Source organism: Cryobacterium sp. W22_MBD10_FK3, assembly GCF_052113745.1.
Taxonomy (GTDB): Bacteria; Actinomycetota; Actinomycetes; order Actinomycetales; family Microbacteriaceae; genus Cryobacterium.
The window spans coordinates 228,967-269,504 of sequence record NZ_JBGQOH010000003.1 but is presented as its reverse complement, the minus strand read 5'-3'; the positions used below and the strand labels follow the sequence as shown (position 1 = coordinate 269,504).

Here is a 40,538-nt window from a genome sequence, read left to right as displayed (position 1 = left end):
CCCCCCCCCCCCCCCCCCCCCCCCCCCCCCCCCCCCCCCCCCCCCCCCCCCCCCCCCCCCCCCCCCCCCCCCCCACCGCACCATCCGCAGCATCCGCACCACCGCACGCAACGCCGCCGGCAGGCAAAAGAGAGCAGACAATGATGACTACCCCCGGAACCGGGCCTGATCGGGCGCAGATCGTCGCCGCCAAGAAGCAGCGGCAGGCGGGCCGCATCGCGGAGGCCGCATCCGCCGGCATCAAGGTGCTGCTGGTCAAGGTTCTGCTGCTCGGCATCGTCGACGCCATCAGCGTCTACGCGCTCTTTGTGCTCTTCATCAAGCAGGACTGGCTGGTCTTCAGCCTGGTGGCGCTGGTCACCATCGTCGTCAATTGGGTCTACTTCCGGGTCAAGGGCCTGCCGGCCAAGTACCTCACCCCCGGCCTGATCTTCCTGATCATCTTCCAGATCTTCGTGGTCGGCTACTCCGGTTACATCGCCTTCACCAACTACGGCACCGGCCACAACAGCACCAAGGACGACGCGGTCAACTCGCTGATCCTCTCCGCGCAGGAGCGGGTGCCTGACTCGCCCAGCTACGCGCTCACAGTGCTCGAGCAGGCCGGCGCCTACAGCTTCCTGGTCACAGCCCCCGACGGCGAAATCAGCGTCGGCAACCCGGAGTCGCCGCTCACCGAGGTCAGCGACGCCGATACGGATGCCTCCGGCCAGGCCGTCGGCTTGGCCGGTTACACGACGCTCAACTTCGCCGACATCGTCACCAACCAGGAGGCCATCGCCGCCCTGGCCGTGCCCGTCTCCGACGACCCCAATGACGGCAGCCTCCGCACGCCCGACGGCTCCGCCGCCTACCTCTACCTCTCCGACCTTGTCTACGACGAGGCCGCCGGAACCATGACCGCCGCCAGCTCCGGCGTCGTCTACACCGAGGATCCCTCGCAGGGCTCGTTCATCGCCGACGACGGCAGCGAGCTGCAGCCCGGCTGGAAGGTGGAAGTGGGCCTGGCCAACTTCGCCAAGGCCTTCGGCACCGACTCCATCCGCGGCCCGCTGATCAGCGTGACCCTGTGGACCTTCGCGTTCGCGTTCCTCTCCGTGGCCACCACCTTCGCGCTCGGCCTCTTCCTGGCCATCGTGTTCAACGACATGCGGATGCGCGGCCGGAACGTGTACAGGGTCGTCATGATCCTGCCCTACGCCTTCCCCGCCTTCCTCTCCGCGCTGGTCTGGGCCGGCATGCTGAACCCGCAGTTCGGTTTCATCAACCAGGTGCTCTTCGGCGGGGCCGAGATCCCCTGGCTCACCCACGAGTGGCTGGCGAAGTTCAGCATCATCTTCGTCAACCTCTGGCTGGGCTTCCCCTACATGTTCCTGGTCTGCACCGGTGCGTTGCAGTCCATCCCCGATGAGCTGCAGGAAGCGGCCACGGTGGACGGCGCCAAGCCGTGGCAGGTGTTCAGGCTGATCAAGTTGCCGCTGCTGCTGGTCTCGGTCTCGCCGCTGTTGATCGCCTCGTTCGCGTTCAACTTCAACAACTTCAACCTGATCTACATGCTCACCAACGGCGGGCCGCGTGACGTCACGGCGGGGGTGAACGTCGGCGCCACCGACATCCTCATCTCGATGGTCTACAAGGTGGCCTTCGTGGGCGCCAACCGCGACTACGGCCTGGCCAGCGCGTTCTCCATCCTGATCTTCGTACTCGTGGCCCTCGTGTCGATCATCAGCTTCAGACAGACCAAGGCACTAGAGGAGTTGAACTGAGATGGCGACCACGACTATCGCAGCCCCAAGCGGCACGGATTACATCCCCGTGAAGCACCCGTTCAATTTCGGCCGCTGGTTCCGCGCCACCGGCTGGCGTCACCTGGTCGGCGCCGTCATGGTGATCTTCTCCGCCTTCCCGCTGCTCTACGTGCTCTCGGCCTCCCTGCACCCCGGCGGCACCCTGATCACCGCCAACGGCCTGTTCAGCCAGGTGGACATCGGCAGCTACATCACCCTGTTCAACTTGCCGCAACAGCCGTACGCGGCCTGGTACGGCAACACCCTGCTGATCGGCGGCATCACCTCGGCCGGCACCGTGTTCCTCGGTGCCCTGGCGGCGTACTCGTTCTCGCGGATGCGCTTCGTCGGCCGCCGCGCGGGCCTGCTGATGCTCGTGCTCGTGCAGATGTTCCCGCAGCTGCTCGCCGTCGTGGCGATCTTCCTGCTGCTCAACGGCATCTCCGACATCTTCCCGGCCATCGGGCTGGACACCCAGATCGGCCTGATCATGGTGTACCTCGGTGGCGCGCTCGGCGTGAACACCTACCTCATGTACGGCTTCTTCAACACGATCCCGGCCTCCATCGACGAGGCCGCCAAGCTCGACGGCGCCGGCCACGCCCGCATCTTCTTCACGATCATCCTGCGCCTGGTCGCGCCGATTCTCGCCGTTGTCGGCCTGCTGTCGTTCGTGGGCACCACCAATGAGTTCGTGATCGCCAGCATCGTGCTGATCACCCCGGAGAAGCAGACCCTGGCGGTGGGCCTCTACCAGTTCGTGTCACAGGAGTTCTCGAGCAACTACTCGGTGTTCGCCGCCGGCGCCGTGCTCGCGGCGCTGCCCGTGATGGCCCTGTTCCTCTGGTTGCAGAAGTACATCGTCGGCGGCCTCACGGCCGGATCGGTGAAGTAACCACACCGATGCCCGCGCTCCACCCGCTCCCGCACCACCTGCTCCCGCACCACGACGGCTCATCGCTGTACGTCTCCACCCAGGCGCCGAACCTCGGCGACACCGTCACGGTGCGGCTGCGCATCCCGCTCGCCTTCGGGGCCGTGGCCATGGTGCGCGTGCGCTCCAATCCCGACCAGGAGCCGCGTTTTCAGGATGCCCGGTCGCTCGGTTCGGATGCCGGGTATGCCTGGTGGGTGGCCGACGTGGTGGTGGAGAATCCGGTACACGGCTACAGGTTTCTGCTCAGCATGGCCGGCGGCGGCCACTGGTGGGTGAACGCCGGCGGACTGCACGACATCGAGACGCTCGACTCCGAGGACTTCAAGCTCGTCGCCCACCCGGCCCCGCCGGCCTGGGCCGCGTCCAGCGTGATGTACCAGGTCTTCCCAGACCGGTTCGCCCGCTCCAGCGCCGCCGCACACCGCGCCGCCCCGGACTGGGCCATGCCCGCCGAGTGGCACGACGACGTCGCCCAACTCCCGCCGGGCCGTTCGCACCAGTTCTACGGCGGCGACCTCGACGGCATCACGGAGCACCTCGACCACCTCGAACGCCTCGGCGTGAACCTGCTCTACCTCACCCCGGTGTTCCCCGGCCGCTCCAACCACCGCTATGACGCGGCCAGCTTCACCGAGGTCGACCCGCTGCTCGGCGGTGACGCGGCCCTCATCCGGCTCGTGGCGGCCGCGCACGCCCGCGGCTTCCGGGTGATCGGCGACCTCACGGCCAACCACTCCGGCGACGGCCACGAATGGTTCCAGGCCGCGCACCTGAATCCGGATGCCTCGGAGAGCGCCTTCTACTACTGGCTCGACCCCGAGCAACGCGACTACATGTCGTGGCTCGGGGTGCCGGCGCTGCCCAAATTCAACTGGACCTCAACCGAACTCCGCCGCCGGTTCATCGACGGCCCCGACTCGGTGGTGGCCAAGTGGCTCGAGGCGCCGTACCACCTGGACGGCTGGCGCATCGATGTGGCGAACATGACCGGGCGCCTCGGCGACGAGGACCTCAACGCCGAGGTGCGCCAGGCCATCCGGCGCACGATGATCGAGGTGAACCCCGACACCATCCTGCTGGGCGAGTTCACCAACGACGCCTCCGCCGACTTCCAGGGCGACGCCTGGCACGGCGCGATGACCTACGCCAACTTCACCCGGCCGCTCTGGTCCTGGCTCTGCCGGCCCGACCAGGTTCCGTCGTTCTTCGGGCTGCCGCTGGGCAGCATTCCGCGCCACTCCGGCGAACAAGTGCACCGGGCGCACACCCGGTTCGCCGCCGGGTTCCCGTGGCGCACCCGGCTGGCCACGATGAACGCGCTGGACACCCACGACACGGCCAGATTCCGCACCCACGCGGACGCCGAGGCGGTGCCCGTGGCCGTGGGACTCTCGGTGACCCTGCCGGGCATCCCGGTGGTGTTCGCCGGCGACGAGTTCGGCCTCACCGGCATCGACGGCGAGCACTCCCGCACGCCGATGCCCTGGGCCAGCGCCGCCGAACCCGAGGTGAACGCCACCATCGACCTGTACGCCACGCTGATCGGTCTGCGCCGCGCCCACGAGGCACTGAACACCGGTGGCATGCGCTGGCTGCACGTGGGCGAGGACGCCCTCGCCTACGTGCGCGAGACCGAAGACGAAACCGTGCTCCTGCTGGCCACGCGCGAGGCGGCGGATGTGGCGCTGCCGGCCTGGCTGCTACCCCTGGGCGGCACCGTCGGCGCTCTGCCGGCTCTCGTCGGAACCGCGGTCGCCACGGTGTCGGACGACGGGCTCCGGTTGGTGGCCGGTGCGGCCTCCTTCACCGCCTGGGCGCTTCCCGGGGTCACAATTGTGCCGGACGCCGCCGCTGTGTCACCGACACCTCTCGCGAGGTGATAATGTTTACCGGTTGCCAAAAGCACGGTTCAGCTTCAGAAGTTTGAGGTTTTGCCCCCTTAGCTCATTGGTAGAGCACTTCCTTGGTAAGGAAGAGGTAGTGGGTCCGATTCCCACAGGGGGCTCAGGCTTGAGAGCTAGGCTCTGAAGGTCTAAGGCGGGGTAGCTCAGTTGGTTAGAGCACACGGCTCATAATCGTGGTGTCGCGGGTTCAATTCCCGCTCCCGCTACACACAAAGGCCCTTTGATCAGGAATTCTTCCGATCACGGGGCCTTTTCTCTGTGACCGGTGTGTTTTGGACGACTTCAGGCGACGGGCACCTTCCGTGGAACCTTGGAAACGGCAAGTGCGCTGTCCATCACGACGCGCACGAGCACCTGGAGGTCGAGGCCGGCAGTCTTGGCCAGCTCGAGCATCTGCTGGATAGCGATACCGAACGACGTCGGCCAGAGCTGCGGGTCGGGAGCATAGCGTCGCAGCGAGCCGCTGAGGTTGGGCCACAGTGCGTCGGCGTACTCGAGAGGCGTGGACGGGACCCCCGTCCCTGGCGCGAAACGCGGCACCCCGAAGGTCGGCCCGCCCAACGACTTGGCGCTGTGCACGAAATACTCGCGCGCCTCGGGGATCGGCTCTCCTACGCTGCGCAGGTAGCCCACGATGAGCCCGAACACCGAGTACTGGAGCTCGGCAAGCTGCCGGTTGATCGCGTCGCCGGCAACGTAGGTGCCGCCGTCCTTGGTTCTGATTGTGTTCAGGGTCAGCCTGTTGAGTGTCGGATCGTTGCCTGACTGCCCGGAGATGCCGGCGATGAGGCACGCGCGCCCGGCGAGGCCGCCGAGAATCGTCGCGAGAAGCTCGACCTGCACCCCGCGCTCGTTCTTGACCATGGCGACAACGTTCTGAAAAATCTCCTCGCCCGCGATCTGCGCCCCGAGCAGCGGCTGCTCCGCGAGCTGCGATTGTATGTGGTGCATGAGCGCCTGGGTGCCGGGGCTTTCGAGCGGCTCCGCGGGCTGTTCCGGCGGGGGCGGCTTGCGTCTTCCAAACATGCTCTTCACGCTACCGACGCGCGTGCGCCGGGTCAGGTCCCACTGCGAGGGGTGCCACGGGCCGGGGCCGGTGGCAACGGTTCTTCATTTCCCGACGCGCCGAAGCGCTCAGACGATCGCTCCCAGCCAGGTGGTGCGAGGGGTCAGTGGCACCAGGGCCGGTCGGCCGGCGTCGGTGGTCGTGGAGACTCGGCGACCCTCCGTCGCCGCGGTTTGCAGGGAGGCCATGACGTCGAGCACGTGCAGCGCCAGGGATCCGTTGGCCCGCGCGCCGGCGGCGTCCGTGGGGCCGCACCCGATCAGGTCGAGGAGCCCGATGCCCCGCGAGCCGTCTTCGTAGCCCGCACTGGTGTGCACGGGGCGCCAGCCGTCGTCACCCGAGCCGCGCAGAGTCACCTGGCCGTCGAACCTGTTCGGGTCGGGAACGGCGAGTGAACCGTCGGTTCCGTGCACCTCCAGGGGCGACGCGGCCGTCGCCGCCGAGTCGAAGCTCATCGTGATGGTCGACAGCGCGCCGCCCTCGTGCTCGAGCACGCCGGTGACGTGGGTGTCCACGAAGACCGGGATCTGCTCACCGGATCGCGGCTGGGTGCGGATCACCCGGTGATCCTGGGGCCGGCTGGACGCGCCGGTCACCGAGCGGATGGGCCCGAGCAGGTGCACCAGCGCGGTGATGTAGTACGGGCCCATGTCGAACAGCGGGCCGCCGCCCTCGCGGTAGTAGAAGTCCGGATTCGGGTGCCAGAACTCGTGCCCGGCGGTGACCATCACGGCCGACGCGGCCACGGGGCGCCCGATCAGCCCGGCGTCGATGTGGGCGCGGGCGGTCTGGATACCGGTGCCGAGCACGGTGTCCGGCGCGGACCCAACCCGGACGCCCGCGCGCTCTGCCGCGTCGAGGATGAGGCGGCCGTCGGCGAGGTTCGCGGCGAGCGGCTTCTCGCCGTAGACCTGCTTGCCCTGGGCGATGGCGCCGAGCGCGATCTCGGCGTGGGCGGCCGGGGTGGTGAGGTTCAGCACGGTGTCGACGTCGTCGCTGGCGAGCAGGTCGGCCACCGAGAGTGCGCGTGCGCCCGGCAGCGAGGCCGCAACCGTTCGGGCCCGGTCGGCATCCAGGTCGGCCACGGCCGTGACGACGACGGCGTCGCTCGCAGTAAGCGTCTCGAGGTAGGCCGCGGAGATTACTCCGAGCCCGACGATTCCGATGCGGTGCGGGTTGCCCACAGCATTCCCCTTTCGATGATCGTGCGAACTGTCGGTTCCTGCAGGACCTCCGGGTTGTGCCCCGGCGTGGTGACGACGACCCGGCCCTGGCCCCAGCGCCGGGTCCACACCGCGGGCACGGTCACCGCCCGGTGCCAGGGCTGCCCCCGGCGGGCCGGATGCGTCGTGGTCGCGAGCACGTCGCACAGGGCGTCGGTGAGCACCCAGTATTGCTCCGTGGTGAGACCGAAGTCCGCCAGGCCTTTCGTGATGGGATGCGTGCGGCCCTGGTCGCTGATCGACACCGTGTAGTCGAGGTAGTTGTCCTCTTCAGTCCCCACCAACTCGGCGGGTTCCTTGGCGGGATGCGTCACGAACTGACCGCCCACCAGCTGCAGGTAGTCGGAGCAGGCCCGGTAGGAGTCCGCGATGCCGCCGTGCCAGCCGGTGAGGCCGGTGCCGGCGGCGACCGCCGCGCGGAGTCCCGCCACCTGGTCCGCGGTGATCTCGCTCATCGTGACGCACTGCACGATGAGGTCGGTCTCGGCCATCACCGCGGCATCCGCGTAGATCGCCGGCGACCCTTCGATCTGCACCTCGTACCCGTACGCCGCGAGGAACGGGACGAACAGGTCGGTGCTCTCCACGGGTCGATGGCCGTCCCAGCCGCCGCGCACAATCAGTGCTCTCATGCCTACCTCCTCGTAGCCGTGCCGTCGTGTCGGTTGAAAGGGTCAGCTCCGGGGCGGACCTGTGGTCGCCCGGCGCACCAGCCCGGTGGGCAGCCTGATGTGGTTCTGCGGCAGCGTCTCGCCGTTCAGCAGGGCAACGAGCATCCCCGCGGCGGTGGCGCCGAGCTTCTTCATGGGCTGACGGATGGTGGTGAGCGCGGGGTTCATCTGCGACGCCTCCGGGATGTCGTCGAAGCCGATCACGGAGAGATCGGCGGGCACGTCGAGGCCGAGCTCCGCGGCGACCTGGATGATGGCGATCGCCGAGAGGTCGTTCGCGGCGAACACCGCCGTCGGCCGGTCCGTCATCGACAGCAGCGACGCGGCCGGGGCCTTCGCCGTCTCGCGCTTGTACAGGCCGACCCGCACCAGGGCGGGGTTGAACTGGATGCCGGCATCCGCCAGGGCCTGCCGGTAGCCGGCCTCGCGGAGGGTGGCGCTGCGCAGGTCGGGCCGGCCGGCCAGGAACCCGATCCGGCGGTGACCGAGCTCGATCAGGTAGCGGGTGGCCTGCAACGCCCCGCCGAAGCTGTCCGATTCCACCGTGGGGAGGTCGGCGCGGCCGGTGTGCGGGTCGATGGCCACGACGGGGATCTCCGCCGAGGTGGTGTCGACGGTGGGGGTCACCATGATCGCCCCGTCGATCAGCGTGCCGCTCAGCCGGCTCAGCGACCGGCGCTCCCAACCGTTGGTCTCCCGCTGCCGAGACCCGCTGTAGGCGAGCAGGTCATAGCGGGAATCCGCCAGTGCGACGCCGACGCCCTTGAGGATCTCGGCGCTGAACGGCTCGAAATCGGCCACCAGAATGCCGATGACGCTGGTGCGGCGTGACCGCATGCTGCTGGCCACCAGACTGGATTCGTAGCCCAGCTGCTGCACCACGTCGAGCACCCTGGCCGTCGTCGCCGCCGAGATACCGTAGCGGCCGTTGACCGCCTTGGAGACCGTCGCCACCGACACGCCGGCCGCGGCGGCGACGTCGTGGATGGTGGCACGGGGGGTCATGGGTTCAGCATAGGCGAGATGGAAACTGATTTCGAAAACGTTTGACACTTCTTTTTTCCGCTGTGACACTGAGGCAATCCGGAACCCGCAGGGCAGCCCCGTCGGTGTCCGGACCGAACAGCAGCCCGTCAGGGCGCGGCTTCACACCAAGACCATCGACGACCGATGGTGTCCCTCAATGAAGAGAAAAGGTTGAACCAATGAAGGTGAACCACACCACGGCGAAGAGAATCTTCGCGGGAACGATGGTCTTGGGCCTCAGCGCCCTGGGCCTGACCGCCTGTAGCAGCGAATCGGGCGACGCGTCCTCCGGGGGCGACGTCACGATGAGCCTCTGGCAGAACTCCACCACGGGCCCCGGCCAGGAATTCTGGGACAAGACGGTGGCCGACTTCGAGGCCGCCAACCCCGGCGTCACCATCGACGCGCAGGCCATCCAGAACGAAGACCTGGACGGCAAGCTGCAGACCGCCCTCAACTCCGGTGACGCACCCGACATCTTCCTGCAGCGCGGCGGCGGCAAGATGGCCGCGATGGTCGCGGCCGGGCAGCTGATGGACCTCACCGGGGGCATCTCCGACCAGGTGAAAAAGGAGATTCCGGAGGGCTCGTTCATCGCGAACACCCTCGAAGACAAGGTCTACGCCATGCCGGTGGCCGTGCTTCCCGGTGGCCTGTTCTACAGCCAGGACCTCTTCGACGCCGCGGGCATCACCGAGGCTCCGGCCACGATCGGTGACCTCGAGACGGCCGTCGACAAGCTCAAGGCATCCGGGGTGGCCCCGATCGCCCTCGGCGCCAAGGACGCCTGGCCCGCAGCGCACTGGTTCTACTTCTTCGCCCTGCGCGAATGCAGCCCCGACGTGCTCGCCGAGGCGGCAGACACCAAGGACTTCTCCGATGACTGCTGGATCCGTGCCGGCGAAGACCTGCAGGGCTTCGCCGACACCGAGCCCTTCAACCAGGGCTTCCTCACCACCGCCGCCCAGCAGGGCGCCGGCAGCTCAGCGGGCCTGGTGGCCAACCACCAGGCGGGCATGGAGCTCATGGGCGCCTGGAACCCGGGCGTGATCGCCTCCCTGACCCCCGACGAGAAGCCGCTGGCCGACCTGGCCTGGTTCCCGTTCCCCGAGATCGACGGTGGCGACGGCAAGCCCGGCTCGATCCTCGGCGGCGTGGATGGTTACTCCTGCTCGGTCGACGCTCCCAAGGAATGCGTCGACTTCCTCAACTACATCGGCAGCGCCGATGTGCAGAAGGAGTACTACGCAGCGTTCAACGCCCCGCCCGTGAACACCGTGGCGCAGGAAGCCGTGACCGAGCCCTACCTCAAGCAGATCATCGAGGCCTACAACGCGGCCCCGTACGTCTCGCAGTGGCTGGACACCGTGTACGGCCAGAACGTCGGGAACGCCCTGAACGTGGGTGTGGTCGACCTGCTGGCCGGCAAGGGCAGCCCCGAGCTGCTCATCCAGGCGGTCAATGACGCGGCCAAGAAGGCCTAGGCACCCGTCATGACAGTTCGCGAGAATACTTCGACGCGATTAGAGGTGGATCTCGCGAACGGCGGGGACGCGGGCATCACGCCCGCGGCCCCGCCCGTGCGGCGCCGCCGTCGCAGTTCGGTGGGAGCCAGAGTCGAGATCGCGGTTCTGGTCGGGCCGGCGCTGATCGTCTTCCTCGGCTTCGTGATCTTCCCCGTCGTGATGGCGGCGTACTACGGCTTCTTCAGTTGGCAGGGTTACGGTCCGCCCACCGACTTCGTCGGCTTCCGCAACTACATCACGATCATCCAGGACCCCACCTTCCAAGAGGCGCTGACCCACAACGGCATCATCGTGGTGCTCTCGCTCGTGCTCCAGGGGCCGGTCGCGATCCTCCTTGCCCTGCTCCTGAACCGCAAACTGCGCGGGCAGTCCCTCATCCGGGTGCTCATCTTCGTGCCCTACGTGATCTCCGAAGTCGTGGTCGGCACCGGCTGGAGCCTGATGCTGCAGTCCAACGGCGCGGTGAACGGGCTCCTGGAGAAGGTCGGCCTGGGCGGATTCACCCAGGACTGGCTGTCGAACCCCGACATCGCCATCTGGACGTTGATGGTAATCATCACCTGGAAGTACGTCGGGTTCGCCGTGATCCTCTTCCTCGCCGGGCTCCAGGGCATCCCCGAGGAGCTGCCGGAAGCCGCCGCCATCGACGGCGCCACGTTCTGGCAGATCCAGCGCCACATCACGCTGCCGCTGCTGGCGCCCACGCTGCGCATCTGGGCGTTCCTGTCGATCATCGGCGCCCTGCAGCTCTTCGACCTCGTCTACATCATCTGGGGGCAGTACATCTCCTCCACCGCCGGAACGTCGACCATGGCGACGTATCTTGTCGCCAACGGCCGCAACGCCGGCAACTACGGCTACGGAAACGCCGTGGCCGTCGTGCTCTTCCTGATCTCCCTCGTGGTCGCGCTGATCTACCAGCGCTACGTGCTGAGCCGGGACACCGAGGGCGCAATCACTGGAAAGGGGAAGAGCACATGACCGCGCTCACGACGCCCGCTGTGGCGCTGCCGCCGGCCAATCCGCCGGCCCCGATCAAGACGAGCAGGCGGTGGGGCACTCCCGTCGCCTACGTCGTCGCCGTCGTGGTGATCGGCCTGATGCTCGCCCCGGTGCTGTTCATCATCATCGGCGGATTCCGCACCAACGCGCAGATCACCACCGACCCGTCCGGCCTGCCGAGCGTGTGGAACATCGGCAACTACCTCGACGTGCTCACGGGCGGCACCTTCTGGCGGCTGGTGGGCAACTCGCTCATCGCGGGGCTGGCCACCACCGTCGGCGTGGTGCTGCTCGGCCTGATGGCCAGCTACGTGCTCGCCCGGTATTCGTTCCGGGGCCGCGGCATCCTCTACGCCATGTTCGCCGCCGGTCTGATGTTCCCGATGACGGTGGCCATCACCCCGCTCTACCTGGTGGTGAAGAGCCTGGGCCTGATGAACTCGTTGGGCGGCGTCATCCTGCCGCAGATCGCGTTCGCGTTGCCGACGACGATCATCATCCTGGTGCCGTTCCTCAAGGCCATCCCCGATGAGATCCAGGAGGCCGCCTTCATCGACGGCTGCAGCCGGCTCGGCTTCTTCTGGCGGATGATCGTGCCGCTGGCCATGCCCGGCGTCATCACTGTGGGCATCCTGGCCTTCATCGCCAGCTGGAACAGCTACCTGCTGCCGCTGTTCATCCTGAACAACGACGCCGTGTTCACGCTGCCGCTCGGTGTGCAGTCCTTCGCATCGCAGTACTCGGTGGATACTGCGAAGGTTTTGGCCTTCACCTCGCTGTCCATGATTCCCGCACTGGTGTTCTTCGCCCTGTTCGAACGCCGCATCGTCGGCGGGCTGACCGGTGCGGTCAAGGGTTGATCGGCCGCTAGCCGTGCGCAGCCTGATTCGTCGACGTTGAAGAAGTAGAGAGAGATCGTTGTGACCTACCCAGAATTGCCCCAGGTATCCGGCCGCGTCAGTGACCTGCACGCCCGGATGACCCTCGAGGAGAAGCTCGCCCAACTTGTCGGCTACTGGGTCGACCAGGGCGGCGAGGTCGTCGCCCCTCTGGCCGGCGAGATGGCCACCTCCACGAAGTACGACGAGGCGACCGAGCACGGCCTCGGCCACCTCACCCGGGTCTACGGCACCCGGCCGGTCGACCCCGTGGAGCGAGCCGAGTGGCTGTGGGCCGAGCAGCGCCGGCTCACCCAGGAGACCAGGCTCGGCATCCCCGCAATCGTGCACGAGGAGTGCCTGACCGGCCTCGCCGCCTGGAAGGCCGCGACCTTCCCGACCCCGCTGGCCTGGGGCGCGGCGTTCAATCCGGCCCTGGTCGAGGAGATGGGCAGCCTGATCGGCGGGTCGATGAAACAGCTGGGCATCCACCAGGGCCTCGCCCCGGTGCTCGACGTGATCCGTGACCCGCGCTGGGGCCGGGTCGACGAGTGCATCGCCGAGGACCCTTACGTGGTCGGCACCATCGGTACCGCCTATGTCACCGGACTCCAGGCGGCCGGTGTGCACGCCACCCTCAAACACTTCGTGGGGTATTCGGCCACCCAGGCCGGCCGCAACCACGCCCCGGTGCACGCCGGGTCGCGGGAGATCAACGATGTGTTCCTGCCCCCGTTCGAGATGGCGGTTCTGGACGGCGGGGTGCGTTCGGTGATGAATTCCTACGCCGAAATCGACGGCGCGCCCGTCGGCGCCACCACGGAGTACCTCACCGAGATCCTCCGCGACCGGTGGGGCTTTGACGGTGTCGTCGTCTCCGACTACTTCTCGGTGGCGTTCCTGCAGCTGATGCACGCCGTGGCCGCAGACCGCGGCGAGGCCGCCGAGCTCGCCCTGACCGCCGGGATCGACGTGGAGCTGCCGACCGGGGATGCCTACCTGGCGCCCCTGGCCGAGCGGGTGCGGGCGGGGCTGACCGATGAGGCTCTCATCGACCGGGCCGTGCTGCGGGTGCTGGCGCAGAAGGAAGAGCTGGGCCTGCTCGACGAGACCTTCACCATGGCGCCGACCGAGATCGACCTGGACTCGCCCGAGCACCGGCGGGTCGCGCGCGCCCTGGCCGAGGAGTCGCTGATCCTGTTGACCAACGACGGGGTGCTGCCGCTGAACGGCGCCGCCGGCCGGGGCCCGCAGACGATCGCGGTGCTGGGTCCGAACGCCGACTCCACCGAGGCCCTGATGGGCTGCTACTCGTTCGTGAACCACGTGCTCGCCCACCATCCGGACGTGCCGGCCGACCTGGAGATGCCCACGGTGCTGGAGGCCCTGCGTGCGGAGTTCCCCGCCGCCGAGGTCGTGTTCGCGCCGGGCTGCGAGGTCGAGGGGGCCGACGCCTCCGCGATCGCTGCCGCCGTTCAGACCGCCCGCGCCGCCGATCTGGCCGTGGTGGTCGTGGGTGACCGGGCCGGACTGTTCGGCCGCGGCACCGTGGGTGAGGGCAACGATGTGGAGAGCCTGGAGCTGCCCGGCCTGCAACGAGACCTCGTCGAGGCCGTCGTGGCCTCGGGCACCCCCGTGGTGATGGTGCTCATGACGGGCCGACCCTACGCCGTGGCGTGGGCGATCGACGGGCCGAACGCGCCTGCGGCGGTGCTGCAGGCGTTCTTCCCCGGCGAAGAGGGCGGGGTGGCGATTGCCTCGGTGCTCTCCGGCGCGGTCTCGCCCACCGGGCACCTGCCCGTGTCGCTGCCCAGGTCTGCCGGCGCACAGCCGTACTCCTACCTGCACCCGATCCTGGGTGGTCCGTCGGACGTGACCAGCGTGGACAGCACTCCGGTGCTTCCGTTCGGGCACGGGCTGGCCTACACGACCTTCGAACGCACCGGCCTGGTCGCAGATGCCACGGTCGACGCCGGTGGCACGTTCTCGGCGAGTGTGCGCATCCGCAACACCGGTGAGCGCGCCGGCACCGACCTCGTGCAGTTCTACGCCCGGGATGTGTACGCCAGCGTCACCCGGCCGGTCGCCCAGCTGCTGGGCTACCACCGGGTTGCACTCGAGCCTGGCGAGGAGGCCGTGGTGCGCTTCGAGGTGCCGACGGCCAGGCTGGCGTTCACCGGACTACGGCACGAGCGCATCGTGGAGCCCGGCCTGATTCAGCTGTGGGTCGGGGCATCCTGCGCGCACCAGGAGACGACGGCGGAGGTTCGCATCACCGGCGCGGTGCACAGGGTGACCGTGGCCGACGGACGCTACGTGCAGAGCGAGGTCGACCGGTCGACTGAGCGCGCTCGCGGAACCGCGGCGGTGCCGGTCTAGCGAGGTAGGCGGGCAAGGCGCCGGTAGGCGGGTGGCGCGCCACCCGCCTACCGGCGTGTGACCCGCGGAGCTGGACGGCCGCGGAGCAGAGGAAGGGGCAGACCACCCCGATGACGGCCTACCCCATGCGGTGGTGCTTCTGGTGTGACCTCGGTCGGGCCCTGTCAACGGTGCCTCAGGGTCACACTTCGGGGAACACCCCCGTATGGGGGCATGGTACCCCGATCTTCCTGACTCCGTAAGGTGTGCGCCCCGGGTTTCTGCTGCGGGTTCGGCGCGACATTTGGCAGGATGTTCAGACACCTATCGCGGTGCCGGGCCGGAGAGCCCGGGCGCGGACGAGATCCGGATCAGGAGAGCCATGACGGCAGCCAGGATGTCAGCAACACAGACCCGATCGGGCCCCACCGCTGTGCTCGTGGGCGGCGTGAGCAACAGCCGCGGATCCCGACGGGCAGAGCACGTCGAGACGCTGACCCAGCTTGCCGAGACGGCCTGGGCCGTGGACGGCAACGCGGAGCGGGCCATCCGGTTCGCCCGGCAGGCGGCGCCGGCCCTGCCGCAGCCGGGCGGGAGCGGCACTCGCGCCCTGTTCGACGGCCTCGCCACCGTGGCTGCGGCCGACCTCACGGCTGCCCGGGTGCTCGAGGCGCACACCGATGCCCTCGCCATTCTGCGGCAGGTGCCCGGCGGCCTGTCTGAAGCACACCCCGCAGCCGAGGACTCGCGCAGCTGGGGGGTCTTCGCGGCGGAGGGCCCCGGCATGCGGGTGAGCGCCACCCGGGCCGGCGCAGGCTGGCAGCTGACCGGCCGGAAGCCCTGGTGCTCGCTGGCCGGATCGCTCAGCCACGCGCTCGTGACCGCGCACACCTCGCCGGAGGGGGAGCAGCCGGCCCGTCGGCGGCTCTTCGCCGTGGACCTGGCCGACGCCGGCGTCACGGTGCACGACGACACCTGGTTCGCGACCGGGCTCAGCCAGGTGCCCAGCGGTCCGGTGGACTTCAACGCCGTTGTCGCGACGCCCGTCGGCGACGACGGCTGGTACCTCAGCCGACCGGGTTTCAGCTGGGGCGGCATCCAGGTTGCGGCCTGCTGGTGGGGCGGCGCCGTCGGCGTGGCCCGGCAGCTGCGGCACGCCGCGCAGGAGCGGGAGCCCGACCAGATTCTGCGAGCCCACCTGGGCGCGGTGGACCTGGCCCTGGTGGGCGCCGGAGCGGCCCTGAACGATGCGGCGGCGGCGATCGACCGGGGCGAGGCGGTCGGCGAGGCCGGCGGTTTGCTCGCGGCCCGGGTGCGCGGCCTGGTGGCGCGCACCGTGGACGAGGTACTCGGCCGGGTCGGGCACGCGCTCGGGCCGGCGCCGCTCGCGCTCGACGCCAGGCACGCCCGCCGGGTGGCCGACCTCACCCTCTACGTGCGCCAACACCACGCCGAGCGCGACGACGCGGCTCTGGGCGGCCGGCTGCTCGCGGGGGAGGCCGGCTCGTGGTGAGCTTCACGCACCACACGGGTGGAACGAGCGAACGGCTCTGGCAGGAGGCCGAGTGGTCGGGCCGCTCCCGTCCGCTCCTGCTGGCCGAGTGCGCCCAGCTGATCGTGCTGGCCGCGCACCCCGACGACGAGTCGCTCGGCGCCGGGGGACTGATCGCGCTCGCGGGGCACCTCGGGTTGGGGATCACGGTGATCGTCGCCACGAACGGCGAGGCGTCGCATCCGCAGTCGCCCACCCTGACGACGGTGGATCTCGCCGCCGTGCGCCGGGTGGAAGTCGTAAGCGCGGTGCGGGCGCTGGCACCGGCGGCGATCGTGCGGCTGCTGGACCTGCCCGATGGCGACCTGTCCCAGCACCGCAACAGCCTGGAGGAAGCCGTGTTCGACGAGGTGCGGAGCGGCACCGCTGGGCCGGCCGCCGTGCCGTGGCTCGTGGCGCCGTGGCGGCTGGACGGGCACCCCGACCACGCGGCCGCCGGTGAGACGGCGGCGATCGTGGCGGCCCGCACGGGTGCCAGACTGCTGGAGTACCCGATCTGGGCCTGGCACTGGTCGACTCCCGACGACCCAGTGTGGCGGGCGGGAGACGGTAGCAGGGAGCTGTGGGGGATCGACCTGGACGTGGCGGCGCGCGAGCGTAAGAACACCGCCATGGCCGCGCACACCAGTCAGGTGCAGCCGTTGTCGGACCGCGCCGGCGACGAAGCGATCGTGCAACCGGGTTTCGCCGCGCACTTCGAACGGGCCCACGAGCTCTTCCTCGGCGACGCCCACACCGCGGGCGGGCCGGCTCCTGCGGAGCCTTCCGCGCCGGCCAGCGCGACACCGGGAGTGAGCCTGTCCGCGGGGTTCTTCGATGAGTTCTACGCCGGTTCGCGGGATCCCTGGGGCTTCGAGACCCGGTGGTACGAGGCCCGCAAACGAGCCCTCACCCTGGCCGCGCTGCCCCTGCGGCGGTACGGCGCCACCCTCGAGTTGGGTTGCTCGATCGGCGTGCTCAGCCGGGACCTGGCCGACCGCACCGACACCCTGCTCGCGACCGACATCAACGAGCAGGCGCTCGCCGTGGCCCGCGACCGGCTGGCCGGCCTGCCCGGGGTCACGGTGGAGCGGCGCACCCTGCCGGCCGAATGGCCGGCAGGCACCTACGATCTGGTGGTGCTGTCGGAGATCGGCTACTACTGCTCGCCGGCCGATCTGACCGTGCTGCTCGAGCGGTGCCGGCAGAGCCTGGCCCCCGGCGGTTCCCTGGTGGCGTGCCACTGGCGGCACCCGGTGGGCGAATACCCGCTCGGCGGTGACGAGGTGCACGCTGCGCTCGCCGCACTACCCGGACTCGACCGCACGGTGCGGCACCTGGAACACGATTTCGTGCTGGAGGTCTACGAGCCGGCCCCGGCCCGATCCGTGGCGCAACGGGAAGGACTGGTGCCGTGACCCCTCGCATCGACCGGCTCATCGTGGTGGTGCCGGCCCTCAACGAGGAGAGCCGGCTGCCGCGGTGCCTGGCCGCCCTCGCCGACGCGGTGCAGGCGGTGCAGGAGGAGTTCGGTGCCGACGCCCCGGCCATCTCGGTCGTCGTGGTGCTCGACCGCTGCACCGACGGTTCGGCCGATGTCGTGGCGCTGTGGCCGCAGTTCAAGGCGCTGGAATGCTCGGCAGGTTCGGTCGGCTCCGCCCGCCGGCTTGGCGTGGCCGGGCTACTCTCCGGCGACGCCGCCGAGCACACCTGGGTGGCCACGACGGATGCCGATTCCGCGGTTCCTCGGCGCTGGCTGGCCGTGCAACTGGCCCTGGCCGCGGCCGGCACCGAACTGGTGCTCGGCACCGTGCTGCCCGACGACGAGTTGCCGGCACTGGAGCGGGCCCGCTGGCACGACGCACACACCCTGGCCGACGGGCATCCGCACGTGCACGGTGCCAACCTGGGCGTGCGCGCCGACCGCTACCTGCAGGCCAACGGATTCAGCGACGTCGATTCCGACGAGGATGTGCTGTTGGTGGCGGCACTTCGGAGCCTCGGCGCCCGCGAGTGCCGCACCGCGCTCATCCCGGTGCTCACCTCCGGGCGGCTGGCCGGCCGGGTGCCGAATGGGTTCGGCGGGTACCTCGCCGAACAGGTCGCCGCGACACGCTGACAAAGTCTCAAAAATTGCGTGCGATCAGGGGCGCGACGGGTCTACTATCTCGAACACGAGGACAACCTCGGCTCTAGGAAAGGTCTGAAAGATGAATCTGCTCGTCATAATCATTGCGGTCGTGGCCGTTGTCCTGCTCATCACGGGCGGGTTAGTCGAGTCGCTCCAGTTCCTGCTGTGGGTCGGTGTGGTCCTCGCAGTGATCGCCGTAATCGTTTTCCTGCTCCGGATGATCTCGGGCCGCAAGGTCTGAGTCGTCTCCGACACAACGACGGGCCGCGTGGCAAACCACGCGGCCCGTCTTGTGCGGTTCTACGGCGTCTCGACGACGGTGAGCTCTGGACGCTTGGGCGGGCGACCGTCGCCGGACGACCGGCCGGTGAGCCGGCGACCGATCCACGGCAGCACGTAGGCGGCGTAGTACGCGGCGGTGTCCTGGATGCGCTCCCGCGGCGGTGCCTCGCCGGCCACGCCCTGCGCCCAGCTGGCCGGGATCGGCACGTCGAGGGCGTTGAGAACATTGGTCGCGACCCGGGTGTGCCCGCAGGCGTTCAGGTGCAGCTTGTCGGCCGACCAGAACCGGCTGTTCGTGAGCTCGGTGTCGATCCAGTTGTCGACCAGGGTGACCCCGGGCTTGCCGAAGGTCTCGCGGGCGGCCTCGGCGAGCCTGTCGCCGCGTTTTTGCATCAGGGAGCCCAGCGGCAGGTGCCTGGACGGGTTGCCGCCGCTGAGCACGACGACGTGGATGCCGTCGGCCACCGCCTTGTCGACAACCCTGTCGAGCAGGTCCACGACGTAGGAGATCTCCACCCGCGGGCGCATCATGTCGTTGCCGCCGCCGCAGACCGTGAGGAGGTCGGGCTTGAGGCTCAGGGCCGGCTCCAGCTGGTCGTTCACGATCGGGCCGAGCAGCTTGCCGCGGATGGCGAGGTTGGCGTACGACACCGGCTCGGGGCTGGCCGCCGCCAACCCGATCGCGACGAGGTCGGCCCAGCCGCGCACCTGGCCGTCGGGCATGTCGTCGCCGACGCCCTCCGTGAAGCTGTCACCGATCGCCACGTAGCGCCGGTAGGGCTGCTGGCTATGGTGCGGAGCTGGGATGGCGTTCGTGGCTACTCCTTGGGGATGTTGAGCCGGGTCGCGATGGCGTCCCTGGCCTGCTGGGCTGCGCGGCGCACATCCTTGTCGGGGTCGCGCAGGCGCACCACGATGGTCGGGATGTCCTGTTCGCGGCCCTGCTGGGCGAGGGCGTTGAGGGCGGCTACCCGCACGCGGGGCACCTCGTCGGTGGTGGCCTTCACGAGCTTGGGGGCCACATCGAGCTTGCGGAGCATGACGACCTTCGCGCACATCTCGCGGATGCGCCAGGCCTCGTTGTTGAGGCCGACCACCACGTAGGGCGCCGCGGAGTCGTTCCACACGTGCAGCAGGGCGCGCGCGCCCCACAGCTCGGGCCAGTACAGCGCGGGGGCTCCTTCGAGGATGCCGAGCGCGTGCCGGCCGCCGACGTAGAGCAGGAAGTCTTTGCCGGCGTTCTTGCCGCGCATCAGGGCGACGGAGTGGTCGACCACGGTGGATTCGCCGTAGTGCTCGACGGCCTTGGCGAGGCGTTCCGCCGTGGGCAGGTCGATCGGAAGATCGGGGTGGGGGGTCAGTTTGTTATGCATAACGAGTCAACGTTATCCCTCGAACAGGGTCGGTGTGGCCTCAGGCTGCCGTCTGACACATTTCGTCACAGTGATTTGGCCGGCGGCGTTGCGGTTGACACACTCGAAGGCCAGCGGTATTAGGCCGCGCGAACCCTCAGGACCATCGTGATCTCCGTACAGCACGTCTCCAAGACTTTCCGCTCCGGCGGCACCGTCACCGCTGCCCTGCAGGACGTCTGCCTCGAGGTGGCCGAGGGTGAGATCTTCGGTGTGATCGGCCAGAGCGGCGCAGGCAAAAGCACCCTCATCCGCGCGGTCAACCTGCTCGAACGGCCGGACTCCGGCACCGTGACCGTGGACGGTGACGAGCTCACCGCGCTGTCACCCGCCGACCTGCGTCGCGCCCGCCGCAAGATCGGCATGGTCTTCCAGCACTTCAACCTGCTTGCCGGCCGCACCGTGCGCGGCAATGTGGAGCTGGGCCTGGAGATCATCGGCGTGGACGGCGACGCCCGCCGCCGCCGCGCCCTGGAGATCCTCGACCTGGTCGGCCTGGCCGACAAGGCCGGCGCCTACCCCGCCGAACTCTCCGGCGGCCAGAAGCAGCGCGTGGGCATCGCCAGGGCGCTCGCCGGCAGCCCCAAGGTGTTGCTCTCCGACGAGGCCACCAGCGCCCTCGACCCCGAAACCACCCGGTCGATCCTCGACCTGGTCAAGAAGATCAACACCGACCTGGGCCTGACAGTGCTGCTGATCACGCACGAGATGGATGTGGTCAAGCGCATCTGCGACTCCGCCGCGCTGATCGAGGGCGGCCGGATCATCGAGCAGGGCCGCATCGTCTCGCTGATCTCCACCGCGGGGTCCCGCCTCGCGCACGAACTCTTCCCGCTCGGCGCCGTGCCGAGCCTGCCTGGCGACACCGTAATCGACATCACCTTCAGCGGCGGCTCGGCCGACCGGCCCGTGATCGCGCAGCTGGCCCGCACCTACGGCCTGGACGTGTCGATCCTCGGCGCGGCCATCGAAACCATCGGCGGCAACCAGGCCGGCCGCACCCGCCTGGCGCTGCCGGGAAGCGCGGCGGGCAATGCCGCGCCGATCGAGGACCTCCGCAGCCAGGGCATGCTCGTCGAAATCGTGGGGGAGTAACCGTGATCGATCCATCCGCACCCGACTTCTGGTCCGGCCTGTTCCAGGTGCTGCTCGTCGGCACCGGCCAGACCCTCTATATGGTGGGCGTCTCGCTGCTCATCACCATCATCGTTGGCCTGCCGCTGGGTATCGTGCTCGTCGGCACCGAAACCGGCGGCCTGTTCGAGAGCCCGTTCGGCTCCCGCCGCCTCGGCCGGGTGGTCAACCGGGTGCTCGAGTTCATCGTGAACCTCGGCCGCAGCGTGCCGTTCATCATCCTGATGGTGGCCCTGATCCCGTTCACCCGGCTTGTGGTGGGCACCTTCATCGGCCCCACCGCCGCGATCGTGCCGCTGGCCGTCGTGGCGATCCCGTTCTTCGCCCGGATGGTGGAGATCGCGATCAAGGAGGTCGACACCGGCCTGATCGAGGCCGCGGAGTCGCTCGGGGCCACGCGCTGGCAAATCGTGTCGAAGGTGCTCGTGCCCGAGGCGCTCTCGCCGATGATCCTGGGCCTGTCGACCACGGTGACGTCGATCATCAACTTCTCGGCGATGGTCGGCACCGTCGCCGGCGGCGGCCTGGGCGACGTGGCGGTTCGCTACGGCTACCAGCGCTACAGCACCATCCACATGGTCGCCGTGATCATCGTGATCTTCGTGATCGTGATGGTGCTGCAGGGCCTGGCGACGATGCTGGCCAGGCGGTTCGCGCACAAGTCCCGGCCCGCTCGCGCCGAGCCGACCTCGACCGCATTGCGCGCCAGCGTGATGACCGGCGCCGGCTGATCCGGCACCCAGCCCCAGAACCCCACCCGACCGCGTCGAAGTCAGCATGACGGCGTGGCCACCACCCCACCACCCCACGAGAAGAGTCCTCCCATGCAGTTCACCACCCGCCGCACGCGCCTTGCTGGTGCCGCCGTTGCCATCTCCGCCCTGTTCGCCCTCACCGCCTGCGCGGGAACGGCCGACGAGCCCGCCGCCACCACCGGCGCCGCAGGCGACGACCTTGGCACTGTGACCGTGGGCGCCCTGGCCACCCCGGCCGGTGACATCCTCAAGTTCGTGCAGGACAACCTTGCCGCCGACGCGGGCCTGGACATCAAGTTCCAGGAGTTCACCGACTACAACACGCCCAATGTGGCGCTGTCAGACGGGTCGATCGACGCGAACCTGTTCCAGAACGCCACGTTCCTCGAGACCTACAACACGCAGGCCGGCGGCAACCTGGTGAGCGTCGGCGAGATCTACCTGCCCAGCGCCGCGTTCTACAGCAACACCGTGAAGTCCCTCGACGACCTCAAGGACGGCGCCAGCATCGCCATCCCGAACGACCCGACCAACGAGGGCCGTGCGCTGAAGATCCTCGCTGCCGAGGGCCTGATCGAGACGACGGACGAGCCCACCTCGATCGCCGACATCACGGAGAACCCCAACAAGTACGAGTTCCAGGAGATCGAGAACGCCACCCTGCCGCAGGCCGTGCAGGACGTCGACGTCGCCTTCGTCACCATCTCGTTCGCGCTGCCGGCCGGTCTCACCGCCGACCAGGCCATCCTGATCGAGGGCAAGGACAGCCCGTACGCCAACGTGCTCGCCACCACGCCCGAGCTCGAGAACGACCCGCGCATCGTCAAGCTCAAGGAGCTGCTGCTCTCCGACGAGACGCAGGCCTACATGGAGGAGACCTGGGGCGGACTGGTCATCCCGTCCGTCTGAGGCTTCCCACCAGCCCCGTCCCTGCCGGCCCTGGCTGCCGTCAGTGGCGGGGCTTGGTCGTGACCGCGTCGAGATCGAGCTCGAAGGCCGTGGCGTTCTCGTACGGGCCGTAGCTGCCGATCTCGGCGAAACCCAGCCGGCGGTACATGGCCAGCGCCTCGGGCTGGGCGTGCCCGGTTTCCAGGCGCACCGTCTGGTAGCCGAGCTGACGGGCCAGGCCGGCCAGCTCCCGCAGCATCCGGCTGGCGTAGCCCTGCCGGCGGTAGTCGGGGTTGGTCCACATGCGCTTGATCTCGACGACGGTGTCGTCGATGCGACGGATGCCGCCGCCGGCGACGGTGGTGCCGTCATCGATGAGTACCACGAACGCCCCGGTCGGCGACTCGAACTCGCGGGCCTCGACATCCAGAACCGATTCGCCCGCGCCGTGGCCGTAGCGGGCGTCGTATTCCTGGCGCAGGCCGGTGAGCAAGGGGGCAACCTCAGGGGCGGTCAGTGCGACCTGTACGTAATCCACTGGACTAACTCTGCCTTAACCTCACCTTTTGGACAATTCTGCGGGTGGTGCGGCCCGAGCCGGCACCGGCGGGCCAGCGCCCGCTTGCGTGGCGCAAGTACACTCGGTACGTGTCCGTGAATCCAGCAATCCAGGGCCGGGTCTTTCCCGCCGTGCCGCCGTATCTCGTCGGCCGGGAGAAGGTGCGCGAGTTCGCGCGTGCCGTCTTCGCGACCAACCCGATCAACTTCGACCCTGAAGCGGCCCGTGCCGCGGGCTATGCGGATGTCGTCGCACCGCCGACGTTCGCCGTCGTCGTGCAGGAGGCCACCCTGGCCCAGCTGCTCGCCGAACCCGATGCGGGTATCGACTTCACCCGGGTGGTGCACGGCGACCAGCGCTTCAGCTTCAGCCGCCCGATCGTGGCCGGCGACGAGCTCACCGCCACGCTCACCGTCGCCAGCGTGAAGAGCCTCGGCGGGCACTCCATGGTCACCGCGGAGTCCACGATCGTCGACGCGACCGGCGCCCACGTGGTCACGGCCACCTCCACCCTCGTCGTCAGGGGAGACGAATGACCTCCACAGCTCCAGCTCTTGACTCCCTCACCGTCGGCGACATCGTCGCGGAGAGCAGCTTCCCGCTCACCAGGGACTCCCTCGTGCGCTACGCGGGCGCCTCCGGCGACTTCAACCCGATCCACTACCGCGACGACGTCGCCCACTCGGTGGGGCTGCCCGGCGTGCTCGCGCACGGCATGCTCACCATGGGCCTGGCCATCCAACCCGTCGTGGACTGGGCGACAGACCCGGCCAGGGTGCTCGACTACCAGGTGCGGTTCACCCGGCCGGTGTCGGTGGACCCCGACCTGGGCGCCGTCGTCACCGTGGTCGCCAAGGTGGGCGCGCTCGACGCGGATGCCGGCGTGGCCCGGATCGACCTCACCGTGACCTTCAACTCCGTCACCGTTCTCGGCAAGGCGCAGGCGCGCGTCTCGCTGGTCTAGGCCGTTGATGACCGAGCCCGTGCCCGCCGCTGTCGGCGCCCCCGTGACCCTGGCCGAGCTGACGACCCTCCGGGTCGGCGGCCCCCCGGCACACCTGGTGGCGCCCGAGGACGAGGCCGGCCTGATCCGGGCAGCCCTCGACGCCTGGGGCTCCGACGAACCGTGGATGCTGCTGGGCGGCGGCTCGAACACCGTCGCCGCCGATGATGGCTTCGACGGCACCGTGATCAGGGTGTGCACGCGCGGGGTGGAGGTGCTCACCCCGCCGCACGCGGCCGCCGAGGCTGTCGGCGACGGGTCGCCCCTCGTGAGCGAACCCGTGACGGTGCCAGGTACCGACGCGGATGTCGACGGACGGCCGGTGCGCATCCGCGTGCAGGCCGGCGAACCGTGGGACGACCTGGTCGCGTTCACCGTGGCCAACGGCTGGGCCGGCATCGAAGCGCTCTCCGGCATCCCGGGCACCAGCGGTGCCGCTCCGGTGCAGAACATCGGCGCCTACGGCCAGGAACTGGCCAGCAGCCTGGCCGCCATCGATTTTCTGGACTTCGAGTCCGGCGAGGTCGAGCACCTCAGCGCCGCCGAGCTCGGCCTCGGCTACCGCACCTCGGTGCTCAAGCAGGGCCGCCGCGGCGTGGTGCTCGCCATCGAACTCGACCTGCGCGACATGTCACCGCAGGCCGCCGTGCTCGGTGATGCCCTGAGCCGGCCGGTGACGTACCCGCAGCTGGCCCAGGCCCTCGGCGTGCAGCTGGGCGACCGGGTGCCGTTGGTGGACCTGCGCCAGAGCGTGCTCGGCCTGCGGGCGAGCAAGGGCATGGTGCTCGACGACGCCGACCCCGACACGTACGGCGCCGGGTCGTTCTTCACCAACCCGATCGTCACCGAGAGCTTCGCCCGCTCCCTGCCCGACAACGCGCCGCGCTGGAAGCAGGCCGAGATCGAGCTACCCGACCGGGTGATCCCGCTCGACGAGTACGCCGGGGTGGGGCCGGTTCCCGGCACCGAGGTGCTGCGCACCGTGAAGCTCAGCGCCGCCTGGCTGATCGAGAACTCGGGCATCCGCCGCGGGTTCAGACTGCCCGGATCGTCCGCCGCGATCTCCAGCAAGCACACCCTGGCGATCACCAACACCGGCGGGGCGACGGCGGATGAGATCGGCCAGCTGGCCCGCTTCGTGCAGCAGCGCGTGCAGGCCGACTTCGGCGTCATCCTGCAGCCCGAACCGGTGTTCGTGGGCTTCTCGCTGTTCTCCTGACCTGCGCTCCGTGCGAGTTGCGGCAAATGTCCCCATGGCAATAGCTCAAGGGGGACTTTGCCGCGAGACGATGCAGTGCACGGCAGCGAGTTGCGGCAGATGCACCCTTGGTGGGCGCTGAAGGGGGACTGTGCAACTTCTCGCCAGGCAGCCAGGCAGCCAGGTAGCCAGGCAGCCAGCCAGCCGGCCGGCCGGCACGGCCGTGAGCGTGCCGGTCCGGTCAGAGCAGGCGCAGCTCCATCGCCAGGGTGACCGCCCGGGTGCGGTCGCTCACGCCGAGCTTCTCGAACACGTGCAGCAGGTGCGTCTTCACAGTGGCCTCGCCGATGTACAGCGACCTGGCGATCTGCGGGTTGCTCTCGCCGGCGGCCACCAGGCGCAGCACCTCGAGTTCGCGAGCCGACAGCCGGGGCGTCGGCGTCGCATCCGCCCGCACCCTCTGCACCAGCCTGGCGGCGATCACCGGGGCCAGCACGGTCTGGCCGCCGTATACCGACCGCACCCCCTCGATGATCTCGGCTTGCGGGGCGGCCTTGAGCAGGTAACCGCTGGCGCCGGCGGCGATGGCGCCGAGAATCTGGTCGTCGGACTCGTAGGTGGTGAGGATCAGCACGCGGGTGGCCGGGTTCTGCGCCAGGATGGCGGCGGTCGCGGCGGCGCCGTCCAGGTGCGGCATCCGCAGGTCCATCAGCACCAGGTCGGGGCAGAGCTCCTCGGCCAGGCGCACCGCCGCGGCGCCGTCGGCGGCCTCGCCGACCACCTCGATGTCGTCGGCGGCGCCGAGCAGCCCCACGATGCCGCCGCGAACGATCGGATGGTCATCGGCGACCAGCACCCGGATCATCCGTGCCCGCCGGCCTGAACGGCGGGCACGAGTGCAGGCTCCGGCAGTGGCAGTGGCAGTGGCAGTGGCAGTGGCAGCGGCAGCGGCAGCGGCAGCGTCACTCGCAACACGGTGCCGGTGCCGCCGCCGACCGCGTTCGTCACGTCGAGCCGGCCGCCGACCAGGCTCACCCTGTCGCGCATGCCAGCCAGCCCGAAGCCGTTCTCGGAGTCCGGGCTGTACCCACCCAGGCCCTGGCCGTCGTCGCTGAGGGTGAGGGTGACCTCCGCCCGGCTGCGTTCGATGGCGAGCCGAGCGGCGCCGGCCCGGGAGTGTTTGCGCACATTGGCCAGGCCCTCCTGGCCGCAGCGCAGCAGCACCACCTCGAGGGCCCGGTCCAGGGGTGCGCCGTCGAGCCCACTGAGGTCGACGGTCACCTGGATGCCGGTTTCCCGGCCGAACCGGTCGGCCAGTCGCGCCACGGTGTGCGCGAGGTCGGCGTCGCCCACCCGCACCGGCGACATCGACGCCACGAGCGCGCGCGCCTCGGTGAGGGCGTCGCGCCCGGTCGACTCGATCAGGTCGAGGTTGTCCGCCACGGCCGTGGTGTCACCGGGCAGCGCGGCAAGCTCGGAGCGGGTGCGCTGCGTGAGCATGACCAGGCTGGTCAGGCTCTGCGCGATGGTGTCGTGGATCTCGCGGGCCAGGCGTTCCCGCTCGCCGGCGCTGCCGGCATCCCGGTGCAACACCGCCAACTCGTCCTGGGCCAGGGTCAGCTCCTGCACCAGCTTGCGCTGGTAGGCGCCGGCATCGGCGATGCGGCTGATCCAGGTGCCCATCGCCAGCGCGAAGACGAACGAGATTCCCTCGATGGCCGCGGCTTGAACGGCCGCGCCCTGGGTGCTCCCCATGCCGACCCACATGCCGAGCCCGGCCGACATCGACAGCAGGGCGCTCCAGATGACGGCGCCGAAGAACGACGTGGACAGAGCCCAGAGAATCGGAAAGGCCAGCGTCTGCGCGGTGGCCAGGCTGGGGTCGAACGCTGTGGCCGCGCCGCACGACACGACGAGGGTGATCTGGAAGAGCCGGGCCGAAGCGGGGAAGGCCGCGTAGTCGAATCCCGAGTCCCCGGCGCTCGCCGACGGGTTCGAAGAACGCAACATGCGTCGGCCCCAGCCCAGATAGGCCAGGCCGATCACCGCGAGCGACAAGAGCCCGCCGGCGCGTTCCCCCACGCTCACCCAGGAGTGGTCGATGGTGATCACGGCCAGTACGGTGAGGGAGCCGGCCACGATCAGGTCCCACCACCGCCTGGCATTCATGCGCTAAGCATCCCATGCCCGGTGAGCATCAGGTGTCCTTGCGGATCCAGCGGAAGGTGAGCCGGCTGCCCACGAGCCCCACCACCAACCAGATCAGCAGCGCGAGCGCCACCAGGCCCAGCTCCCAGGCGCCGTTCTGCTCCTGGCTGGCGAAGCTGTCCGGCAGGAAAACCGCCCGCATGCCCTGCGCCATCCACTTGAGCGGAAACAGGCCGGCGACGTTCTGCATCCACTCCGGCAGTGCGTTGAACTGCAGGTAGACGCCGGAGATGAACTGCAGCACCAGCACGATCGGGATGACGACGGCAGAGGCGCTGCGGCCCGACCGCGGCACGGCAGAGAGGGCGATGCCCAGGAACGCGCAGGTGATCACGCCGAGCAGGAACACCCAGACGAAGGTGAGCCACTTCTCCGGGTCGGTGGGCAGGGCGATGTCGAAGGCGAACTTGGCCACGATCAGCAGCAGCACAGCTTGCAGGATGCCCGTGACGAGCACCTGGCCGATCTTGCCGATGAAGTAGCTCAGCGGCGACAGCGGGGTGCCGCCGAGCCGTTTGAGGGTGCCGTCGCCCTTCTCGCCGGCGATGTCGATCGCGAGGTTCTGCAGGCCGGAGAGCAGCATGCCCGCGGCGAGCATGCCGGGCAGGTAGTACGCGCCCACGCTGATGCCGCCGGAGCCGTCGGGGTTGGTGCCGATGTTGCCCTGCGCGCTGAACGCGGCCGTGAAGATGCCCAGCATGATGAACGGGAACAGGAACGTGAAGAACACGGTGTCGGTGGAGCGGAAGTACAGCTTGATCTCGAAGCCGATTCGGGCCAGGCCCAGGCTGAACAGCCCGTGCCGGGCGGTGCGCGGACGGGTCGGCCGGTCGGTCAGGGTCGCGCTCATGCGAGCACCTCCGTGCTGTGGGTGTCGGCGGTGCTGCCGGCCGCGTGGCCGCGGACCAGGCCCAGGTAGATGTCTTCCAGACTCGGGCGGATGACCTGCAGTTCCGTGGGTTCGCCACCGAGGTCCCTGGCCAGTTGGGCCACGAGACGGGCGGGGGCGTCGGTGCGGGCCTCGCGCTGCACCCCGCCGGCATCCCGCCAACGCACCATCGGGATACGCGCGGACGGGCCGCCGAGTTCGCCGATGGCGCCGATGTCGATGAGTTTGCCGCCCACGATGATGCCGGCGCGGTCGCTGAGCTCTGCCGCCTCGTCGAGGTTGTGGGTGGTCAGGAGGATCGTGGTGCCCTCGGTTTTGAGGGTGCGGATGAGGTCCCAGAACTGGTGTCGCGCCTCGGGGTCGAAGCCCGTGGTCGGCTCGTCGAGGAAGAGCAGTTCGGGCCGGCCGATGATGCCCAGCGCGACATCCACCCGGCGTTGCTGCCCGCCGGAGAGTTTGTGGATGCGGGTCTTCGCCTTCTCCTCGAGCCCGACGGCGGCCAGCACCTCGTCCACCGACCGCGGATCGGGGTACAGGCCGGCGAAGTGCCGCAGCTGCTCGAGCACCGTGGCGTTGCCGCTCTCGCCGCTGGACTGCAGGACGATGCCGATGCGGGCCTTCCAGTCCAGGCCGGCGTGCTGGGGGTCGACGCCCAGCACCGTCACATCGCCCTCGGACCGGTCGCGGTAGCCCTCGAGGATCTCAATGGTGCTGCTCTTGCCGGCCCCGTTCGGGCCGAGCAACGCGAAGGTCTCGCCGGGGCGGATGTCGAAGCTGATGTCGGTGACGGCGTCGAACGCGCCATACGACTTGCTCAGCCGCGACACGCGCACGGCCGGAGGTGTAGTGGTCATGTACCCACAATCGACCCAGAGCCGCCCCTGGGCAACACCCGTCCCACCGACCTCCGCATCCACCGGGCGGTGGATGGCAAAGGCCGGTAGGGTTCGGGAAACAACCCGGGGGAGAAGCACCGATGGACGAGATCACGGCAACCACACCACGCGGCGCACTCCGGCCGTGGATGCTCCTGCCCGTCGCCGGATTCGCCGCCCTGGTCATCGCGGGTTCCGTCGTCAGCGGATTCGCGGTGGGCAACGGTGTGGTCGACCAGGTGAACGCCGGCCGCGCCGGCTCACCCGCAGTTGCGGCGCCCACGGCATCCGCCACCGAACTTGCAGCGCCGACGGAGCTTGCGGCCGGCGCCCTGATCACGCTCGACGAACAGGCCGATATCGGGTCCACGTTCCCCATTTGGGGCTACCCGATGCAGTCAGGCTGGGAGATCACCATCTTCGATCAGGACGGTATCAATCAGTCCGAGAACACCGAACTCGGTTGCCTGTTCACCTCGTCGCAGAACAAGCAGGCCGCGTACGACCTCGACGCGACGAACGACCTCAGTGACACCCTCGCCACCGTCGACACGCTCGAGCAAGACCTGCTGGCCGCCGGGAACGACGCCGCGCTGATCGGCGAACTCGGCAGCACCGACTTCGGCATCAACCTGCCGGGCGCCGACGAGCGCCTCGAATTCCTCACCAGCCGAGTCGACTACACGAATCCGGAGTTGGGGGTGAGCTACACGAACGAGATCGCGGCCAGGGCCATGCCGCTGGCCGAGTCGTTCATGTACGTCGTGGTGAGTTGCCCGACCGCGCTGGTCGAGGCCGGCGGCAGCCCATTCGAGGAGCTGCGGGCCGGCCTCGCGGTCATCGTCGAGACGGCGCCCTGAGCTAGGAGAACAGCTTCTGCAGGCGGCGGACGCCCTCCAGGAGCGCGTCGTCGCTGAGGGCGTAGGACAGGCGCAGGAAGCCGCTCGGGCCGAAGGCCTCACCGGGCACCGCGGCCACCTCGGCCTGGTCGAGGATGAGGTCGGCCAGCTCGAGCGATGAGGTGGGGGTGACCCCGCCCCAGCTGCGGCCGAGCAACCCGGTCACGTCGGGGTAGACGTAGAACGCGCCCTGGGGGGTGGGGGTGTGGATGCCGGGGATCTTGTTGAGCTCGGCGACGATGAGCTTGCGGCGCCGGTCGAACGCGACCCGCATGGCCTCGGCGTCGTCCTGCGGGCCGTTCAGCGCCGCGATGCCCGCACGCTGCGAGATGTTCGACACGTTCGACGTGAGGTGGGACTGCAGGTTCGCAGCCGCGGTGATCGCATCCTGCGGCCCGACCATCCAGCCCAACCGCCAGCCGGTCATGGCGTAGGTCTTGGCGACGCCGTTGACCAGGATGGTGCGGTCGGCCAGGGCGGGGACGGCCTCGACGATGGACACCGCGCGAACCCCGTCGTAGGTGAGGTTCTGGTAGATCTCATCGCTGATCACCCAGAGGCCGTGCTCCTCGGCCCATTCGCCGATCGCGCGGGTCTCGGCCTCGGAGTAGACGGCGCCGGTGGGGTTGGAGGGGGAGACGAACAGCAGCACCTTGGTCTTGTCGGTGCGGGCGGCCTCGAGCTGCTCCACCGTGACGAGGTAGCCCTGGTCACTGCCGGCGAAAACGTCGACGGGCACACCGCCGGCCAGGCGGATCGCCTCGGGGTAGGTCGTCCAGTACGGCGTCGGCAGGAGCACCTCGTCGCCCTGGTCGAGCAGGGTGGCGAAGGCCTGGTAGACGGCCTGCTTGCCGCCGTTGGTCACGAGTACCCGGGAGGGCGGCACGGCCAGGCCGCTGTCGCGCAGCGTCTTCGCGGCGATCGCCTCGCGCAGCTCCGGCAGACCGGCCGCCGGCGTGTAGCGGTGGTTGCGGGGGTCGGTGACGGCGGTAAGCGCCGCCTCGACGATGTGCGCCGGGGTCGGGAAATCGGGCTCGCCCGCGGCGAAGCTGATCACCGGCCGGCCGGCCGCCTGCAGGGCTTTCGCCTTGCCGTCGACCTTGAGCGTCGCGGACTCCGCAATGGAGCCGATTCTGGTGGAAATCCGTTTGATGTCGTGTGCCACGCTTCGAGCATACGGGGCGGTTGTGCTGCGGCACAGTGCCGCCGCACGGCCCCTGGAGTGCGGCTGGCTTTACAGGGCACCCGCCGTGACCTAGACTTGATCCGGTAGTTGAAATCTGCCAAGCTTTTTTGCGCCTATTTTGGTAACAACGGGTGTGAGTGAGCGAGACGGTTTCGCTTCATAGGGTGGTGGCTCAATTGGTAGAGCAGCGGTCTCCAAAACCGCAGGTTGCAGGTTCGAGTCCTGTCCGCCCTGCAAGTCGGTGGTCTTTCTGCCGGCCCACGAAAGGTGTAACAGGTGGCCCGAAAAGTTATCGACGAACCCAGCGAGGAAATCGTCGCCAACGCCAGAGTGGCCCGCGAAACCAAACGCGGTCCGTTTGCTCGAGTGTCCCTGTTTATCAAGCAGGTCCTGGCCGAACTTCGCAAGGTCGTCACTCCGACCCGCAAGGAACTGCTCAGCTACACCGGAGTGGTTCTGATTTTCGTCGTCATCATGATGGCGCTGGTATCGGCACTCGACTGGGTGTTCGCACTCGTCGTCACGTACGTATTCGGCACTCCCAGTTGACCCGTGCCGCATTAGCGGCACCGAGACTGATCATGAAAAAACGTGGATCGGTGAGCGAGCACCACAGCAGTGATCAGAACACTGCAGCCTCACGCCCACGCAATAGAAGAAGGATTGATATTTAGTGACTGAGACCAATCGCGACGACGTCGACTGGGCCACCGCCGCCGAGCAGTCCTCCAACGACGATGAGGCGCAGGAGGGCAACACCCTCGCCGCCGACGAAACGTCGGTAGAAGCCGCCGAGCAGGTCGCCCTGCACGTGGAAGACGAGAACGCCGACATCGAAGACGATCTCGACGCCGCGCTTGACGCCCTCGCCGAGTCCACCGACCCCGAGGCCGACGCCATCGTCGAAGACGCCCTCGACATCGACTCCGCCGACGAGGCCGAGGCCGCCGTCGAAGCCGTTGAAGACGAGGAAGAGGTCGACGGCGACGCCGACGCATCCGACGCCGAGGCCGACGCCGAGGCCGAAGAGGAAGACCCGTACGAAGCCTTCCGCAAGGAACTGCGCTTCCAGCCCGGCAAGTGGTTCGTCATCCACTCCTACGCCGGATTCGAACGCCGCGTGAAGTCGAACATCGAGAACCGCAAGCAGTCGATGGCCATGGAAGATTTCATCTACCAGGTCGAGGTTCCGATGGAAGACGTCGTCGAGATCAAGAACGGCCAGCGCAAGATGGTCACCCGAGTGCGCATCCCCGGCTACGTGCTGGTGCGCATGGACCTCAACGAAGACAGCTGGTCTGTCGTGCGCCACACCCCCGGGGTCACCGGCTTCGTGGGCAACGCGCACAACCCCACCCCGCTGCGTTTCGAAGAAGCCTTCGGCATGCTCAAGGGCCTCGTTGAGATCAAGGATGTTCCGGTCACCAAGTCCGGCGCTCCCGGCAAGGCCGCCCAGCGTGTTCTGCCCGCCGAGATCGACTACGAAATCGGCGAGACCATCACGATCAAGGAAGGCTCGTTCGCGGGCCTGCCCGGTTCGATCAGCGAGATCAAGCCCGAGAGCGGCAAGCTCATCGTGCTCGTGTCGCTCTTCGAGCGTGAGACCCCGGTCGAGCTCAGCTTCGACCAGGTCACCAAGCTTTAGGTTCTGCAGACTTTTCGCAGGACTTTGAACCACCGGGGCCCATCCGGGCCACCGGGAGAGCGACCTTCGCGGCCGCTCGAACATCAATAACGAAGGAAGAACAATGGCACCGAAGAAGAAGGTTACTGGTCTGATCAAGCTTCAGATCAAGGCCGGCGCCGCCAACCCCGCACCGCCCATCGGGCCGGCGCTGGGACAGCACGGCGTGAACATCATGGAATTCTGCAAGGCATACAACGCCCAGACCGAATCCCAGCGCGGCAACGTCATCCCGGTTGAGATCACCGTGTACGACGACCGTTCGTTCACGTTCATCCTGAAGACCCCGCCCGCGGCGGAGCTCATCAAGAAGGCCGCTGGCGTCGCCAAGGGCAGCGGAACCCCGCACACCGTCAAGGTTGCCAAGCTCACCAAGGCGCAGGTTCGCGAAATCGCCGAGGCCAAGATGGTTGACCTCAACGCCAATGACCTCGACGCCGCGTCGAAGATCATCGCCGGAACCGCTCGCTCCATGGGCATCACGGTCGAGGGCTAATACCCTCTCGTTCGATTCGTCGAACACCTGCCGACAGGCACTGGTCGTTTTCGACCTGCCGACAGGCACCAAGTGGAAGAGCCAGCCAGGCTCACGAAAACCACGCTCTCAGCACATGCATCTACAGGAGATTCAAAATGGCACCCAAGTCAAAGGCCTACCGCGCTGCGGTCGAGAAGATCGAAGCCGATAAGTTCTACACCCCCACCGAAGCCGTCACCCTCGCCCGCGAGACCGGTTCCGTCAAGTTCAACTCCACCGTCGAGGTCGCGCTCAAGCTCGGCGTCGACCCGCGCAAGGCCGACCAGATGGTCCGCGGCACCGTAATTCTTCCTCACGGTACCGGCAAGACCGCCCGCGTCATCGTCTTCGCAACGGGCCCCGCGGCCGACGCAGCCATCGCTGCCGGCGCCGACGAGGTCGGTGGCGACGAGCTCATCGAGAAGGTGGCCGCCGGCTACACCTCGTTCGACTCCGCAGTGTCGACCCCCGAGCTCATGGGCAAGGTCGGTCGTCTCGGCAAGGTCCTCGGCCCGCGCGGTCTGATGCCCAACCCGAAGACCGGAACCGTGACGCCTGACGTCGCCAAGGCCGTGTCCGACATCAAGGGCGGAAAGATCGAGTTCCGCGTCGACAAGCACTCCAACGTGCACTTCGTCGTGGGCAAGGCATCCTTCTCGGCTGACCAGCTCAACGAGAACATCGGTGCAGCACTCGAGGAGATCGTTCGCCTCAAGCCGAGCTCCTCCAAGGGCCGCTACATCATGAAGGGCGCCGTGTCGACCACGTTCGGCCCCGGCATCCCGCTCGATGTGAACAGCATCTAAGGACTCCACGCGCGCGCTTCGGAACGAAGCGCACGGTGAAATCCACACCGAAAGAGGCCCGTCGAAAGACGGGCCTTTTTTGCGCGCCCGGATGGGAGCGGCCCGGCCGGTCGGGTACCCCCAGTACGCGGCGTCCTGGGTCGGATTCCCGGTGGATCGGCCCATCGGGGAGCGCGGTGTGTAAAGCTCGATAGGCGGGTGGGGTGCCCGTGGCCGGAGGGAGGGAACGATGGCGTCTACAGGTGGTGAAACGGTCTACCTGACCTTGCGTGGCCGGATTCTTTCCGGCGAGCTGGGCGCCAACGCCATGCTGAGGGAGCAGGCCCTGGCCGAGGAACTCGGCGTCAGCCGCACGCCGATCCGGGAGGCCCTGCGCCGCCTGGACGAGGCCGGCCTGGTGACCTTCATTCCCAATCGCGGCGCCACCGTGGTGGCGTGGACTCGTGAGCAGGTGCTCGAGACCTATTTTGTGCGCGCCGGCCTCGAGGGTCGCGCCGCAGGCCTGGCCGCCAGCCGGATCACCCCCGAGGAAATCGATCTACTCACCGTCCTCATCGAGGCGATGGAGCCGGTACTCACCGCCGACGACGATGCGGGGCTGGCCGAACTGGGCCGGCTCAACGCCGAGTTCCACCGCATCGTGGTGTCGGCCTCCCGCAGCCCGCAGCTGATGACTCTCACCTCATCCGCCACCCGGGTGCCGCTCATGGCCTCCACTTTCCGGCGCAACGGTGCCCAGTACCGGGCGAGGAGCAACCACCAGCATCGCGACATCCTCACCGCGCTGCAGAGCGGCGACACGATCTGGGCCGAAGTGGCCATGCGTTCGCACATCCTCGCCGCGCGGAACGCCGTCGCCGCGGACTGAGCGGCTGACCCCCGAAGCCGTCAGAAGCCCGCCGAGGCCGGTCCCAGCGGCCTCGCCGCGCCCGCGGCGAGCAGCCGACGGCTGTGCGGGTGCTGGGGGGCGGTGAGGAGCTCACGGACCGACGCGTGCTCCACGATGGTGCCCTCGTTGACGATCGCAACCCGATCGCACCTGGCGATGATCTCCACCCTGGTCGAGGCCACGAGCAGGCTGAACCCACGTTCCTGTTGCAGAGCGTGCAGGAGGTCGAGGAAACCGGCCTCTTCGTCGGCGCCGAGGCTGCGGGTCGGCTCGTGGGCGATGAGGAGTTGCGGGTCACCGACGAGGGCGCCGGCGAGCAGCACGCGTTGTGCGATTGCCGCTGACACCTGATGCGGATACGCCGCCAGCACGCTCTGCCCATCCTGGATGCCGACCCGGCCCAGGAGTTCGAGGGCGCCGGCGTGGGCCGGTGACCGGCCGGCGCCGGACCGGCCGGCCTGCAGCGTGGGTAGCTGCTGGCCGATGCGCACATCGGGGGCGAGCCGGTCGGCCGCCGGTGCGGCGAGGAAACCGATGCGCTGCCCGCGCAGCCGCCGGAATTCCCGTTCCGGAAGGCCGAGAAGCTCGGTTCCGTCGAACAGGATCGAGCCGGACGGAGCGGAGAAACCGACCGGGAACAGCCCGATGATGGCGTGAGCTAGCAAAGCGGCGCCATCGCTGCTGTCATCGACGACAGCCAAAGCCTGACCGCGGGGAATCGTGAGGCTGATGCCGTCCCCTGGCTCGGCGTGGCTTCGGCCTACGGGCGGGCCGGGCCGCAGGTCCCTGATGTCCAGAAGGTCGGTGGAACGAAAGCTCGTGGATGGCCGGACGACCCCGGCCGCGAGGTCCGCAACACCGAGGAGCGCACCGTCGAGCGGGCCATCTGGCGCGGCCGTGGACGGGGCGGGCAGTGCCGACCGGGACGTGGTGGTCGCGACGGCGACGGTGGCAGTGATCAGGCCGACGACGCCGAGCAGTACGGTACCCAGCACGAGTGGCAGGCCCTGGGCGGGCAGCAACGCCGGCAGGCTCTCGGCCAGTGACGGTGTGCTGAAGACGGCCTGCACCGTCAGCGAGCCGGCATAGAGAATGACGAACACGACCAGCTGCACGGCCAGGATGGCGGGCAGGAGGCGGCTGAGCACTCTGCGCACAACGAGCGCCGAGGTGGGCAGCCCCTGGCTGCGGGCGGTCTGCACGTGGCCTTCGAGCGCGACCAGCCGGATCGTCGACCGCACCTGCACGGCGACGAGCCCGGCGCCGGCGAGCACAGTTCCGGTGGCCGGCAGGAGCAGGGTGCACAGGGCGCTCAACCCGGCGCTGCTGCCCGCTGCGCCGTCGAGGAGCGCCATGAGTTCGCCCTGCACGACCAACCAGAAGGCACCGACCGGCACCAGCCAGAGCGTGCACACCACGCAGCCGATGATCACCAGGGAGCGCAGCCTGTAATCGATCCAACCGTTGCGACGGGCGGCCAGCAGACCGCCGCCGACCCCGAGCACCCCCGACAGGAGCGGCGCCGCGACGGTGCCTGCGGTCGTGGCGGGCAACCGGTCCGAAAGTGCGTGCAACAGTGCATCCGCGGGGCTCGTGAGCCACGCCACCAGGATGATGCCGCTGGCCACCAGGGACATCAGAATCAACAGCCCCCACCATCGGGGCCCGGAAACAACGCGCATGTGTGCTCGGATCTGGTCAGTGCGGCCGACAGGGAACTGACTGGTGTCGGTATCGGCTTGTGCTAACTGTATGCAAAAAACCGGTGACGATGCGCACATTGTGGTGAAGATGCTCGGTACTGCCCCCGACGTGCAGCAGATTGTATGCAGCGTTCGGTTGCTGCGAGCAGGAAACAATCCCGCAACACCGGGCGGCTAGCATCCAGTCATGGTTGACCTCTTCAGTGGCTATGGCGCTACCTCCGCACCGCCTCGCGAGCGTGGCGCGACCTCGGCCTGGGACGAGATGTTCCCGGATCCGTCGTCGCTCTCTCCCAGCGAGGCCCGCGCAGCCTACAAGGACGTGTACAACGCGCTCGCCAAGATGACCCAGGAGGAGCTGCGCGGCCGCACCGATGCGCTCGCCAGTTCGTACCTGGCGCAGGGCGTGACGTTCGACTTCGCCGGCGAGGAGCGCCCATTCCCGCTCGACGCGGTTCCGCGGGTGATCGAGCAACCCGAGTGGCTGAACGTCGAGGCCGGCATCAAGCAGCGGGTCCTGGCGCTCGAAGCCTTTCTCGCCGACATCTACGGTGCCCAGGCGGCGGTGCGCGACGGCGTCATCCCGGCCGGCCTGATCACCTCCTCCAAGCACTTCCACCGCCAGGCCGCCGGCATCACCTCGGCGAACAATGTGCGCATCCAGGTCTCCGGGATCGACCTGATCCGCGACGAAGTGGGCGCCTGGCGGGTGCTGGAAGACAACGTCCGGGTGCCCAGCGGGGTCAGTTACGTCATCTCCAACCGTCGGGTGATGGCGCAGACCCTGCCCGAACTGTTCGTCTCGATGCGGGTGCGGCCCGTCGGCGACTACCCCAACAAGCTGCTGCAGGCCCTGCGCGCCTCGGCGCCGGCCGGGGTCGACGACCCGAACATCGTGGTGCTCACCCCCGGCGTGTTCAACTCGGCCTACTTCGAGCACACCCTGCTCGCGCGGCTGATGGGTGTGGAGCTGGTCGAGGGCCGTGACCTGTTCTGCTCCGGCGGACGGGTCTGGATGCGCACCACCGCCGGCCCCACCCGGGTCGACGTGATCTACCGCCGGGTCGACGACGAGTTCCTGGACCCGCTGCAGTTCCGCGCCGACTCGCAGCTCGGCTCGCCCGGCATCCTGATGGCCGCGCGGCTGGGAAACGTGACCATCGCCAACGCGGTGGGCAACGGGGTGGCCGACGACAAGCTCGTGTACACCTACCTGCCCGAGCTGATCAAGTACTACCTGGGTGAGGACGCGATCATCCCCAACGTCGACACCTGGCGGCTCGAAGACCCGCTTGCGCTCGAGGAGGTGTTGGACAGGCTCGACGAACTCGTCGTGAAACCCGTCGACGGCTCCGGCGGCAAGGGTCTCGTGGTGGGCCCGGCGGCATCCAAGGCCGAGTTGGACACCCTGCGGAAACAGCTGCTCAGGGACCCGCGCGGCTGGATCGCCCAGCCCGTGGTGCAACTGTCCACCATCCCCACCCTCGTCGACGACGGCATGCGTCCCCGGCACGCCGACCTCCGGCCGTTCGCCGTGAACGACGGGTCGGACGTCTGGGTGCTGCCCGGCGGGCTCACCCGCGTGGCCCTGCCCGAGGGTGAGCTCGTCGTGAACTCCAGCCAGGGCGGCGGATCGAAGGACACCTGGGTGATCGGGCTCGAGCCCGACTTCCACGCCGGTTCGGCACGGAACATCCAGGGACTGGTCAACGACCAGGCGGCGAACACCCAGTCGATCTCGATCATCCCCACCCGCACCGTCGACCACTCCCCGCAAGACACCCCGCCGGGCGGCGACCAGGACCAGGAACAGCAACAGCAACAGCAACACGTTGCGACCACCGACGCAGAGGGAGCACTCGAATGCTGAGCCGCATCGCCGAGAGCCTGTTCTGGATCGGCCGCTACATCGAACGCAGCGACGGCACCGCCCGCATCCTGGACGTGCACCTGCAGCTGCTGCTCGAAGACCCGTGGATCGAGGAGAACCTCGCCTGCCGGTCGCTGCTGCACCTGATGGGCAGCCCGGTGCCGCCGGACCGCGACCTCACCCGCAAGGACGTGCTGGCGACCCTGGCGGCCGACCGCACGCATCCGGCCTCGATCGCATACTCGCTCGGCGCCGCCAGGGAGAACGCCCGGCGGGCCAGGGAGATCGTCTCGACCGAGCTGTGGGAGTGCCTGAACACCACCTACACGAAGATGCCGCGCAACATCGCCAGCGCCAAGACGCACGACTTCTTCGGCTGGGTGCGGGAGCGCGCGGCCCTGGCCGTGGGCATTGTCGAGTCCAGCGCCAGCCGGGACGACGCGTGGCACTTCTTCACCCTCGGTCGCAGCCTCGAACAGGCCGACATGACTGCCAGGCTGCTCGCCACGCGGTCGCTGACCGAGAACAGCGGGCCGTCCTGGACCACCATCCTCCGCTCCTGCGGCGCGTACGAGTCGTACCTGCGCACCTACCGCGGGGTGCCGTCGGCCCGGAACGCCGCCGAATTCCTGCTCATGGACCGGCTGTTCCCCCGGTCGATCGTGTTCTCCATCTCCCGGGCCGAGCAGTGCCTGCAGGAGCTGGAACCGCGCACCGACAGGTTGGGTGTGTCCGATTCGTCACAGCGCATCCTCGGCCAGATTCGCAGCCAGTTGGAGTACCGCCCGATCATGGAGATTTTGAACGACCTGCCGGGGCACATGGACCTGGTGCAGGACGCCACCAGCACAGCGTCGGAGGCGATCGGGCAACGGTACTTCCCGACCAGCGCGGTGCCCACCTGGACTGGGGAGGCATCGTGAAGCGGCTGCGCATCCGGCACACCACCGGCTACAGGTACAACGGCGAGGTGGCCACGTCGTACAACGAGGCGCGGATGCTGCCGGTCACCTCCCCGGACCAGTTCGTGCTGTACTCCAACCTCGACATCAGCCCGGTGTCGAGCAACCACAACTACGTGGACTACTGGGGCACCAGGGTGTCGTCGTTCGAGGTGCTCACCCCGCACGCCGAGCTGACCCTCACGGCCAACAGCCTGGTGGAGGTGTCGCCGCGGGAGCATCCGCTGCATCCGATGCCCTGGGAAGACCTGGCGGCGATGGTGGCCCGGTCGACCTCCTCGGTGGAGCAGTCCTGGCAGACCTCGCTCACCGAACCCCCGGCGGATGTGGCGGCAGCCGCCGCCGAGATCGCCGGGCGCCTCGACCCGTGCGACGCGGCGCAGGAGATCTGCCGGTTCGTGGGCGAGAACATGGCCTACGTGCAGGGCGTCACCGGGGTGAAGACCAACGCCCGCGAGGCGTGGGCCGACAAACGCGGTGTCTGTCAGGACATCACCCACGTGGCGCTCGGCGCGTTGCGCTCGGTGGGGATCCCGGCCCGCTACGTGTCGGGCTACCTGCACCCGAAGCCCCTGGCCGCGATCGGCGAGACCGTCACCGGCGAATCGCACGCCTGGGTGGAGTGGTTCTGCGGTGACTGGCGCGGCTACGACCCCACCAACCTCATCGACATCGGCGACCGGCATGTGGGAGTGGGCCGTGGCCGGGACTACAACGACATCGCCCCGCTGCGCGGCGTCTACGCGGGCTCCGGCGGATCGCAACTGTTCGTGAAGGTG

At 68.7% G+C, this 40,538-nt stretch carries 39 protein-coding genes and 3 tRNA genes (1 of these 42 running past the window's edge); 29 read left to right on the top strand and 13 right to left on the bottom strand.

Annotation, left to right across the window (positions count from 1 at the left end; all coding sequences use genetic code 11):
- Nucleotides 1–140 precede the first annotated feature (140 nt).
- The 5 genes from ACEN2M_RS05860 (at nt 141) to ACEN2M_RS05840 (ending at nt 4,834) form a co-directional block, all read left to right on the top strand.
- Nucleotides 141–1,766: an ABC transporter permease subunit gene (locus ACEN2M_RS05860; protein ID WP_441647190.1), complete on the top strand. Its 1,626-nt coding sequence runs from the start codon at nt 141–143 to the stop codon at nt 1,764–1,766.
- A gap of 1 nt (nt 1,767) precedes the next feature.
- On the top strand, nt 1,768–2,682 hold the full coding sequence (locus ACEN2M_RS05855; RefSeq protein ID WP_441647189.1) for a sugar ABC transporter permease: 915 nt from the start codon (nt 1,768–1,770) through the stop codon (nt 2,680–2,682).
- 8 nt (nt 2,683–2,690) lie between these two features.
- Complete coding sequence (locus ACEN2M_RS05850) at nt 2,691–4,604, top strand: glycoside hydrolase family 13 protein (protein WP_441647188.1); 1,914 nt, start codon at nt 2,691–2,693, stop codon at nt 4,602–4,604.
- Nucleotides 4,605–4,657: 53 nt separating this feature from the next.
- Nucleotides 4,658–4,729: transfer RNA gene (locus ACEN2M_RS05845), tRNA-Thr, on the top strand.
- Between the two features lie 31 nt (nt 4,730–4,760).
- Nucleotides 4,761–4,834: transfer RNA gene (locus ACEN2M_RS05840), tRNA-Met, on the top strand.
- A gap of 76 nt (nt 4,835–4,910) precedes the next feature.
- Here the strand turns inward: ACEN2M_RS05840 and ACEN2M_RS05835 are convergent.
- The 4 genes from ACEN2M_RS05835 to ACEN2M_RS05820 all read right to left on the bottom strand — a co-directional run bounded on the left by ACEN2M_RS05835 (nt 4,911) and on the right by ACEN2M_RS05820 (nt 8,593).
- A complete protein-coding gene (locus tag ACEN2M_RS05835; RefSeq protein WP_441647187.1) occupies nt 4,911–5,654 on the bottom strand; it encodes a hypothetical protein in 744 nt (247 codons plus the stop codon).
- Nucleotides 5,655–5,762: 108 nt separating this feature from the next.
- The gene (locus ACEN2M_RS05830; protein ID WP_441647186.1) at nt 5,763–6,878 is read right to left on the bottom strand and encodes a Gfo/Idh/MocA family protein; all 1,116 of its coding nucleotides are present in this window, start codon (nt 6,876–6,878) and stop codon (nt 5,763–5,765) included.
- Nucleotides 6,836–7,549, bottom strand: a complete 714-nt coding sequence (locus ACEN2M_RS05825) for a ThuA domain-containing protein (protein WP_441647185.1) — start codon at nt 7,547–7,549, stop codon at nt 6,836–6,838. Before ACEN2M_RS05825 ends, ACEN2M_RS05830 begins: the two co-directional genes overlap by 43 nt.
- Nucleotides 7,550–7,591: 42 nt before the next feature.
- Nucleotides 7,592–8,593, bottom strand: coding sequence for a LacI family DNA-binding transcriptional regulator (locus ACEN2M_RS05820; protein WP_441647184.1), 1,002 nt, complete (start codon nt 8,591–8,593; stop codon nt 7,592–7,594).
- 245 nt (nt 8,594–8,838) lie between these two features.
- Here ACEN2M_RS05820 and ACEN2M_RS05815 point away from each other — a divergent pair, with 245 nt between their 5' ends.
- From ACEN2M_RS05815 to ACEN2M_RS05780, 8 genes are all read left to right on the top strand, one after another.
- Nucleotides 8,839–10,098 carry an ABC transporter substrate-binding protein gene (locus ACEN2M_RS05815; protein ID WP_441647202.1) on the top strand — a complete coding sequence of 420 codons (1,260 nt, stop codon included), beginning with the start codon at nt 8,839–8,841 and terminating at the stop codon, nt 10,096–10,098.
- 9 nt (nt 10,099–10,107) lie between these two features.
- Nucleotides 10,108–11,121, top strand: a complete 1,014-nt coding sequence (locus ACEN2M_RS05810; protein WP_441647183.1) for a carbohydrate ABC transporter permease — start codon at nt 10,108–10,110, stop codon at nt 11,119–11,121.
- Complete coding sequence (locus tag ACEN2M_RS05805) at nt 11,118–12,002, top strand: carbohydrate ABC transporter permease (protein WP_441647182.1); 885 nt, start codon at nt 11,118–11,120, stop codon at nt 12,000–12,002. The genes ACEN2M_RS05810 and ACEN2M_RS05805 overlap by 4 nt, the downstream gene beginning before the upstream one ends.
- Nucleotides 12,003–12,119: 117 nt before the next feature.
- Nucleotides 12,120–14,399, top strand: a complete 2,280-nt coding sequence (locus ACEN2M_RS05800) for a beta-glucosidase (RefSeq protein ID WP_441647201.1) — start codon at nt 12,120–12,122, stop codon at nt 14,397–14,399.
- Nucleotides 14,400–14,775: 376 nt separating this feature from the next.
- Complete coding sequence (locus ACEN2M_RS05795; protein WP_441647181.1) at nt 14,776–15,891, top strand: acyl-CoA dehydrogenase; 1,116 nt, start codon at nt 14,776–14,778, stop codon at nt 15,889–15,891.
- Entirely contained in the window at nt 15,885–17,327 is a 1,443-nt protein-coding gene (locus ACEN2M_RS05790) for a PIG-L family deacetylase (protein ID WP_441647180.1), read from the top strand. Before ACEN2M_RS05795 ends, ACEN2M_RS05790 begins: the two co-directional genes overlap by 7 nt.
- Nucleotides 17,324–18,028, top strand: coding sequence for a glycosyltransferase (locus tag ACEN2M_RS05785; protein WP_441647179.1), 705 nt, complete (start codon nt 17,324–17,326; stop codon nt 18,026–18,028). The genes ACEN2M_RS05790 and ACEN2M_RS05785 overlap by 4 nt, the downstream gene beginning before the upstream one ends.
- A gap of 91 nt (nt 18,029–18,119) precedes the next feature.
- Nucleotides 18,120–18,281: a hypothetical protein gene (locus ACEN2M_RS05780; RefSeq protein WP_441647178.1), complete on the top strand. Its 162-nt coding sequence runs from the start codon at nt 18,120–18,122 to the stop codon at nt 18,279–18,281.
- A 59-nt stretch (nt 18,282–18,340) separates the two neighbouring features.
- On the opposite strand, the gene ACEN2M_RS05775 is transcribed toward ACEN2M_RS05780, so the two are convergent.
- Together ACEN2M_RS05775 and ACEN2M_RS05770 are read right to left on the bottom strand one after the other, a co-directional pair.
- A complete protein-coding gene (locus tag ACEN2M_RS05775; RefSeq protein ID WP_441647177.1) occupies nt 18,341–19,087 on the bottom strand; it encodes an SGNH/GDSL hydrolase family protein in 747 nt (248 codons plus the stop codon).
- Nucleotides 19,088–19,140: 53 nt separating this feature from the next.
- Entirely contained in the window at nt 19,141–19,695 is a 555-nt protein-coding gene (locus tag ACEN2M_RS05770) for a HEAT repeat domain-containing protein (RefSeq protein ID WP_441647176.1), read from the bottom strand.
- 147 nt (nt 19,696–19,842) lie between these two features.
- Between ACEN2M_RS05770 and ACEN2M_RS05765 the strand changes: the two genes are divergently transcribed.
- From ACEN2M_RS05765 to ACEN2M_RS05755, 3 genes are all read left to right on the top strand, one after another.
- Nucleotides 19,843–20,829, top strand: coding sequence for a methionine ABC transporter ATP-binding protein (locus ACEN2M_RS05765; protein WP_441647175.1), 987 nt, complete (start codon nt 19,843–19,845; stop codon nt 20,827–20,829).
- 2 nt (nt 20,830–20,831) lie between these two features.
- Nucleotides 20,832–21,599: a methionine ABC transporter permease gene (locus tag ACEN2M_RS05760; protein ID WP_441647174.1), complete on the top strand. Its 768-nt coding sequence runs from the start codon at nt 20,832–20,834 to the stop codon at nt 21,597–21,599.
- Between the two features lie 93 nt (nt 21,600–21,692).
- Complete coding sequence (locus ACEN2M_RS05755; protein WP_441647173.1) at nt 21,693–22,532, top strand: MetQ/NlpA family ABC transporter substrate-binding protein; 840 nt, start codon at nt 21,693–21,695, stop codon at nt 22,530–22,532.
- 40 nt (nt 22,533–22,572) lie between these two features.
- Here ACEN2M_RS05755 and ACEN2M_RS05750 read toward each other — a convergent pair whose 3' ends face one another.
- On the bottom strand, nt 22,573–23,049 hold the full coding sequence (locus tag ACEN2M_RS05750; RefSeq protein ID WP_441647172.1) for a GNAT family N-acetyltransferase: 477 nt from the start codon (nt 23,047–23,049) through the stop codon (nt 22,573–22,575).
- A 110-nt stretch (nt 23,050–23,159) separates the two neighbouring features.
- On the opposite strand from ACEN2M_RS05750, the gene ACEN2M_RS05745 reads away from it, so the two are divergent.
- The 3 genes from ACEN2M_RS05745 to ACEN2M_RS05735 are packed head-to-tail and all read left to right on the top strand — an operon-like array spanning nt 23,160 to nt 25,292.
- The gene (locus ACEN2M_RS05745; protein ID WP_441647171.1) at nt 23,160–23,606 is read left to right on the top strand and encodes an FAS1-like dehydratase domain-containing protein; all 447 of its coding nucleotides are present in this window, start codon (nt 23,160–23,162) and stop codon (nt 23,604–23,606) included.
- On the top strand, nt 23,603–24,034 hold the full coding sequence (locus tag ACEN2M_RS05740; RefSeq protein ID WP_441647170.1) for a MaoC family dehydratase: 432 nt from the start codon (nt 23,603–23,605) through the stop codon (nt 24,032–24,034). Before ACEN2M_RS05745 ends, ACEN2M_RS05740 begins: the two co-directional genes overlap by 4 nt.
- A gap of 7 nt (nt 24,035–24,041) precedes the next feature.
- Nucleotides 24,042–25,292: a UDP-N-acetylmuramate dehydrogenase gene (locus ACEN2M_RS05735; protein WP_441647169.1), complete on the top strand. Its 1,251-nt coding sequence runs from the start codon at nt 24,042–24,044 to the stop codon at nt 25,290–25,292.
- Between the two features lie 220 nt (nt 25,293–25,512).
- On the opposite strand, the gene ACEN2M_RS05730 is transcribed toward ACEN2M_RS05735, so the two are convergent.
- Genes ACEN2M_RS05730 through ACEN2M_RS05715 form a run of 4 tightly spaced genes read right to left on the bottom strand, consistent with a single transcriptional unit; the run spans nt 25,513 to nt 29,222 of the window.
- A complete protein-coding gene (locus ACEN2M_RS05730) occupies nt 25,513–26,136 on the bottom strand; it encodes a response regulator (RefSeq protein ID WP_441647168.1) in 624 nt (207 codons plus the stop codon).
- The gene (locus tag ACEN2M_RS05725; protein WP_441647167.1) at nt 26,133–27,440 is read right to left on the bottom strand and encodes a sensor histidine kinase; all 1,308 of its coding nucleotides are present in this window, start codon (nt 27,438–27,440) and stop codon (nt 26,133–26,135) included. Before ACEN2M_RS05725 ends, ACEN2M_RS05730 begins: the two co-directional genes overlap by 4 nt.
- A gap of 28 nt (nt 27,441–27,468) precedes the next feature.
- Nucleotides 27,469–28,329, bottom strand: a complete 861-nt coding sequence (locus ACEN2M_RS05720; protein WP_441647166.1) for an ABC transporter permease — start codon at nt 28,327–28,329, stop codon at nt 27,469–27,471.
- Complete coding sequence (locus ACEN2M_RS05715; protein WP_441647165.1) at nt 28,326–29,222, bottom strand: ABC transporter ATP-binding protein; 897 nt, start codon at nt 29,220–29,222, stop codon at nt 28,326–28,328. The genes ACEN2M_RS05720 and ACEN2M_RS05715 overlap by 4 nt, the downstream gene beginning before the upstream one ends.
- 122 nt (nt 29,223–29,344) lie before the next feature.
- Here ACEN2M_RS05715 and ACEN2M_RS05710 point away from each other — a divergent pair, with 122 nt between their 5' ends.
- Nucleotides 29,345–30,103, top strand: coding sequence for a hypothetical protein (locus tag ACEN2M_RS05710; protein WP_441647164.1), 759 nt, complete (start codon nt 29,345–29,347; stop codon nt 30,101–30,103).
- A 1-nt stretch (nt 30,104) separates the two neighbouring features.
- On the opposite strand, the gene ACEN2M_RS05705 is transcribed toward ACEN2M_RS05710, so the two are convergent.
- Nucleotides 30,105–31,307, bottom strand: a complete 1,203-nt coding sequence (locus ACEN2M_RS05705) for a pyridoxal phosphate-dependent aminotransferase (protein ID WP_441647163.1) — start codon at nt 31,305–31,307, stop codon at nt 30,105–30,107.
- A gap of 182 nt (nt 31,308–31,489) precedes the next feature.
- Here ACEN2M_RS05705 and ACEN2M_RS05700 point away from each other — a divergent pair.
- The 6 genes from ACEN2M_RS05700 (at nt 31,490) to ACEN2M_RS05675 (ending at nt 35,203) form a co-directional block, all read left to right on the top strand.
- Nucleotides 31,490–31,562 (top strand) — tRNA-Trp (locus tag ACEN2M_RS05700).
- Between the two features lie 42 nt (nt 31,563–31,604).
- Nucleotides 31,605–31,877 (top strand): preprotein translocase subunit SecE, encoded by a 273-nt coding sequence (gene secE / locus ACEN2M_RS05695; RefSeq protein ID WP_066592261.1) that lies wholly within the window; start codon nt 31,605–31,607, stop codon nt 31,875–31,877.
- Between the two features lie 124 nt (nt 31,878–32,001).
- Nucleotides 32,002–32,973: a transcription termination/antitermination protein NusG gene (gene nusG, locus ACEN2M_RS05690; RefSeq protein ID WP_441647162.1), complete on the top strand. Its 972-nt coding sequence runs from the start codon at nt 32,002–32,004 to the stop codon at nt 32,971–32,973.
- 103 nt (nt 32,974–33,076) lie between these two features.
- On the top strand, nt 33,077–33,508 hold the full coding sequence (gene rplK, locus ACEN2M_RS05685; RefSeq protein ID WP_066592266.1) for a 50S ribosomal protein L11: 432 nt from the start codon (nt 33,077–33,079) through the stop codon (nt 33,506–33,508).
- A gap of 137 nt (nt 33,509–33,645) precedes the next feature.
- A complete protein-coding gene (gene rplA, locus ACEN2M_RS05680) occupies nt 33,646–34,335 on the top strand; it encodes a 50S ribosomal protein L1 (RefSeq protein WP_441647161.1) in 690 nt (229 codons plus the stop codon).
- 229 nt (nt 34,336–34,564) lie between these two features.
- A complete protein-coding gene (locus ACEN2M_RS05675; RefSeq protein ID WP_441647160.1) occupies nt 34,565–35,203 on the top strand; it encodes a GntR family transcriptional regulator in 639 nt (212 codons plus the stop codon).
- Between the two features lie 20 nt (nt 35,204–35,223).
- On the opposite strand, the gene ACEN2M_RS05670 is transcribed toward ACEN2M_RS05675, so the two are convergent.
- Complete coding sequence (locus ACEN2M_RS05670; protein ID WP_441647200.1) at nt 35,224–36,861, bottom strand: ATP-binding cassette domain-containing protein; 1,638 nt, start codon at nt 36,859–36,861, stop codon at nt 35,224–35,226.
- Between the two features lie 253 nt (nt 36,862–37,114).
- Between ACEN2M_RS05670 and ACEN2M_RS05665 the strand changes: the two genes are divergently transcribed.
- The 3 genes in view from ACEN2M_RS05665 to ACEN2M_RS05655 are tightly spaced (each overlapping or abutting the next) and all read left to right on the top strand, a layout consistent with a single transcriptional unit that may run on beyond the window.
- Nucleotides 37,115–38,797 (top strand): circularly permuted type 2 ATP-grasp protein, encoded by a 1,683-nt coding sequence (locus tag ACEN2M_RS05665; protein WP_441647159.1) that lies wholly within the window; start codon nt 37,115–37,117, stop codon nt 38,795–38,797.
- Complete coding sequence (locus ACEN2M_RS05660) at nt 38,791–39,720, top strand: alpha-E domain-containing protein (RefSeq protein ID WP_441647158.1); 930 nt, start codon at nt 38,791–38,793, stop codon at nt 39,718–39,720. Before ACEN2M_RS05665 ends, ACEN2M_RS05660 begins: the two co-directional genes overlap by 7 nt.
- On the top strand, nt 39,717–40,538 hold the 5' portion of the coding sequence (locus ACEN2M_RS05655; protein WP_441647157.1) for a transglutaminase family protein. The gene runs 21 nt beyond the window's last position; 822 of the gene's 843 nt are visible here — the first part of the coding sequence; its start codon is at nt 39,717–39,719; its stop codon lies off the right edge, out of view. The genes ACEN2M_RS05660 and ACEN2M_RS05655 overlap by 4 nt, the downstream gene beginning before the upstream one ends.

What these genes read in the sequence shown, in the direction of transcription:
- ACEN2M_RS05860 (WP_441647190.1), top strand. Translation starts at nt 141, where the DNA reads ATGATGACTACCCCCGGAACCGGGCCTGATCGGGCGCAGATCGTCGCC.
- ACEN2M_RS05855 (WP_441647189.1), top strand. Translation starts at nt 1,768, where the DNA reads ATGGCGACCACGACTATCGCAGCCCCAAGCGGCACGGATTACATCCCC.
- ACEN2M_RS05850 (WP_441647188.1), top strand. Translation starts at nt 2,691, where the DNA reads ATGCCCGCGCTCCACCCGCTCCCGCACCACCTGCTCCCGCACCACGAC.
- ACEN2M_RS05835 (WP_441647187.1), bottom strand. Translation starts at nt 5,654, where the DNA reads ATGTTTGGAAGACGCAAGCCGCCCCCGCCGGAACAGCCCGCGGAGCCG.
- ACEN2M_RS05825 (WP_441647185.1), bottom strand. Translation starts at nt 7,549, where the DNA reads ATGAGAGCACTGATTGTGCGCGGCGGCTGGGACGGCCATCGACCCGTG.
- ACEN2M_RS05820 (WP_441647184.1), bottom strand. Translation starts at nt 8,593, where the DNA reads ATGACCCCCCGTGCCACCATCCACGACGTCGCCGCCGCGGCCGGCGTG.
- ACEN2M_RS05815 (WP_441647202.1), top strand. Translation starts at nt 8,839, where the DNA reads ATGGTCTTGGGCCTCAGCGCCCTGGGCCTGACCGCCTGTAGCAGCGAA.
- ACEN2M_RS05810 (WP_441647183.1), top strand. Translation starts at nt 10,108, where the DNA reads ATGACAGTTCGCGAGAATACTTCGACGCGATTAGAGGTGGATCTCGCG.
- ACEN2M_RS05805 (WP_441647182.1), top strand. Translation starts at nt 11,118, where the DNA reads ATGACCGCGCTCACGACGCCCGCTGTGGCGCTGCCGCCGGCCAATCCG.
- ACEN2M_RS05800 (WP_441647201.1), top strand. Translation starts at nt 12,120, where the DNA reads ATGACCCTCGAGGAGAAGCTCGCCCAACTTGTCGGCTACTGGGTCGAC.
- ACEN2M_RS05795 (WP_441647181.1), top strand. Translation starts at nt 14,776, where the DNA reads ATGTCAGCAACACAGACCCGATCGGGCCCCACCGCTGTGCTCGTGGGC.
- ACEN2M_RS05780 (WP_441647178.1), top strand. Translation starts at nt 18,120, where the DNA reads ATGAATCTGCTCGTCATAATCATTGCGGTCGTGGCCGTTGTCCTGCTC.
- ACEN2M_RS05770 (WP_441647176.1), bottom strand. Translation starts at nt 19,695, where the DNA reads ATGCATAACAAACTGACCCCCCACCCCGATCTTCCGATCGACCTGCCC.
- ACEN2M_RS05755 (WP_441647173.1), top strand. Translation starts at nt 21,693, where the DNA reads ATGCAGTTCACCACCCGCCGCACGCGCCTTGCTGGTGCCGCCGTTGCC.
- ACEN2M_RS05740 (WP_441647170.1), top strand. Translation starts at nt 23,603, where the DNA reads ATGACCTCCACAGCTCCAGCTCTTGACTCCCTCACCGTCGGCGACATC.
- ACEN2M_RS05735 (WP_441647169.1), top strand. Translation starts at nt 24,042, where the DNA reads ATGACCGAGCCCGTGCCCGCCGCTGTCGGCGCCCCCGTGACCCTGGCC.
- ACEN2M_RS05730 (WP_441647168.1), bottom strand. Translation starts at nt 26,136, where the DNA reads ATGATCCGGGTGCTGGTCGCCGATGACCATCCGATCGTTCGCGGCGGC.
- ACEN2M_RS05725 (WP_441647167.1), bottom strand. Translation starts at nt 27,440, where the DNA reads ATGAATGCCAGGCGGTGGTGGGACCTGATCGTGGCCGGCTCCCTCACC.
- ACEN2M_RS05720 (WP_441647166.1), bottom strand. Translation starts at nt 28,329, where the DNA reads ATGAGCGCGACCCTGACCGACCGGCCGACCCGTCCGCGCACCGCCCGG.
- ACEN2M_RS05715 (WP_441647165.1), bottom strand. Translation starts at nt 29,222, where the DNA reads ATGACCACTACACCTCCGGCCGTGCGCGTGTCGCGGCTGAGCAAGTCG.
- ACEN2M_RS05710 (WP_441647164.1), top strand. Translation starts at nt 29,345, where the DNA reads ATGGACGAGATCACGGCAACCACACCACGCGGCGCACTCCGGCCGTGG.
- rplK (WP_066592266.1), top strand. Translation starts at nt 33,077, where the DNA reads ATGGCACCGAAGAAGAAGGTTACTGGTCTGATCAAGCTTCAGATCAAG.
- rplA (WP_441647161.1), top strand. Translation starts at nt 33,646, where the DNA reads ATGGCACCCAAGTCAAAGGCCTACCGCGCTGCGGTCGAGAAGATCGAA.
- ACEN2M_RS05675 (WP_441647160.1), top strand. Translation starts at nt 34,565, where the DNA reads ATGGCGTCTACAGGTGGTGAAACGGTCTACCTGACCTTGCGTGGCCGG.
- ACEN2M_RS05670 (WP_441647200.1), bottom strand. Translation starts at nt 36,861, where the DNA reads ATGTCCCTGGTGGCCAGCGGCATCATCCTGGTGGCGTGGCTCACGAGC.
- ACEN2M_RS05665 (WP_441647159.1), top strand. Translation starts at nt 37,115, where the DNA reads ATGGTTGACCTCTTCAGTGGCTATGGCGCTACCTCCGCACCGCCTCGC.
- ACEN2M_RS05660 (WP_441647158.1), top strand. Translation starts at nt 38,791, where the DNA reads ATGCTGAGCCGCATCGCCGAGAGCCTGTTCTGGATCGGCCGCTACATC.